At 39.1% G+C, this 56,702-nt stretch carries 63 protein-coding genes (2 of these 63 cut by a window edge); 28 read left to right on the forward strand and 35 right to left on the reverse strand.

Features of this window, described 5'->3' with window-relative positions:
- A protein-coding gene (locus tag C9J42_RS12805; protein ID WP_107302054.1) for an MATE family efflux transporter crosses the window boundary here: on the reverse strand, positions 1-1,321 show its 5' portion. Its footprint begins 56 nt before the window's first position; the window shows 1,321 of its 1,377 coding nt (coding positions 1-1,321); the start codon lies at positions 1,319-1,321; its stop codon lies off the left edge, out of view.
- Positions 1,322-1,440: 119 nt separating this feature from the next.
- Between C9J42_RS12805 and C9J42_RS12810 the strand changes: the two genes are divergently transcribed.
- The 6 genes from C9J42_RS12810 (at position 1,441) to C9J42_RS12835 (ending at position 7,605) form a co-directional block, all read left to right on the forward strand.
- Positions 1,441-2,319: a LysR family transcriptional regulator gene (locus tag C9J42_RS12810; protein ID WP_107206981.1), complete on the forward strand. Its 879-nt coding sequence runs from the start codon at positions 1,441-1,443 to the stop codon at positions 2,317-2,319.
- Positions 2,320-2,399: 80 nt separating this feature from the next.
- Positions 2,400-4,310: an alkaline phosphatase D family protein gene (locus C9J42_RS12815; RefSeq protein WP_107302055.1), complete on the forward strand. Its 1,911-nt coding sequence runs from the start codon at positions 2,400-2,402 to the stop codon at positions 4,308-4,310.
- Between the two features lie 227 nt (positions 4,311-4,537).
- Entirely contained in the window at positions 4,538-4,876 is a 339-nt protein-coding gene (locus C9J42_RS12820; protein ID WP_107206979.1) for a hypothetical protein, read from the forward strand.
- Positions 4,877-5,873: 997 nt separating this feature from the next.
- On the forward strand, positions 5,874-6,662 hold the full coding sequence (locus C9J42_RS12825; RefSeq protein WP_107208329.1) for a hypothetical protein: 789 nt from the start codon (positions 5,874-5,876) through the stop codon (positions 6,660-6,662).
- Between the two features lie 90 nt (positions 6,663-6,752).
- Complete coding sequence (locus tag C9J42_RS12830; RefSeq protein WP_107208330.1) at positions 6,753-7,058, forward strand: hypothetical protein; 306 nt, start codon at positions 6,753-6,755, stop codon at positions 7,056-7,058.
- An 82-nt stretch (positions 7,059-7,140) separates the two neighbouring features.
- A complete protein-coding gene (locus tag C9J42_RS12835; RefSeq protein WP_107208331.1) occupies positions 7,141-7,605 on the forward strand; it encodes a copper resistance protein NlpE in 465 nt (154 codons plus the stop codon).
- Positions 7,606-7,708: 103 nt separating this feature from the next.
- On the opposite strand, the gene C9J42_RS12840 is transcribed toward C9J42_RS12835, so the two are convergent.
- A complete protein-coding gene (locus C9J42_RS12840; RefSeq protein ID WP_107208332.1) occupies positions 7,709-8,614 on the reverse strand; it encodes a LysR family transcriptional regulator in 906 nt (301 codons plus the stop codon).
- Between the two features lie 179 nt (positions 8,615-8,793).
- Between C9J42_RS12840 and C9J42_RS12845 the strand changes: the two genes are divergently transcribed.
- Positions 8,794-10,050, forward strand: a complete 1,257-nt coding sequence (locus C9J42_RS12845) for an adenylosuccinate synthase (protein ID WP_005364252.1) — start codon at positions 8,794-8,796, stop codon at positions 10,048-10,050.
- Between the two features lie 68 nt (positions 10,051-10,118).
- Here the strand turns inward: C9J42_RS12845 and dtpA (C9J42_RS12850) are convergent, their stop codons facing one another.
- The 5 genes from dtpA (C9J42_RS12850) to C9J42_RS12870 form a co-directional block, all read right to left on the reverse strand.
- The gene (dtpA, locus tag C9J42_RS12850) at positions 10,119-11,609 is read right to left on the reverse strand and encodes a dipeptide/tripeptide permease DtpA (protein ID WP_107287748.1); all 1,491 of its coding nucleotides are present in this window, start codon (positions 11,607-11,609) and stop codon (positions 10,119-10,121) included.
- 552 nt (positions 11,610-12,161) lie between these two features.
- Positions 12,162-12,455, reverse strand: a complete 294-nt coding sequence (locus C9J42_RS12855; RefSeq protein ID WP_107208334.1) for a SemiSWEET transporter — start codon at positions 12,453-12,455, stop codon at positions 12,162-12,164.
- A 189-nt stretch (positions 12,456-12,644) separates the two neighbouring features.
- Positions 12,645-14,123, reverse strand: a complete 1,479-nt coding sequence (dtpA, locus tag C9J42_RS12860) for a dipeptide/tripeptide permease DtpA (RefSeq protein WP_107208335.1) — start codon at positions 14,121-14,123, stop codon at positions 12,645-12,647.
- A gap of 572 nt (positions 14,124-14,695) precedes the next feature.
- Complete coding sequence (locus C9J42_RS12865) at positions 14,696-15,109, reverse strand: NUDIX domain-containing protein (protein ID WP_107290748.1); 414 nt, start codon at positions 15,107-15,109, stop codon at positions 14,696-14,698.
- Between the two features lie 55 nt (positions 15,110-15,164).
- The gene (locus C9J42_RS12870) at positions 15,165-16,040 is read right to left on the reverse strand and encodes a LysR family transcriptional regulator (protein ID WP_107287749.1); all 876 of its coding nucleotides are present in this window, start codon (positions 16,038-16,040) and stop codon (positions 15,165-15,167) included.
- 99 nt (positions 16,041-16,139) lie between these two features.
- Between C9J42_RS12870 and C9J42_RS12875 the strand changes: the two genes are divergently transcribed.
- Positions 16,140-16,646 (forward strand): lactoylglutathione lyase family protein, encoded by a 507-nt coding sequence (locus tag C9J42_RS12875; protein ID WP_105061909.1) that lies wholly within the window; start codon positions 16,140-16,142, stop codon positions 16,644-16,646.
- A 120-nt stretch (positions 16,647-16,766) separates the two neighbouring features.
- On the opposite strand, the gene C9J42_RS12880 is transcribed toward C9J42_RS12875, so the two are convergent.
- The gene (locus C9J42_RS12880; protein WP_107208393.1) at positions 16,767-17,462 is read right to left on the reverse strand and encodes a pseudouridine synthase; all 696 of its coding nucleotides are present in this window, start codon (positions 17,460-17,462) and stop codon (positions 16,767-16,769) included.
- Between the two features lie 252 nt (positions 17,463-17,714).
- On the opposite strand from C9J42_RS12880, the gene C9J42_RS12885 reads away from it, so the two are divergent.
- Positions 17,715-18,260 (forward strand): cytochrome b, encoded by a 546-nt coding sequence (locus C9J42_RS12885; protein ID WP_107246785.1) that lies wholly within the window; start codon positions 17,715-17,717, stop codon positions 18,258-18,260.
- A gap of 45 nt (positions 18,261-18,305) precedes the next feature.
- Positions 18,306-18,893, forward strand: a complete 588-nt coding sequence (locus C9J42_RS12890; RefSeq protein ID WP_107302056.1) for a YceI family protein — start codon at positions 18,306-18,308, stop codon at positions 18,891-18,893.
- A 70-nt stretch (positions 18,894-18,963) separates the two neighbouring features.
- On the opposite strand, the gene C9J42_RS12895 is transcribed toward C9J42_RS12890, so the two are convergent.
- Both C9J42_RS12895 and C9J42_RS12900 read right to left on the reverse strand, forming a co-directional pair.
- Positions 18,964-19,254: a YkgJ family cysteine cluster protein gene (locus C9J42_RS12895; protein WP_107208340.1), complete on the reverse strand. Its 291-nt coding sequence runs from the start codon at positions 19,252-19,254 to the stop codon at positions 18,964-18,966.
- A 121-nt stretch (positions 19,255-19,375) separates the two neighbouring features.
- Positions 19,376-20,185, reverse strand: coding sequence for a PhzF family phenazine biosynthesis protein (locus C9J42_RS12900; protein WP_107302057.1), 810 nt, complete (start codon positions 20,183-20,185; stop codon positions 19,376-19,378).
- Positions 20,186-20,604: 419 nt separating this feature from the next.
- On the opposite strand from C9J42_RS12900, the gene C9J42_RS21635 reads away from it, so the two are divergent.
- On the forward strand, positions 20,605-20,757 hold the full coding sequence (locus C9J42_RS21635; RefSeq protein WP_199187097.1) for a hypothetical protein: 153 nt from the start codon (positions 20,605-20,607) through the stop codon (positions 20,755-20,757).
- Positions 20,758-21,060: 303 nt separating this feature from the next.
- Here the strand turns inward: C9J42_RS21635 and C9J42_RS12910 are convergent, their stop codons facing one another.
- The 3 genes from C9J42_RS12910 to flgM form a co-directional block, all read right to left on the reverse strand.
- Complete coding sequence (locus C9J42_RS12910; protein WP_107246780.1) at positions 21,061-21,783, reverse strand: lytic transglycosylase domain-containing protein; 723 nt, start codon at positions 21,781-21,783, stop codon at positions 21,061-21,063.
- Between the two features lie 75 nt (positions 21,784-21,858).
- Positions 21,859-22,326: a flagellar protein FlgN gene (flgN, locus tag C9J42_RS12915; protein ID WP_107208343.1), complete on the reverse strand. Its 468-nt coding sequence runs from the start codon at positions 22,324-22,326 to the stop codon at positions 21,859-21,861.
- A gap of 30 nt (positions 22,327-22,356) precedes the next feature.
- Complete coding sequence (gene flgM, locus C9J42_RS12920; protein ID WP_107208344.1) at positions 22,357-22,638, reverse strand: flagellar biosynthesis anti-sigma factor FlgM; 282 nt, start codon at positions 22,636-22,638, stop codon at positions 22,357-22,359.
- 245 nt (positions 22,639-22,883) lie between these two features.
- On the opposite strand from flgM, the gene C9J42_RS21825 reads away from it, so the two are divergent.
- Positions 22,884-23,456: a prepilin-type N-terminal cleavage/methylation domain-containing protein gene (locus C9J42_RS21825; protein WP_107302058.1), complete on the forward strand. Its 573-nt coding sequence runs from the start codon at positions 22,884-22,886 to the stop codon at positions 23,454-23,456.
- Positions 23,457-23,627: 171 nt separating this feature from the next.
- On the opposite strand, the gene flgA is transcribed toward C9J42_RS21825, so the two are convergent.
- Positions 23,628-24,422 carry a flagellar basal body P-ring formation chaperone FlgA gene (gene flgA, locus C9J42_RS12930; RefSeq protein ID WP_233220746.1) on the reverse strand — a complete coding sequence of 265 codons (795 nt, stop codon included), beginning with the start codon at positions 24,420-24,422 and terminating at the stop codon, positions 23,628-23,630.
- Between the two features lie 831 nt (positions 24,423-25,253).
- Here flgA and flgB point away from each other — a divergent pair.
- The 12 genes from flgB to C9J42_RS12995 all read left to right on the forward strand — a co-directional run bounded on the left by flgB (position 25,254) and on the right by C9J42_RS12995 (position 35,200).
- Positions 25,254-25,616, forward strand: a complete 363-nt coding sequence (gene flgB, locus C9J42_RS12940; RefSeq protein WP_107246777.1) for a flagellar basal body rod protein FlgB — start codon at positions 25,254-25,256, stop codon at positions 25,614-25,616.
- A gap of 2 nt (positions 25,617-25,618) precedes the next feature.
- Positions 25,619-26,053, forward strand: a complete 435-nt coding sequence (gene flgC / locus C9J42_RS12945) for a flagellar basal body rod protein FlgC (protein ID WP_005364289.1) — start codon at positions 25,619-25,621, stop codon at positions 26,051-26,053.
- Positions 26,053-26,730, forward strand: a complete 678-nt coding sequence (flgD, locus tag C9J42_RS12950; protein ID WP_107208348.1) for a flagellar hook assembly protein FlgD — start codon at positions 26,053-26,055, stop codon at positions 26,728-26,730. The genes flgC and flgD overlap by 1 nt, the downstream gene beginning before the upstream one ends.
- 70 nt (positions 26,731-26,800) lie before the next feature.
- On the forward strand, positions 26,801-27,997 hold the full coding sequence (gene flgE / locus C9J42_RS12955; protein WP_107246773.1) for a flagellar hook protein FlgE: 1,197 nt from the start codon (positions 26,801-26,803) through the stop codon (positions 27,995-27,997).
- A 12-nt stretch (positions 27,998-28,009) separates the two neighbouring features.
- Positions 28,010-28,741, forward strand: a complete 732-nt coding sequence (locus tag C9J42_RS12960) for a flagellar basal body rod protein FlgF (RefSeq protein ID WP_107246772.1) — start codon at positions 28,010-28,012, stop codon at positions 28,739-28,741.
- A 35-nt stretch (positions 28,742-28,776) separates the two neighbouring features.
- Complete coding sequence (gene flgG, locus C9J42_RS12965; protein ID WP_107290751.1) at positions 28,777-29,562, forward strand: flagellar basal-body rod protein FlgG; 786 nt, start codon at positions 28,777-28,779, stop codon at positions 29,560-29,562.
- Between the two features lie 9 nt (positions 29,563-29,571).
- The gene (flgH, locus tag C9J42_RS12970; protein ID WP_107208352.1) at positions 29,572-30,240 is read left to right on the forward strand and encodes a flagellar basal body L-ring protein FlgH; all 669 of its coding nucleotides are present in this window, start codon (positions 29,572-29,574) and stop codon (positions 30,238-30,240) included.
- A complete protein-coding gene (locus tag C9J42_RS12975) occupies positions 30,240-31,361 on the forward strand; it encodes a flagellar basal body P-ring protein FlgI (RefSeq protein ID WP_107208353.1) in 1,122 nt (373 codons plus the stop codon). The genes flgH and C9J42_RS12975 overlap by 1 nt, the downstream gene beginning before the upstream one ends.
- Positions 31,362-31,370: 9 nt before the next feature.
- Positions 31,371-31,853, forward strand: coding sequence for a rod-binding protein (locus C9J42_RS12980; protein WP_107208354.1), 483 nt, complete (start codon positions 31,371-31,373; stop codon positions 31,851-31,853).
- A 5-nt stretch (positions 31,854-31,858) separates the two neighbouring features.
- Entirely contained in the window at positions 31,859-33,226 is a 1,368-nt protein-coding gene (gene flgK / locus C9J42_RS12985; protein ID WP_107208355.1) for a flagellar hook-associated protein FlgK, read from the forward strand.
- A 10-nt stretch (positions 33,227-33,236) separates the two neighbouring features.
- Entirely contained in the window at positions 33,237-34,136 is a 900-nt protein-coding gene (gene flgL, locus C9J42_RS12990) for a flagellar hook-associated protein FlgL (RefSeq protein WP_107208356.1), read from the forward strand.
- Positions 34,137-34,150: 14 nt separating this feature from the next.
- Positions 34,151-35,200, forward strand: a complete 1,050-nt coding sequence (locus C9J42_RS12995) for a flagellin (RefSeq protein ID WP_107208357.1) — start codon at positions 34,151-34,153, stop codon at positions 35,198-35,200.
- Between the two features lie 17 nt (positions 35,201-35,217).
- Here the strand turns inward: C9J42_RS12995 and C9J42_RS13000 are convergent, their stop codons facing one another.
- Entirely contained in the window at positions 35,218-35,514 is a 297-nt protein-coding gene (locus C9J42_RS13000) for a helix-turn-helix transcriptional regulator (RefSeq protein ID WP_107246763.1), read from the reverse strand.
- Positions 35,515-35,624: 110 nt separating this feature from the next.
- Here C9J42_RS13000 and C9J42_RS13005 point away from each other — a divergent pair, with 110 nt between their 5' ends.
- On the forward strand, positions 35,625-36,521 hold the full coding sequence (locus tag C9J42_RS13005) for a permease (protein ID WP_107259773.1): 897 nt from the start codon (positions 35,625-35,627) through the stop codon (positions 36,519-36,521).
- Positions 36,522-37,844: 1,323 nt separating this feature from the next.
- Here C9J42_RS13005 and C9J42_RS13010 read toward each other — a convergent pair.
- On the reverse strand, positions 37,845-38,552 hold the full coding sequence (locus tag C9J42_RS13010) for an SDR family NAD(P)-dependent oxidoreductase (RefSeq protein ID WP_107287755.1): 708 nt from the start codon (positions 38,550-38,552) through the stop codon (positions 37,845-37,847).
- A 71-nt stretch (positions 38,553-38,623) separates the two neighbouring features.
- Positions 38,624-38,905 (reverse strand): hypothetical protein, encoded by a 282-nt coding sequence (locus tag C9J42_RS13015; RefSeq protein WP_107302060.1) that lies wholly within the window; start codon positions 38,903-38,905, stop codon positions 38,624-38,626.
- Between the two features lie 448 nt (positions 38,906-39,353).
- Between C9J42_RS13015 and C9J42_RS13020 the strand changes: the two genes are divergently transcribed.
- Both C9J42_RS13020 and C9J42_RS13025 read left to right on the forward strand, forming a co-directional pair.
- Positions 39,354-40,049, forward strand: coding sequence for a class I SAM-dependent methyltransferase (locus C9J42_RS13020; RefSeq protein WP_199187102.1), 696 nt, complete (start codon positions 39,354-39,356; stop codon positions 40,047-40,049).
- Positions 40,050-40,220: 171 nt separating this feature from the next.
- Positions 40,221-40,496 carry a hypothetical protein gene (locus C9J42_RS13025; RefSeq protein ID WP_107292595.1) on the forward strand — a complete coding sequence of 92 codons (276 nt, stop codon included), beginning with the start codon at positions 40,221-40,223 and terminating at the stop codon, positions 40,494-40,496.
- Here the strand turns inward: C9J42_RS13025 and C9J42_RS13030 are convergent.
- The 18 genes from C9J42_RS13030 to C9J42_RS13115 all read right to left on the reverse strand — a co-directional run bounded on the left by C9J42_RS13030 (position 40,493) and on the right by C9J42_RS13115 (position 55,571).
- The gene (locus C9J42_RS13030) at positions 40,493-40,786 is read right to left on the reverse strand and encodes a hypothetical protein (RefSeq protein WP_107208395.1); all 294 of its coding nucleotides are present in this window, start codon (positions 40,784-40,786) and stop codon (positions 40,493-40,495) included. The genes C9J42_RS13025 and C9J42_RS13030 overlap by 4 nt on opposite strands.
- A 65-nt stretch (positions 40,787-40,851) precedes the next feature.
- Positions 40,852-41,850, reverse strand: coding sequence for a flagellar motor protein MotB (locus tag C9J42_RS13035; protein WP_107208363.1), 999 nt, complete (start codon positions 41,848-41,850; stop codon positions 40,852-40,854).
- Positions 41,850-42,707 (reverse strand): flagellar motor stator protein MotA, encoded by an 858-nt coding sequence (gene motA, locus C9J42_RS13040; RefSeq protein WP_107208364.1) that lies wholly within the window; start codon positions 42,705-42,707, stop codon positions 41,850-41,852. Before motA ends, C9J42_RS13035 begins: the two co-directional genes overlap by 1 nt.
- A 9-nt stretch (positions 42,708-42,716) precedes the next feature.
- The gene (locus C9J42_RS13045) at positions 42,717-43,445 is read right to left on the reverse strand and encodes a FliA/WhiG family RNA polymerase sigma factor (protein WP_107208365.1); all 729 of its coding nucleotides are present in this window, start codon (positions 43,443-43,445) and stop codon (positions 42,717-42,719) included.
- Between the two features lie 10 nt (positions 43,446-43,455).
- Positions 43,456-43,941 (reverse strand): flagellar basal body-associated protein FliL, encoded by a 486-nt coding sequence (fliL, locus tag C9J42_RS13050; protein ID WP_107208366.1) that lies wholly within the window; start codon positions 43,939-43,941, stop codon positions 43,456-43,458.
- A gap of 23 nt (positions 43,942-43,964) precedes the next feature.
- A complete protein-coding gene (locus C9J42_RS13055) occupies positions 43,965-45,050 on the reverse strand; it encodes a flagellar hook-length control protein FliK (RefSeq protein ID WP_107302061.1) in 1,086 nt (361 codons plus the stop codon).
- 3 nt (positions 45,051-45,053) lie between these two features.
- Positions 45,054-45,356 (reverse strand): hypothetical protein, encoded by a 303-nt coding sequence (locus C9J42_RS13060; RefSeq protein ID WP_107208368.1) that lies wholly within the window; start codon positions 45,354-45,356, stop codon positions 45,054-45,056.
- Entirely contained in the window at positions 45,343-45,738 is a 396-nt protein-coding gene (gene fliS, locus C9J42_RS13065; protein ID WP_107302062.1) for a flagellar export chaperone FliS, read from the reverse strand. Before fliS ends, C9J42_RS13060 begins: the two co-directional genes overlap by 14 nt.
- Positions 45,739-45,751: 13 nt before the next feature.
- Positions 45,752-47,086, reverse strand: coding sequence for a flagellar filament capping protein FliD (gene fliD / locus C9J42_RS13070; RefSeq protein WP_107302063.1), 1,335 nt, complete (start codon positions 47,084-47,086; stop codon positions 45,752-45,754).
- 267 nt (positions 47,087-47,353) lie between these two features.
- A complete protein-coding gene (lafA, locus tag C9J42_RS13075; protein WP_107208371.1) occupies positions 47,354-48,223 on the reverse strand; it encodes a lateral flagellin LafA in 870 nt (289 codons plus the stop codon).
- 233 nt (positions 48,224-48,456) lie between these two features.
- Complete coding sequence (locus tag C9J42_RS13080) at positions 48,457-49,287, reverse strand: EAL domain-containing protein (RefSeq protein WP_107208372.1); 831 nt, start codon at positions 49,285-49,287, stop codon at positions 48,457-48,459.
- A 32-nt stretch (positions 49,288-49,319) separates the two neighbouring features.
- Positions 49,320-51,413 (reverse strand): flagellar biosynthesis protein FlhA, encoded by a 2,094-nt coding sequence (gene flhA / locus C9J42_RS13085; protein ID WP_107208373.1) that lies wholly within the window; start codon positions 51,411-51,413, stop codon positions 49,320-49,322.
- Positions 51,414-51,452: 39 nt separating this feature from the next.
- Entirely contained in the window at positions 51,453-52,580 is a 1,128-nt protein-coding gene (flhB, locus tag C9J42_RS13090; protein WP_107208374.1) for a flagellar biosynthesis protein FlhB, read from the reverse strand.
- Entirely contained in the window at positions 52,577-53,353 is a 777-nt protein-coding gene (fliR, locus tag C9J42_RS13095; protein WP_107208375.1) for a flagellar biosynthetic protein FliR, read from the reverse strand. The genes flhB and fliR overlap by 4 nt, the downstream gene beginning before the upstream one ends.
- Positions 53,353-53,622, reverse strand: coding sequence for a flagellar biosynthesis protein FliQ (gene fliQ, locus C9J42_RS13100; protein ID WP_107208376.1), 270 nt, complete (start codon positions 53,620-53,622; stop codon positions 53,353-53,355). The genes fliR and fliQ overlap by 1 nt, the downstream gene beginning before the upstream one ends.
- An 18-nt stretch (positions 53,623-53,640) precedes the next feature.
- Complete coding sequence (gene fliP, locus C9J42_RS13105; RefSeq protein ID WP_107208377.1) at positions 53,641-54,432, reverse strand: flagellar type III secretion system pore protein FliP; 792 nt, start codon at positions 54,430-54,432, stop codon at positions 53,641-53,643.
- Between the two features lie 3 nt (positions 54,433-54,435).
- Positions 54,436-54,801: a flagellar motor switch protein FliN gene (fliN, locus tag C9J42_RS13110; RefSeq protein WP_107208378.1), complete on the reverse strand. Its 366-nt coding sequence runs from the start codon at positions 54,799-54,801 to the stop codon at positions 54,436-54,438.
- Between the two features lie 2 nt (positions 54,802-54,803).
- Complete coding sequence (locus tag C9J42_RS13115) at positions 54,804-55,571, reverse strand: FliM/FliN family flagellar motor switch protein (RefSeq protein ID WP_233219070.1); 768 nt, start codon at positions 55,569-55,571, stop codon at positions 54,804-54,806.
- 607 nt (positions 55,572-56,178) lie between these two features.
- Between C9J42_RS13115 and C9J42_RS13120 the strand changes: the two genes are divergently transcribed.
- A protein-coding gene (locus tag C9J42_RS13120) for an OmpA family protein (RefSeq protein ID WP_233218532.1) crosses the window boundary here: on the forward strand, positions 56,179-56,702 show its 5' portion. The gene runs 277 nt beyond the window's last position; the window shows 524 of its 801 coding nt (coding positions 1-524); its start codon is at positions 56,179-56,181; its stop codon lies beyond the right edge, outside the window.

Consider the following 56,702-nt stretch of genomic DNA (forward strand, 5'->3'; position numbering starts at 1 on the left):
TGATATCACGCCAAACAATAACCGCAACAATACAGCTCAATACTATAGTGGATATTGGCATGGTTAACCATACACCAACAACGCCAAGTAATTTTGGTAAGAAATACAAAAACGGTAGTTGTATTAGCATGTTACTAATTGAGATCACTAATGCTTTTGACGCTTGATTCACCGACATAAAGTACATTGTTGCCAAGACAATAAAGCCATCTAAAAATATTGCAAACAGATGTAAACGAATACCTTGGGTCGCCTCTAATGTCAGCGCGCTGTTGCTGCTGTTAAACAAACTGATCAAAGTTGATGGGAAGCTTGTCAGTAACAAGAACCAAGCGATACCTGCAATCACCGTTGTTTTCATGGCTAATATTAACGTTTTTCGGATATTTTGCGGTTGTTTCGCACCGAAGTAGTAACTTACTGGCGGTTGCAAACCTTCACCAATACCTTCTGCTACCAAGTAGTACATCGTCATCATGTAACCGACAATAGCAAAAGCGCCAACGGTTAATTCTGTGCCATATATCATGAATTGATAATTGTGTAGTGCGACAACAAAACTACCATAGAGGTACATGATCAGTGCTGATAAGCCTAACACCATGATCTTTTTACTTTCTGATAATGAAAAATCAGGCAGTGAAATTTTTAGTTTTAAAGTTGAGTATTGAGAGCGAAAATAAATCAAGCCACCAAAACAGGTAATACCTTGTGCGATCAAAGTCGCAATGGCAGCACCTTTCAATTCCCAACCCATTAATCCTAAAAATACATAATCAAGAAGAATGTTAGTCAGTGCACCTATTACTAATAACATGGTTGCGATTTTTGGGCTTTCATCATTTCGGATCAACATTGGCATTGCGCCTGCCAATACAGTAATAAAGGCTGCATTACCAAAAGTAGAAACATAGTCTAAAGCAAGGTGCTTAATGTTTTGTTGCGCCCCTTGAAGTTGTAAAAAATAGTCGCCAAACAATGTAAACGCAGCAAATGAAAGACAGCTAATAATAAAAGTTAGGATCAAACCGGTATTAAAAGCGCGCTGAGCATTAAGCTCATTTTGTTCACCGCGGGCGATTGAAATTAGCGTCCCGCTGCCAATACCAATCATCAAGCCTAAGCCTGATAATACAAATGTTATCGGCCATGCCATATTAATTGCGGCTAAGCCTTGGTAGCCAACGTAGTGGCCGACAAAGATCCCATCAACAATTTGATAGAGTCCATTAACCATCATTGCTGCAATAGAAGGGATGGTATAACGCCAAAAGTTTTTAGATATATTGCTCGACGGCGACATCGGTTCATTACTGTGCATAAATATTCTCATAAAATGGTCTACCCACAGGCTATTCAGTTGGTGGGAATCGCTGTATTATATCCGTATGTTAGATTGCTCAAAGATATTATATATCTGATTATCGGATGGATTGATTTATGGATTGGACATTAGATCAACTCAATGCTTTTGTTATTTCAGTACAACAAGGCTCTTTTTCGGCAGCCGCTCGGCGGTTAGGAAAAGCACAGTCACGGATCAGTACTGCAATTAGTAACTTAGAAGCAGATTTAGGGTTTGAATTATTCGATCGAAGTGCCAGATTACCAATCCTGACCCCTGAAGGTCAGCAAATGTATGAAGAAGCAAAGGTCGTATTAGCCCAATGTGAACGGTTACAATCTCGGGCATTGACGTTAACGCAAGGTGAAGAAGTTACCCTGACCATCGCAATGGATGAAGCATCACCATTAACCGCTTTTGAAGATTTCTTTCAACGTATTTCTGAGACATTTCCATTGGTGAAATTAACCATTATTAATGGCTCGAAAGATGATATAGCAAGCCGTGTAGATGAAAAAATGGCGGATATTGGCATATTATTTTTCAGTAAAACTTTGCCGAGTAGTTTAGAATTTACACCAATTTGTGAATTTAATTCATCATTAATTGTGGGGAAAAATCATTCATTAGCACAAATTTCAGCACCCACAGTGCAGCAATTAAGCCAGCACCGTCAACTATTAATTTGCGATCGAAGTGGACGCCACCACAGTGAAGCGTTATCCGCAAATTATTGGCAAATTGACAGCTACTATTCAATCACCTCGTTTGTATTGAGAAATATGGGCTGGGCATTTGTGCCTGATCATGTTTTTACATATGACTTTTTCTCCGAAGGGGTTGTAAAACTGTCGATGGAAAATATTCCCGCTTCGCAATGGATTGAAATGGGTGTTGTTAAACGCCGTGATCGAGCGACAGGGCCCGTTATAAAATGGATTCAGCAAGAACTAAAGAAAATGTTTACTCAATAGATTAAGTTTGATTATCTATTGTTGTTTTGATGGTATCGCAGTGAATGACACTGAATTATTACGCGCGAGTTGAGAAGTAAATGTCTAAAGAAGCACCAGCATCATCCTTACCACTTATTATTGCCGGTCCTATTTTACGGAAAGCGACAGCAACGCAATTAGTACTATGGTTTGTGACCACGGAACGATTGGATGCTACTTTTTACTTATATCAACAAGGTGATGATAATCCTTGCTACCAAGCCATTATTGCAGATGAACATCAAATTCAAATTGGTAAACATGCATGGGTTGTACTCGCACAGTTTGAAGGTGAATTTGCAGTTAATACTCCACTTGCTTACCAGCTTGATACCCAGCAAGGGCTTTTAACCGATTTAATTCCGTCATTAACCTACGATAATGAATCCATGATCAACATAGTGATCAACACTAGAGCCGATTATGTGTTACATGGTTCTTGTCGTAACCCTCATTATCCAAGCAAAGACAGCTTAGTGGTAGCAGATAGTAAAGTGGCTGAGCAACCCATTCTTGAACGCCCAAGTTTATTAATGATGAGTGGTGATCAAATTTACGCAGATCATGTTGCAGGTCCAACACTTGATGCGATTGAACAAGTGATCCAATTGCTAGGTTTACCTTCTGAAACGTTTGAACAGACTAGCATTGCAGATACAGAAGCCTTGTATCAGAGTCCTTATCATTTATATGGACGAGATAAATTATTACCAACGTATATTGATACTCAAACATGGTTAGGTAAATTATTGCCTGATCGTGTTGTGCCTATCTTTAGCTCGCGAGAATGTGAAAATCATCTGATCAGTTTTAGTGAATATTTTGCGATGTATTTGCTGGTATGGTCACCAACATTGTGGGATTGGGTTGATCGTAAACGGTTCGAGAAACAGAATTTCACCTGTGGTGGGGTCCAAATTGCGGCTAAATGGCAGCAACAATGGCATCAAGAAAGCCATATTATGGATGATTTTGTTCAAGGTCTACCGCAAGTTCAGCGTTTGTTTGCACATATTCCGACGTATATGATTTTCGATGATCATGATGTGACGGATGATTATATGCTTAATCGTCGCTGGGAAACTGCAGCGTTTAATAACTTATTTTCACGCCGAATTATTGGTAATGCACTCATGAGTTACTGGCTATGTCAGGCGTGGGGCAATGCTCCCGAGAAATTTGAACAGCCGTTCCTTGATGACGCCAAGCGCTACTTTGCTGAGCCCTGTAATCAAACACAAGATGCATTTATTGCGCGGTTAAATCAGTTTGAGCAGTGGCACTATACCATTTCAACCACACCTAAAATGGTGGTATTAGATACGCGTACTCGACGTTGGCGTTCAGAATCGAATGATAACCGTCCATCAGGGTTAATGGATTGGGAAGCCATGATTGAGTTTCAGCAGGAATTATTACATGAACCAGCGGTGATTATTGTCTCTGCCGCACCAATGTTCGGTGTAAAGTTTATTGAAACATTGCAACGAATGATGACATGGATAGGGCAACCGTTGCTTGTTGATGCAGAAAACTGGATGGCGCATCCGGGCTCTGCCAATACGCTATTGAGTATTTTTACCCATACCAAAACACCGACTCAATTTATTATTTTATCTGGTGATGTTCATTATTCTTTTGCTTATGACATAACGCTTCGTAACCACAAAGGTAAATTTCATATTTATCAGATCACGTGTAGTGGTTTAAAAAATGAATTCCCTAATCGGTTATTACGCTTTTGTGATGCAATGGATAGAGCATTATATAGTCCTCATTCCCCGTTAAACTGGTTTACCAAGCGTAAGAAATTGCTGATTGAAAAGCGTGATCCTGATATTACAGGCGCGCACAGATTGGTGAATCGAAGTGCAATAGGAGAGTTATATCTTGCATCAGATGGTACGCCTAAAGTGATAGAAATTTTAACTGCTGAAGGTGAAACTATCCATTTCCCAGTAAAAAAGTAAGGGTTATGTCAAACTGTGTTAACTGGGTGTCATTATTTTTTATCCTTGTTATAACAATGGGTTAAAGTACTGATGCTGATTATTTTTGAGTGTTTATTCATTTGTTTTCATTTTTTATAAGATTCTAGACATAAAATAGCTTAATTTGAGGGGCCTAAAATGCTAAATTGTAAGGCATTGCTCAAAGAGAGTTTGTTATAGGGTTACGTATTTTGAGAAAACGATTGATGAGCCAGTTATACAATGAAAAGGTATTTGTTGCCTTTTTGTTTTTATCTTTTGCAGGTTTGGCTGGGGCTCTTTTTTTCGTTGCTGAAAAGACTTATGACATTGATTCTGTTGCTGGTGAAGTAACAGAAACGTTCTCAAAGTTTGAAACTGAAGAACGAGAATTAGTTTTAAAAGTTATACCAGAAGACAGTGAAAAAGCAGTGAATGTTCCTATCAAGTCGAGTGTTTTTTGTCCGGTTGGTTCTGATGTTATACTGTTTAAAAAAGAATGTAAGTTATTCGGACCTACAGAATATGAGCTTATTTCATGTGGTTGTGATATTAATACTTATTAATATTAAATAAAGTAATAACTATTTATTTACATTGGAAAATTAATCTCTATTCATTCTATTCTCAAAGGTAAAGTCTTTTACTCATTATCATAGCTTATAAAATTAAAACATAGTTATTACTTACATATTATGCACCTGAATGATGGATATCAAAACATATAAAAAGGAATATGTTAATTAGTTAATAAAAGATGGTGTGGAAATGTTCGCAGTACAGGTTAATTACTTTTAAGGTACTACAACTTTTTCATTATTACTATTAGTATCACAACCGATATGGATTATACGTTTTGATGTGTTAGTACTTAAGAATAAGATTCCTGGGCAATCAGAAACTGAATATATAGAACAATTATTATTGTTGGTTAACGCATTTTGCTACGCTTATATCGGGTGTGTTAGCTGATATCACCGCTGTGTTTCTGTGCTCGTCTCCGCTTTTTTACATGTATGTTTATCCGTGAATTAGGTTCATTTTTTGATTAATATATTCATCATAGTTTTTGGATCGCATCTGCCTTAATCGTCGTTATTTCCGCAATAGGGTATGCACTAACGGATAGAAAAAACACACTATTAAATTTAGAATTTTTTTGATAAATAATAGCTTCTCATTACATTGTTTAGGTCTTGAAATATTATTTGTCTTTTCTGTTTATTTTTAATGGGCAGTTTTTCTTAGGCAATGGGTGATTATTATATAAGGGTTGTGAAAAGTATAGAATAATAAATGTATTCAAAATTGACATGGTTGTTATTAATATATTGAATATTTCAATTAATGAGAAATTCTACCTCTTAGAAAAAGAATGGAAAATAATGTTATATTATTTTCCATTTTTCATATTTTCCATCTTGAATTAAAAGAGATTTAATACCTAAAAGTAATAAATTGACCTATTATTGACTTGGAAATGACGTCATTAAGACATAGGTTTATCTAGTAGATAGATACTGTCAGGGTCATATTAAAACAGTATTCGTTACAGGGGTTTGTATGAAAAAAACAATTATCGCGATGACTATTGCAGGTTTATTTTTAGTTGGTTGTGATCAGGCAAAACAAAATACAGCTACAGATAGTACATCTGCTGCCCAACATTCAACCGTTGAAATGAAAGATAAAGTGACGGAACAATCAGGTACGGCGTTAGATGCAACTAAAAATACGGTGTCCGATGCTGCTGACGTAGTCAAAGATCAAACCAACAAAATGGTTGATAAAGCGGCTGAATTAAGTGATTCAGCGGTTACAAAAGCGTCGGAGATGACAGATGCTGTAAAAGAGAAAACAACTGACATGGTTAATAAATCAAAGCAAGTTGTTGATGATTCTGTTGATTCTATGAAAGAAAAAGCATCTGAATTGAAAACCTCTTTAACAAATTCATCAGCCGATGAAAAGACGTCTGCGGCAGTTGCAGAAATGAATAGTTCAGTATCAGAAGTAAAAGATACTGTTGCTGATGATTCAAAAGCGTTAATAGATGTGACAAAAGAAAAAGCAACTGAAGCGTCTGATGCGGTCAATAAAGCTGAAGATTCCGCGGATCATTCAATGGATGAAATGAAACATTCAGCGACAGAAATGAAAGATGCTGCAGTGGATAAAACAGCAGTGACAGAAGATAACGTAAAAAATGCCGCAAATGATGCAATGAAGTCTGTCGATGATTCAGCTCAAGCTGCGCAAAAAAAAGCCGCTGAAATGACCGATTCTGCTGTTGATAAAACAGAAAATGCTGCTGATGATTTAGAGAAAAAAGCATCAGATTTACTAAATTAAGCGTCCTAAAATTTCGAATATTATAGCAAGATACCGTGAAACTCTCAGTTGCGAGTTTCAAGGTATCTTGTTTTTTCTAAGGAGATTAAGATGAAAAAAACATTATTAGTTGCTGCAATTCTCGGTTTAGCACTTGTTGGCTGCGACCAAAGCACAGATAAAACCGCGACAGATATGCAAAACAAGGCATCAGATACCGCAACACAAGTGATTGATTCAACCAAAGCAGTTGCCAATGATGCTGTTGATGCCACAAAGCAAGCGGCTGACGATACAGCAAAAGCGGCGAATGATGTTGCAGATAAAGCAGTTGATGCCACAAAAGAGATGGCAGATGATGCAGGCAAAGCTGCGGACAATATGAAAGACGCAGTTAAGGATGCAACTGCTGAGTAATTGATAACATAGTTTATTATGGTGTTCTGTTTTATGACGTGTACATATCCATAATATTTTGTGTTATTTCAAGGAGATTAAGATGAAAAAAACACTTTTAGCTACAGCCCTTCTTGGTTTAGTACTTGTGGGTTGTGATCAAGCTTCAGATAAAACGTCACCAACGGCATCTGCGGCGAATGATCAAATTACAGAATTATCACAGGCTGCTGATAATGCGAAGAACTCACTTGATTGGATGGGGGAGTATACAGGTATTGAGCCTTGTGCTGATTGTTCTGGAATTGAAACAAGCTTAACGCTAAAAGACAATGGCACTTACATTTTAGATCAAACTTATCAAGATAAAGAAACCAAACCTTTAACTACAGAAGGTAAGTTTGACTGGAATGATAAAGGCGATACGATCACCTTGAATTTAGGTGGTGGTCAAACAGCTCAGTATTTCGTGGGTGAACAACGTATCTTCCATTTAGATAAAGATGGTAAGCGTGTCCAAGGTGATCTTGCTGATGCGTATACATTAAAAAAACAAGATCACAAATAACCCATTATGCTCGGAACACTTTGTTGTTAGCATATATATTAAGCCCTGATCACAGGGCTTAATTTATATCTAGTGCTAGGATATGCGATGAAGATCGCGAGTATTACTGAGAGCGTTGGATTTCATCATCTACCCAGCGTAAGAGTTGCTTAATCGCTCGTGAAAGCACTTGGTTTTGACGCACGATATATCCCAAACTGGTTGTCGGGAAATCAGGCAGTGGTGTTATTTGTGTTTGTAAGTGTGGTTTTGAATGTAAAGAAAAACTCGGTACTATTGCGACACCAAATCCCGCTTCCGCCCAATCAATCTGCGCATCTACACTGCCTACTTCCATTACATGGTATTTTTTTAATTTTAATAAAGGCAATGCCATATCAATTAATTCACGGGTTCGGGTATCGTGGCCGAGCAAAATCAAGGTGGGTTCTTCTGCTGCGAGAGGTTCGGCTGGGATAATTTGTGAAGGGTTAGCCGACAATGCCTGCCAGCGTGATAAGCCATTACCTAATGCGCACCATTTAACTTGTCGTAATTCAGTAAAATGCAGTGGTTGACTCTCTTTCTGTGCAATAACGAACCCAAGATCCGCTTTCGCGCTTTTGACTAACTCGGTTGCTTGAGATGAAGTGGTATTAAAAAGAGACAGATCAATCCCCGGATATTCTTTCTTGAAAGACTGAAAAGGGCTAATTAATAACAAACGAGAAATAATATCACTGGCTGCTATGGTTAAAGTACCGCGATTAAGCTCATTGATAGCGTTCAGATCGGCCTGACAAATTTGCAGTTCCATTAAAGTATTTTCTGCACTTTGTAACAGACGTTCACCGGCTTGAGTTAAACGAAAAGGGTTACGCTCAATTAACTTAACCCGCGTGGTTTGTTCTAATTGCTTGAGATGAAGGCTTACATTAGGTTGCGTCATATGTAGCGCAGCTGCAGTTTTACCAAAGTGCTGGTGCTTTGCCAAAGCGACAAAGGTATTGAGCCAGTGGATATCAATCATATTCGCAATGATTTCCTAAGCAGTAGATGATATTTATTATCATACATAACATATTGAGTAGAGAAGATTAACCATACTCCATATATGATATTCTTATCAAGTTAATAACGATTATTAATTATTCTTATTGACTAGATGAGCATAGGATAGGTGTCATTGCTTTTGAGGAGATTTAAATTATGTCGTCTATTGTTGTTGTTGGTGCTAACTGGGGTGATGAAGGTAAAGGTCGTATTGTTGATTATTTAGCAGACCAAGCTTCAGCAAGTATCCGTTTCCAAGGTGGTAATAACGCAGGTCACACTGTTGTTAACGATTTTGGTACGTTCAAATTGCACCAATTACCTAGCGGCGTATTTAATCCTGATTGTATTGCTGTGTTAGGCCCTGGCATGGTGATCAGCCCTGAAAAACTGTCTTTAGAAATCGAAGAAGTAGCAACATCAGGTGTTGAAGTGAAACTTTGCATCTCAGATCGTGCAACATTATGTCTACCGCTTCACGCACTGGAAGATACCTTAGAAGAACAACGTCTAGGTGATGGTGCTTACGGTTCAACACGTCAAGGTATCGCTCCTGCATACGGCGATCGTGTAATGAAAAAAGGTATTCTTGTTGGTTGGTTAAAACAACCTGCAGTGTTACGTGAACGTATTCAATTCATGATGGATTGGAAACTTCCTCAACTTAAAGCGCTATACCCATCTTTTGAATTCACCCAAACAGCAGAAGAAATGACAGAGTGGCTATTAGAGGTTTCTCAACCTTGGCGTGACAGTATTTGTAACGTAACAGAGCCACTTAAAGCACTACAAAAAGAAGACAAAACGTTGTTGTTTGAAGCACAACTGGGTGCGGGTCGTGACTTAGTTTACGGTGAATACCCATGGACAACATCTTCTAACGTAACTGCAGCTTACGCTGGTATTGGTAGTGGTTTACCTGCTCTTCATCCTGAGCGTGTTATTGCAGTAGCAAAAGCATTCAGCTCTTCAGTAGGTACGGGTACGTTGATCACTGCAATGGAAGATCAAGATCAATTCCGTGAAGATGCAAAAGAATTCGGTGCAACAACCGGTCGCCCACGTGATATGGGTTACTTCGATGCAGTGGCTACTCGTAACGGTGTTGAACTACAAGCAGCAACTGAAATTGCACTAACTAAGATCGACTGCTTAACAGGTATGAAAGATCTGAAAATCTGTGTGGCTTACAACGGTGAGCATACTGAAAACCCAATTTGGCCTCAAACTGCATCACTAACGGCTGTATACGAGCAAATGACTGGTTGGGAAGAAGATATTACAGGTTGTCGTACATTTGAATCGCTACCTAAAGGTGCACAAGAGTACGTACTTCGTATTGAAGAGCTAATGGGCGTGCCAGTTAAAATGGTCTCTGTTGGTCCTGAGCGTGATCAAATGATCCTTCGCTAATATACGTTCAAAGTAAAAAATAAAAACAGCGGTCGTGTTAATTATTAACACGACCGCTGTTGTATTTGTTATTCTAAGCCGCCGCTGTTACTGTTTTTTTCTGTTGTATCTTTTGCATAAATAATACGCGTTAATTTAGGCGCAATAAGTAATGTAATCAGAGCTATTGCGGCTGTACCAACACCAATTTCATTAAACACTTTGCTATATATGATAAGTGTCTGATGTGGGTCATCAATATTACTCGGTACTGCTGTTAATGATGCTACCCAGCCACCGATAACAGCCGCTGTTGCAGAGGTTAAGAACCACATTCCCATAGCAAAGCCCATCATACGTTGTGGTACAAGCTGTGCCACCATGGCTAAACCTAGACCTGATACCAATAATTCACCAATAGACTGGAATAGGTAAGAGACCACTAACCAACCAGAATTAATAATGCTTTGGCTATTTGCAAACTTAGCACCTACTGGAAGGACTAAGAAAGCAAGGCTACATAGCACCATACCGAATGCAAATTTGAACGGCATTGAAAAGCGTTCGCCTAGCTTATTGTAAAGAATCGCTAATAGTGGGCTTGCAAGCATAATCCACATTGGGTTTAGTGCTTGGAATTGTTCTGGAGCAACGGATATTCCGAAGATGTTATGTTCAACATTGTGAATGGCGAAGAAGTTCAATGATGTCGGCATCTGGAAGTAAAGTACGAAGAACACAACTCCCTGAAGCATAAGTACAAAAGCAACGAGCATTTTTGCTCGTTCGTTGCCTGATGTTGAAAAAGCTTCTTTAAAGTACAGTGAAACAATAGCAATACCTGCAACGACTAGAATGGCATGTGCGTAAAATAAATGCTGAAGCAAGAATGAACTCACAAAGCTTAAAGCGACTGTACCAATAACAACACATAAAAAGTAAAAGCTATTCATGGGTTTCATATCAGCTGGGGAGCCAACATCTTGAACGGTTTTTTTGCTCACAATAAAGTTTGCAATGGTAATGATTAAACCAATAGCACTCACTGAAAACGCAAAGTTATAACCGAATTTGTCAGCAATCCATGGTGTTAAAAGCATTGAAAAGAACGAGCCTAAGTTAATCGCCATGTAATACATGGTAAAAGCACCATCTAAGCGAGGGTCATTTTCACCGTATACTTTCGCCAGTAAGCTTGAAGGGTTAGCTTTAAATAAACCATTACCCATAGCAATGAAACCCATCGCGATATAAATCATAGATGGGCTACCATTACCGTGACTCGCTGAAAGACCAAGTAATGCATAACCTATTGTCAGGACGATTGCACCAAGCGTAATTGTACGTTTGGTTCCTAAAACTTTATCACCAACCCAACCGCCAAGCGCTACTGAACCATATATCAATGCTGTAAAGGCACCAAATAATGTAAAGGAAGCAGACTCTGGCATATTAAGAATTTTGACCATATAAACAGTCAAAATTGCATTCATTCCATAAAAGCCAAAGCGTTCCCAAAATTCGATGGAGAATATCAAATAGAAGGGTTTTGGTTGTTTAAATATATTAACGTCAGACATTACATTCCTTAGTTTGCATTGTTGTTTTTTTGTATCTTTGTTGTGATAAGGTTGCATTCTTGACGAAGCTACTATTTTGAATAGTCATCAGCAATTGGGTAAATATAAGTTATTATTTTTGGTTGATTGCAATTAATGGCTTTATGTTTTTTATTTATAACATAAAAACAATAGGTTACATTTATAATGGTCAACTTTTTTATTGTTAAAATATAATAGAGAAAAAAGTTATAAATATCGAGTGACTGAAAAATATCAATTACACAGTGTTTAATAGGTTGTGTATTACTTAAAATCGCACCAAAAATGAATAAATATAAAACTTTGTTTTATATTGGGAGCGATGCGTAAGAGGGGGGGAGGTAATAGGTTTATATAGGTTTTAAAAAAGCAGAGTGATTTACGAATTAATGATAGCGAAGTAGCTAATATGCAATATTGAGATGGCCTTTGTTATCACAATAAATGAGCGTGTTAATTATCAACTCGCCCATTTTCTTTAAACTAATGAAAAGAAGGGAAGATATTCCATTCTTTCATTTTTATGAATACCTAGAAGGTGATACCTGCCTTCATTACTATGCCTACCATCATGGCAAAGTAAGCGAGAAATCCTAAAAAATTACCAACCCAAATTGTCGGGTTTTTATGGTAGAGACCATAAATAAACCAGAGCAAAGAAATAAGCGCATACATAGACCAGGTGGTTAACGATAAACCATGGGCATGATTGGGATGGGATATAAAAAGCTTATATAACTGAGGCAATGTTGCAATTGGGCTTACTAACCCCATAAACAACATGAGCGGTTCAAGTTTCTTCCCTAAACTCTCCAACAGCGACATATGAATTAAACTCCTAAACAACTAATAATAAATAATATTTTTAAAAGTTTAGCTATATTGCTGATAAAATGCTAAAAATATACCCAAGTAATTTCAAACTACAAGGCCTATCGTATTATCAAAACCTATTGTTTGAAGCTGCTTGGGTACATTGTTCAAATTTTCGTTAAAAGAAATCGCTAGAAAATATTATGCTGCAGCAGTTTCTTCTGTTGTCTCTTTAGCGTAGATCACGCGTGTTAGTTTTGGCGCAATAATTAGGGTAAGTAGAGCAATCGCGGCAGTAACATAGCCAATCACCCCAAAGACATGGCTATAAATGGCTAATGTTTGTTGTGGATCCACAATCTTGCTTGAATCTGTTGTTAGTGTTGCTACCCAGCCAGCAAGAACCGCAGCCGTTGCTGATGTTAAGAACCACATACCCATCGCAAATCCCATCATACGTTGAGGAACAAGCTGAGCGACCATCGCTAATCCAAGACCAGATACTAGCAGCTCACCAATAGATTGGAAGAAGTAAGATAACACTAACCAGTTAGAGCTGATAACACTTTGGCTATTGGCAAAGTGCGAACCAAAAGTCAGTACTAAGAAAGAAAAGCTACATAGCACCATGCCGAGTGCAAATTTGAACGGCATAGAGAAACGATCACCAAACTTATTATAAATAATGGCAAGAACAGGGCTAGCAATCATGATCCATAGTGGATTCAGCGCTTGAAATTGTTCTGGCGCAACACTAATACCAAACAGATCATGAGAGATATTATGGATAGCAAAGAAATTAAGCGAGGTTGGCATTTGGAAATACAGTACAAAGAAAACAATGCCCTGTAACATTAATAAAAATGCCACCAACATTTTAGCGCGTTCAATACCAGATGTTTTTAATGCTTCTTTGAAATACAACGCAACAATAGTGATTCCCACTACCACCAAAATAGCGTGTGCGTAGAATAAATGTTGTAGCAAAAAAGCACTGACGAAGCTCAGCACAATTGCACCGACTAATACACTAATATAATGCACAACATTAACAGGCTTCATATCAGGTTTTGAACCAACGTTTTTCACGGTAGAGTGACTGATTATAAAATTCACAATCGTGATCACCAAGCCGATAGCACTGACGGAAAACGCCAAATCATAGCCAAATTTTTCTGCAATCCAAGGTGTTAATAGCATTGAGAAAAAAGAGCCTAAATTTATCGCCATATAATACAAGGTAAAGGCACCGTCTAAACGGGGATCATTCTCGCCATAAACTTTGGCTAATAAACTTGAAGGGTTCGCTTTAAATAAACCATTCCCCATAGTAATAAAGCCCATCGCCATGTAAATCAGCATAGGACTGCTATTTTCATGGCTGGCTGAAAGCCCAAGAAAAACATAACCCGCAGTAAGAATAATGGCACCCAGTGTGATGGTACGCTTGGTTCCTAATACTTTATCACCCACCCAGCCGCCAATCGCGACAGATCCATACACCAGTGCTGAAAAGGCACCAAATAAAGTAAATGACGCAGATTCCGACATACCAAGAATTTTAACCATATACACAGTTAAAATCGCTTGCATACCATAAAAGCCAAAGCGTTCCCAAAATTCAATTGAAAATATTAAATAGAAAGGTTTTGGTTGTTTAAATATATTTACTTCGGACATTGCGTACCCTTAAATTTTATAATTATTTTATTTTCTGTATTTTTAGCTATTCAGTGTTAGAAAAAGACACCTATTTGAAAAAGTACTAGTATTATCCGTCATCAGCAATTACCTAAATATAAGTTGTTAATTTTGGTTGGTTGTATTTAATTGCCACTAGTTTTAATGTGTAGTTAAAACAGTGGCTTGCGTTAGTTTTTTGGCTGCAATCTTATTATTGAAATACAGTAATAAAAAAGAGTTAAAAAATTCGAGTGGCTGCCAAATATCAGTAAATAAATGGCGAAAAATATAAAGGCTAGCATGTGTGAACGATTGTATATTAGCTATATATGCAAATAAAGTGGGTAATTATTAAATATAGTTATACGTTTTAACGAGGGATGTAAAGAAGGATGTTAATAGGTTGAATATGGATTTAAAATAATAGCAGAGCGATTTACGATTACGAATTAACGATAATGATTAACTAACAATGGATAGGAATTACCTAAGATATTTACTTGCAAAGATGCTCGGGCTTGTCTAACACTCTTGATAGGTGCCGATTGAACGACACCTATATTTATCTGTTAGGTAAGTGTTCCTGCAATCAGTGAGGTTTTTTCTAGCCACTTTAATACCGCTAATGCAGCGGTAGAACACAGGCTTTCATCGGTACTATCAATGAATCTTTGTTCTTCGATTTCAGCTGCAGGTATAAGATCCCCAGAATAATCAGCAAAGTAACACGTCAGTTTTACTGAGATGCCTTCTGCCTTACCATCGGCCTGAGCCGTAAATGTTTCCATGTACTTAATACTGTTTGGTATAAGATCAACGGACAGTTCTTCTTTGATTTCACGGGTTAGTGCTTCAATGTCACTTTCACCGGCTTCACGTTTACCACCAGGAAGGTAAAACAGCGCTTTACCTTGAGATCTTACTACTAAAAATTTACCGTCTTGAATTAAAACCCAAGCGAGCTTATCAATTACTTTACTCATTTATTTACTCAATAATTTGCTGTAAAAACGTTGCGCCATTTTTCATTCTTATACTTTAAGCACTTAGACAGGTCATTACTTCTTCTATCACAGCTGCAACGCGGTTAGGAATAAATCGGTTGGCGTGAGTGCCTAAGTATATATTCTCGCTGACTTCATTGTTAAATAAATGGATATTTACATGCGCTTTATCTTGAAAGGCATCCACAGCGTAACGAGGTAAAATAGTAAATCCTAGTCCTCGTTTTACAGGTTCTAAAATAAGGTTAATTTGGTTAGAAAATCCTGACCGCTTAAATTGGTTAATATGCTTAAACTCAGGGTAATTAACACTGAGTAACTGGCTTGCATGATAAACCCCATCAGGGTGATCAATAAAACCTAACTCAGTAAGCTTGTCCCAACTTGGCGATGAAATAGAGGCTGGCGTAACCAGCAAAAGCGCTTCTTTACCCATGGCATTCAGGGTTATATCGGCTTTATTTGAAAGGCGTGTCATAAAGCCAATATCGATACGCTGCTCTGCTAGTAAGGTTTCTATTTCATGGTTAGGTGCAAAGCGATAATCAATAACTAATTCAGGATGTTGTTGTTGAAAAGCCAGCAAATGAGGGTAGAGCTTCAAACCAATGCTACCAGGAGAAGCAATGCGTACCATGCCTTCATAACGAGGATCAATACTGATCCTTTTATCTAAATCTGTAAGCGACAATACAATTTGGTTAGCTTCGTTGTACAAGCGTTCACCAGCGTGAGTCAACGTGAATTTTTTTCCGTGGCGAGTGAGCAGAGGTTGCTCTAAATATTGCTCTAATTTCTTTATATGTTGGCTGACACCGGATTGCGTCATATAAAGCTTTTCAGCGGTATGAGTAAAATGTCCAGTTTCTACCAAAGTACAAAAGCTACGTAACCAAATGGGATTAATCATTACAAAACGTACTCATTTTTATTATGAATGATAATTTTACTTAATAACATGTGATTTGTAATCTACTCACATCAACAATAACGATGAAGAGAACAAACCATGACAAATCAGACTTACCCACGTAGCTTTTCTCATATTGGTATTTCAGTACCTGACCTTGATGCTGCGGTTAAGTTTTACACCGAAGTTCTGGGGTGGTATGTGATCATGGAACCAACAGAAATTATTGAAGATGATTCCGCGATTGGTGAAATGTGCACAGATGTTTTTGGTAGTAACTGGGAGCGTTTTCGTATTGCACATTTATCAACCGGTGATCGTATTGGTATCGAACTGTTTGAGTTTAAAAACCAAACCAATCCTGAAGATAACTTCGAGTATTGGAAGACAGGGGTATTCCACTTTAGTGTTCAAGATCCTAATGTTGAAGAGCTTGCAGAAAAGATCGTTGCAGCTGGCGGTAAAAAACGTATGAAAGCACCACGTTTTTATTACCCTGGTGAGAAGCCATACCGTATGATTTACATGGAAGACCCATTTGGTAACATCATTGAAATTTACTCTCATAGCTATGAATTACACTACAGTGCTGGTGCATATAAATAAGCGTTAAGTGTTAGCTTTGTTGTAAATAATACGGTGTTGTTATAACCAAAATCCGGCTTTACATTTTCTTTGAGGAAAGGTAAATGAGTCGGATTTTGTATATTTCAGTATTTGTTTTGGTTAATCAGCTTTAATAAAAGAGGTGACTTCGTCTTTGGTTAGGTAACGCCATTGCCCGACTTCAAGATCAAGCGTCACCTCGCCAATCGCTTCACGGTGAAGAGACACGACGCGATTACCAACAGCGGCAAACATGCGCTTAACCTGATGAAACTTGCCTTCAGTAATCGTCAGCAATACTTCTTTCACTGAAATAATGGTTAATATCGCTGGTGCGGTTAACTTTTGTTCGCCTTGTAATTTGATCCCTGCTTTAAATTTTTCGGCCACGTCTGCCGCAATATCTCGAGACAAACCAACCCGATAAACTTTACTGCATTTTTGATTTGGTGATGTGATGTTAAATGACCAACGCCCATCATCAGTGATCAGTACCATTCCTGTGGTATCCGCATCTAAACGCCCTGCAATGTGTAATTCAGCGATATTTTCAATATCAAGGTAGTTAAATAGAGAGGGATAAACTTCATCAATATTTGAGCAGATAGTGCCCGCAGGTTTATGCATTAGGATATAGCGAAACTCACGCGCAATTAGCCTTTTGCCATCCATGATAACGGTATTATTCTCATGTACTTGTGTTGTTTCATTGATAATTACAGCATCGTTGACGCTAATATTACCGGCGTGTATTCGCTCTATGGCTTCTGCTTTAGTCAGTTGGGTACTTTTACAAATAAATTTATCAAGACGCATAACACTGAACACAAGTAGGGAAACAAGCGCATTATTATCCGTTATCATTTCTATTTAGCAATCCTGAACCTTAATTTAGCGAGTGTTTTTTATGCGAAAGAGCATTATCACTTTACAGGTAAATATCCATTTTTATCTTCTATGCGAATAAATATAGCGGTCTGATACACAAACACTGACAAAGTTGGTTAATAAATTGTTACTTATTTGTTTATTATGCTAAAAACAACTTTCCTCATCGAGCGAATAACCATGAAAAAAACACCAAATAAAAATTGGAACCCCATGATTATTTTACTTCACTGGTTGGTTGCGCTGACTGTCGTTGGATTATTTGCGCTTGGCTGGTGGATGGTTGATTTAAATTATTATCATGCTTGGTATAACACTGCGCCTGATACTCATAAGAGTACTGGTTTGATCTTATTCTTTGTATTGATCGTAAGGTTGCTATTAAGAGCATTAACTGACGCACCAGCCACTCTTTCTAGTCATGCTCAATGGGAGCAATGGCTCGCACAAAAAACGCATTGGCTATTGTATCTGCTGTTATTTGTGGTGATGTTCAGTGGTTACTTGATCTCAACTGCCGATGGAAGAGCGATCAGTATCTTTGGTGTATTTGATATTCCAGCAACGCTTACAAGTATTCAAAATCAAGAAGATATCGCGGGTACTATTCACTGGTATGGTGCTTGTGTGTTGATTGGTTTTGCTCTTTTACATGCTATTGGCGCGTTAAAACATCACTTTATAGATAAAGATAACACGCTAAAACGCATGCTAGGCAAAGCATAATGACAAAATTAGATAAGACGTATTACGACATAAATGGAGATTATGATGAAAAAGCGCCTACTAAGATCTTTTATTCCTTGCACACTTTTGGCTGCGGCTAGTATGTCATCAGTAGCGCTAGCAGACGATTATAAAATCGATACTAATGGCTCACATGCATCGATTCAATTTCGTATCCAGCATCTTGGTTACAGTTGGTTGGTAGGGCGTTTTAATACCTTTGATGGTGAGTTTAGTTATGATGAAAAGCAGCCTGAAGCATCAAAAGTTAAAGTGAATATAGCAACGGCGAGTGTGGACTCCAACCATGCTGAGCGTGATAAACATTTACGCAGCAGTGATTTTTTAAATGTTGAAAAATTTCCAGAAGCGACTTTTGTTAGTCGCTCTTTTAAAGAGTTGGGGGATGGCAACGCTACCATGACAGGTGATTTAACGTTAAATGGCGTTACAAAGCCGGTTACGATTGATGTTAAACATGTTGGTGCAGGTAATGATCCGTGGGGCGGCTATCGTCGTGGATTTGTTGGTACTACAATGATCTCATTGAAAGATTATGATATTAAAACAAATTTAGGCCCTGCTTCTACAGAGGTTGAGTTAGAACTCAATGTTGAAGGGATCCGCCTTTAATTGAGTAAGGTAGACGAGTTAGCATTTATATAAAATGTAAGCGCTAACTCGTTAGTGATAGATATTGGAGCTATAGAAATTCAGTACGCTCATCAACACATTCGTAAGAGCCCATTTCAAATTCGCGGCAAATCCAAGGACGGTTTTCATAAATCGTACACATGAAGGTCTCTCTATCAAGTGCAGAGCACCAACCATCAGCGAGTCGAAGCATAGTTTCACCTCCCCACATATCTCGTTTGATATGCCTTTCTGGTACACCTGTATCTGAGATAATCATCACCTCTAAACGGCAGCAGCATGCTTTACAGTTAGAGCATGAGACTTCAGGTGTGGTTTCATTTTTAATTGGGATGTTCATAGCTTGAAAAACACAGTTATCTTTAAGTAACTCAATGCCGCATCATACCCCAAAACGGCATTGCTATCTTATGTTTTCCAATCGTGCGCCATGTTCTAAATATCGTATATATCAGATGTCGTTATATATTAGGTAATTGCATTGTACCTTTTATGGTTGTAATCGCTGAGCCTATGAGTTTTATACGTCCATTGGGTAATAACTCGGTACTGACATATCCACCACGCGCCGATGCTTGATAACCATTAAGTTTTACTTTATTGAGCTTTTCTGACCAGTAAAGTGTTAAAGCACAGTGTGCTGAACCTGTTACGGGATCTTCATTAACGCCAACCCAAGGGGCAAAAAAGCGAGAGATAAAATCAAGATCATCACGCTGAGTTGGTGCAGTAATTAACACACCACGACCATCAATTTTTGTTAGGCGATCAAAGTTTGGCGCAAGATTTAATACAATCTCTTCGTTATCAACTTCAATAAATATCTTCGAATCAAAAATACCATAAGCAATAACATGTGTAGCTTCAATGCCTAAAGACGCTAACAATTCTGTGGATGGTGTGATATTAAAATCAAGTATTGGTGCCGGAAAATCGAGTTCTATAGTTGATGATCTAATTAAGGCGCTTAATGATCCTGACAGGGTATTAAATGTCACGGTATCATTAACGTTAAAAAGTTTTTTTTCTTTTAAAATATGAGTAACGGAAAGTGTACCATGGCCACATAGTTTGACTTCAGCTTGAGGTGTAAACCATTTTAAGTTCATGTTATTTAATGATAAAAAAGCGGTTTCTGATACTGCCATTTCCGCTGCAATCGATAGCATTAAATCATTCGATAACGTTTCTTTTGTAATGCAAACACCCGCAGGATTACCTTTGAATGTTTCATTGGTAAAAGCATCAACTTGATAGATCTCGATATCCATTATTTCCTACTCTTCTTTCTCTTATTTATTATTATCGTAGCAAGTCACCCTGCGTATGTTGTTAACTCATTGTTAAGTTTCTGATATATAGTTTTTTATTCATCCATATATAGATGATTTTAATTATCTACATCAGGGAACAACAAGAAGCGAACCATAAGGTATTTGGTTAGAAAAAATCAGTTTACAAATCCGAATAAAAATGTTTGTGTGGAAGTTATGCAATAATTTTGGTATTATGTAAACAAGTCTTTATATTACTTTTAATGAATTGAATAACTTCACCAGCAAAGCCATATATTGACCTCCTAGCTTATCTATATCTTTCCATATCATGCACTATTGTTGCTTGATAACGGCAACATTCAATTATCGACCGATATAGCTATTTACGATTATGTATTAACAGAGAGACATTCATGACAAAGCAAACTGACATCAAACGAACAACTACAGAAGCTAAAACAAAAAGAAAAGTAGCACCAAAGACAACAGAAAGAAAAGTGAGTGTTCGCGAGCGAATTGAAAACTTACACATGCAGCGCGAATGGGATAAAGAGTGGGAGCTATGATCAATAGCTCATTAATTATTCAGAAGATTAATGATGCATGCATTATTACTCTATTTTGAACGTTAAGTCATTGGGAACAAGACTACCTTAGCAATTTATATCAAAGCCTTATACATTATGACCAAGTATCTGAGAAACAAATAGCGATATGCTCTCAGATTTTTGGGCGCCGCAAACTTCCTCTGTTATTACCGTAATTTTATTGTTTTTTCTATTGCATTTTTCTTCTGTCGTTTTATTTCAACTAGACAAGTTGCTTATTAATTCAAGTATTTGTTACTTTTTAGGTTGGCTGATGACGGTTTAAAATGTAATGATTGGCTTAATAGGCTTCATATTTATCACTGTTTTGGTTTCAAATAATTGTTTTAGAAACACGACATCATTATTAATAGATACTGCATTGATTGCGAAGGGAGACTGGGCTCTCGGTATTGAGCTTACTAACGTATCAAGATCGACCAACTTTTCTAAAGCGTAAAATTTATGCACGTAATCAACGGTTTCATTCGGTAAGCGTAGAGCTGAAAAATGTTTATCCACGACGCGTTTTAATGCCCGTTGTACACGTCCTTCCCCTGAATTATAGGCTGCTAAAGTCAGCTTTAAATCTTGATCAAATTTGTTATAGAGAAAGATCAAATACTGTATAGCAGCATCGGTACTACGGGCAATATTGAATCTTTCATCTTTAGTCTTGGAGACAGTTAAACCAAAACGCTTTGCTGTTGCGGGCATGAGCTGCCAAAGACCAGCCGCTTTTGCGTGAGAGACGGCATGGCGATCGAATGTCGATTCAATCATTGGTATTAATACCAGATTACGCGGTAGCTTTTTAGCATCAAGCCGTTTGATTATATGCTGTACCGTTGTTTGATGGCGCGTGAACTGTTTATTGATCACTTTTTTATGCGGTGATAATCGTTGATAATGTTTACTGACTTGTTGTTCAAATTGCGTTTGGTACTTGGTGGGTATTGGCGTGGATGCTTGGTTTGGATTTGCAAACAATAACAAAATCAGCATGATGAACATACTGAGAGGTAGAGAGAGAATAGTGCATTTTTTATTGCCCAAATGATACCTCATTAGCCTTTAATTTTAATACTGCATTAAATGCGGTGAGCTATAAGCGTTATTGTCATTATGTTGGGGCATTTGAGTATACACTTGATTGAGCAATTCGCTGAAGTTCGCTGATAATATTCCGTTGCGCTGATTTAAGTCATGGCACTGTTTTACTAAGGTTTCTAACGTTTGCCATTGTTGCTGAAGTTTGCTTTTTATTGCATTTGGTAAAGCATGGATCAGTTTATTCATGCTTTGATTATTAATGGGTAAACCGAGCTTATGTAGTTGTTGTGCGCGCTGTTGGCTTCGTTGTGTCAGTTTGCTTAGCAGTGGCAGTTGTTGTTCCGTTAGCTGCGAAAGTAACATACCATCAAATTTCAAATAGCATTGGTGCTGTTTTAACATCAGTTGATAAAGCTGGCGGTAATCAACAATATCGCACTGAATGTCTTTTATAAGTACAGTGAGCATTTGCTGTTTATTGTGAGGATTAGGCATGTTTTACTCCATATAACATTAGCAATGTGTTTATTCATGACCGGTATGAAATTGCAAAATCGCACTCGAAAGCGCTTCAATATCGAGGTTGATTTCTCCACGGTTTAGAGCATTTTTGATTTGTTCCACTTTTGCCATATCCACATCAGGTAGGGCATTTAACGGTTGCTGTGCTTGTGCTAACAGTTGGCTATCAATGGTGCTGGGCGTGTTGATAGCGCTATTTTTTACGGTCTGAGAGCTTGGTTGTTGTTCTGCTGGTTTTAACTGGGTATGGGAAAACTGCGCGGTTGCAATTTTATCTATTTTCATCGTTTTAATTCCTAAACAAGACGCTTAGTGTACTTAGGCGACCAAACTCATAGGAAGATTAAATAAGAAATGACAGTTTCAGTATTTTTATCGAAAATAGTGTTAGAGCGTATACGATAGATAACGTTCGTGGATATAGTAATCGAACGGTCTCGAAGAAACAAAGCTGTTATGCATACCGAAAACTCATTGTGATTGTTTAAAATCACGCATGGCTTAATCCATTTTCATGTTGAGCGTCTTGAATGAAAAAAAGTAAAGGTTTCACACTGATAGAAATCGTCGTTGTTATTGTTATTCTAGGAATATTAGCTGTCGTTGCAGTCCCAAAATTCTTAAATATTCAGCGTGATGCAAGAATAGCTACCCTAAAAGCGACAAAAGGGGCCTTAGAGTCTTCATTTGCTATATTTGCAGCAAAGACGGAATTACCATCTGCAAACATTTATACTGATAAGTATGGCTATAGGTTTATGCTTAGTGGAAGCTCGACTACACCGAGTAATGAAAATAAAGGCATTCGTATATCAAATTATGATAATTACCCGTGGTTTAGCTCTATTAGCTCTAAAACTGAATATTCAGGCATCGAAGCAATAAAAAAACTGGCTAACATTGACGTATACCCTCTGGATAACAAGGGTAATGCAACACACAAATTAAACATTGAATTTTATACAAATACAGACGGTGATTTTAGAATTTTCCCACAAGTAAATGATTACTATAGTCACCCTGAACAAAAGAAATGCTACTTACAATATAACGTTGATAATCTAGCTAAACCACATTTTACATTGTTCACATCTGATTGCTGATAACCGAAACGTTAAGTAGCCCTATTCATTAAAAGAATAGGGCTTTCTCACAGAAGCATAATCATTGTTGATTGTTCTTATGTAATGTCGGGATGCGAAGCATAAAACAACAAGTTGAGCTCTATTTATTATCAATGCTTATATTTAATGTAGCGGTTATTTTTACTTATTTTAAAATATTGTTTCTACTTTCCCTTGTGCAACAACACGAGCATGAATGACTTTTTGAGTTGCTGTATTCTCTACTTTAATTTGTTCGTACATTTTTCCATGTTCTAACGCCATTCCTTTGGTTGATGCTTCAAATTTACCTTTCTTAGCGACAATCAGTACTTGATCCCCTTTGTTAATCAGAAACGGCTTTTTTAACACGTTTTCAGTAATCAGTTGTCCTTGGCGAATTCGACGGATGGCATGTAACCCTATCACTTGATCCGCATCAGTGATGATGTTCTTAGGTGCTTTTAGTTGCAGTTTTTTGCTGTCGAGCATGTCCATTGTAATAACCTCGTCGCGATGGATTAACGTGCGGGCTACCATTACTGGTAGTGTTAATTGGACATAAACCGTTGCATTGAGTCGCCAGTTCACTGTTGGGCTTTCACACTTAACTTGTCTTTTTAATCTGCCTACGGGCTGCGATTGATTATCTTGTGCAGTAAAACGAACAGGTTCAGGGCAATGAGGTAATGATGATATGGCCTTCGGAATATTGACCTTTATATTTGGAACCACTTTTTTCCAGCCATGAATATCACTGTAATGCTGGATCTCATTTTTTATTTCGTTTACCAAGGCGCTTTTAATTTTCTGTATATTAACGCTATTTGAGGTTATTAATTTAACCTCTTGTAAATTATCAGCAAAAACGCTAAAAGGTAAAAATATAACTAGAATTATTAAATATGTTAAACTCACAAATGCTTTTTTTGCTGGGTTTGACACCACTTCAAGTATCTTCAACATGTTCACTCTTAGTTACATTATTAATGTTAAATTAGCATGCCTTTAATAGTCGCTTTCTACAAAGGCATTAATTAGATGAAGTTATCTGATTTATTGATGATAACCTTATGATTTAATAAATAATTTAGGTTTAAGAGTGCTCTTGTAAATATTAAAACTCAATTATTAATAATAACTTAGCATCAATAGTAAGTCATGATATATAACTTTGCTAAAGGGTTTGATGGTATCTCTTCTTCTTTGATACTAAAACGGCTTTTATCTGACGTAATATCACCTATATTCTTGATTTTGCTTGATATTATTCTTTCTGCGGGTTCCGTTACTTTTCCAATAAATGTTATGGTTATCTCTTCACTAAAACTTGATTGTGATAAGCATAATAAAATAAAACTAACTATAAATTTAAACATTTTTCTCTCGATAAGTTTTTTGTATTAGTAATTAAAGGCAAGATTAGTGCCAATACTTATTAGACTTATATTTCTATGTGGATGATGTGGTTTGAGAGCGGAAAATAACTTCATACCTAGTGTTTAGTCAAGCTTTTTATGCAGGTATGTCTAGATATTTATTATATTTAAATGTTGAGATAGAGATAGTTAAATATAAAAACTGTTATTAAGTTTGAAATAGATTCATTAATAGTATCAAAGGAATAATTACATTTAGTTCAATCGTGTTATTTCCTTTCCGATTATTTCCCCTATGGGAAGTTAACTTTCCGTATTTAAATATAACTCCCTGATAATATTTAAAAAATATTTTGGCACGCATTTTGGATTAATACACTCTATTGCAATCTTGGTTGTACTGTCTAAGGAGTGGTTAATGGCAATAAGTTTTGAAAATGCACTTGGTGTTCATCCTCAAACGCTCGATTTTCGGGTGCAAAGAGCCAAAGTGCTTGCCAGTAATTTAGCAAATGTAGATACCCCTGGATACTTAGCAAAAGATATTCGTTTTGATGCCATTGTAAGTCAAATGGGTTTTGGAAAAGTACAAAAAGCCCCGACACAACTTGTGGTGTCTGATGGTTACGCTGTGCCTTACCAGAACTCAAAAGATGGCAATACGGTAGAGCTCAGTGTCGAGCAGGCAAAGTTTACTAAAAACAACATGGATTTTCAGAGCAGCTTAACGTTTATGAATATGAAATTTAAGGGCTTAGCTGCCGTGATTAAAGGACGTTAACAATGGCATTTACTGATATTTATTCCATAGCGGGTTCTGCAATGAATGCGCAAACCATACGTTTAAATACTGTCGCAAGTAATTTAGCGAATGCCGATGCTGTTGCCGCTAATCCTAACGATGCTTACAAGGCGTTAAAACCTGTATTCGCCACCGTTTACAACAAAACTCAATTAACAGGGGATCAAGCAGATTACCCGAGTGCTGAAGTGCGCATTATGGATGTGGTTCAACATGCTGGAGAGGCTGAAAAACGCTTTGAGCCGAGTAACCCACTGGCCAATGAAGAAGGGTATGTTTATTACCCTGATATAGATGTAGTCGCAGAGATGGCAGACATGATGTCAGCTACCCGCAGTTTTGAAACCAATGTAGAAGTGCTGAGTAATGTGAAAAGCATGCAGCAAGGGTTGCTTCGTTTAGGTGAGGGTAACTGATGACCATTGCACAATTTAACGCACTGAGTACCGATGTGCCTGCGATTGAGTCGACCAATATGGCTGTCGCGGGTAACCCGAATAATGCCAACGATGCTAACTCATTAAAAAATGAATTCATTAATTTAATGGTGGCTCAAATTCAAAACCAAGATCCGTTAAATCCGCTTGATGGTACTGAATATGTCGGCCAATTAGCGCAATTTTCTCAGGTTGAAAGTACCGAGAATATGGCGAAGTTGATGCAAAACAGCATGGTTTTACTGGATAACATGCAAGTCCTTTCAACGGCAGGGTTAGTAGGGCAAACCGTTTATGTTGAAGGTAATGAGGTTGCATTAACGGATGCTAAGCAGCAAGGACGGATCGAATTAGACCATGCATCGAGTACCGTCTCGATTGTTTTAACAGATCAACTTGGTAATAAAAAAGTGATGCCGTTAGGCCCTAAAAATAAGGGGGAAGTAGAATTTACGATTGATCCTAACGCGTTGGGTTTAGCTAAAGGGCAATATCAAATCAGTGTTGAGGTGGCGAAAGATATACCACAACCCAGTGTTCTGCTCGCAGGAGAAGTATCGCAGGTCCGCGTGCCCTCTAATGGCGGTGCCGCGTTGGTAAATGTTGAAGGTATTGGTCGAGTACCGTTTTATCAAATTAGCCAGTTTGGCGAGTAAATCTATTTAAGCTTTCGCTTGGTTTAAACCGTGAACGAAAGTAATCAAGGAATGAAGAGAAGAGGAAGTTATGAGTTTTGATATCGCATTAAGTGGATTAGACGCAACCAATGTTCAGTTAAATACTATTAGTAATAATATTGCCAATGTTTCTACCTCGGGTTTTAAGGAGTCACGTACTGAATTTTCAGCGGTATACAATGGTATGCAAGCCGGAGGGGTTGAAGTTGCTGCTATTTCGCAGAACTTTGATAAAACAGGCTCAATTACCGGGACTGGTCGACCGTTAGATCTGGCGATTTCGGGAAGCGGATTTTTTGTCACTAAAGATCATACTGGGCAAACCTTATATACCCGCTCAGGCGTGTTTGGTTCTGATAAAGATAACAACATTGTTAGTAATAATGGCGCCAAGCTTCAAGGCTATACCGTTGATGCAAATAACAATTTACAAGCTGGCGCAGTCGGTAATTTAAAAATCACCACCGGTTCACTGCCAGCAAAAGCGACAGATGAGCTTGCTTTTGTAGCTAACTTAGATGCCCGTTCGAGTGTGATTGATCCTGCCATTAATCCTTTCGATCCTAATGCGACTGACAGCTTTAACTCTTCTTATACTTCTAAAGTTTATGACTCTTTAGGTAACCCCCACACCGTTACACAGTACTTCACCAAAACCAATGCCAATGAGTGGCAGGTAAATGTGGTCGTTGATGGCGCGGCTACCCCGACGCAAACCCAAAATGTTGTTTTTAATACCGACGGTACATTGCAATCACCAACGACTCCTTTTGTTGTGAATTTCAACCCTGCAGGTGCGGATGCGGCGAATATCAATATTGATATAGCTGGGACGACTCAGTTTGGTGCGGATTTTGGCGTGAGTACCAATGCGCCGAATGGCTATACCTCGGGTGAGCTTGCTGGTGTGCGTGTTGAAGATAATGGGATGGTGTTTGCTACTTACACTAATGGACAATCTCAGTTACAAGGTCAAGTGATGCTGGCTGATTTTGCCAACCCTCAAGGATTGGTAAAAACCAATGGCACTTCTTGGATCCAAAGCTTCAGCTCGGGTGCTCCTGTTAATGGTGCGCCAAGTACGGGGACCTTAGGTGGATTAGTTGCTGGCGCTTTAGAAGGCTCAAATGTTGATCTCACCAGTGAACTGGTAAGCCTAATGACCGCTCAGCGCAACTATCAAGCCAATGCCAAAACTATATCGACGTCAGATAAATTAACGCAATCACTCTTTAACGCGGTGTAGTGAGAGGCTGTTATGGATAGTTTTTTATATACCGCAACCAGTGGCGCAAGCCGAGTGATGAAAGCGCAGCACGTGCGTTCAAATAACTTATCAAATGCTGACACAGCAGGTTTTCGTGCTGATATGGAGCGAGTGAAAAGTATCCCGTTACAGGGCGCGGGATTTGATGGTCGCACTATGGTTGTAACTAACTCAGCAGCGACACGCTTTGATGCAGGGGATGTGATCAAAACAGGGCGCGCACTGGATATTGCGATTAATGGTGATGGCTTTTTTACCGTACAAACTGTCGCTGGTAATGAAGCCTATACCCGTGCTGGCAACATTCGTGTTGATGATCAAGGCATGATGCGAGTTAACGGTTTTCCATTGATGTCAGAAGGGGAAGCCTTAGTGCTACCAGAACATCAAGATGTGGAAATCAGCGATAAAGGTGTGGTGACTGTGGTGCCTCCTGGCGGTGGTGCCAAGCTTGAAGTCGGACAATTAAAGTTGGTTAATCCGGAGTTTAATCAACTGCAAAAACAAAGTGATGGCTTATTACATCCTGTAAATGACCAAGTCTTTGCTCAAGACCCGAGTGTAGCGATGACGGCTGGGCATTTAGAAGGCAGTAACGTGTCGGCGATTAATGAGCTGGTTAGTGTGATGTCGCTAACTCGTAACTTTGAAATGCAAGTGCGAATGATGAAAACCGCAGAAACTTTAGCACAAGCTGGAACCCGCTTAATGAACCCACGTTAATCACGTAGGTAAACATAATTACAAGGAGAGTCATCATGCATTCAGCACTTTGGGTCAGTAAAACAGGAATGGCAGCACAAGATACAAAAATGACTGCGATTTCCAACAACCTTGCCAATGTTAATACGGTAGGTTTTAAGCGTGATCGTGTTGTTTTTGAAGATTTGTTTTACAGTATTCAACGTCAACCAGGGGCGCAAGTTGATCAGTTAAATCAATTACCGAGTGGAGTACAGCTTGGTAGTGGTGTGCGTGTAGTCGGTACACAAAAAGTGTTTACGCAAGGGAATTCACAAAATACCCAACAACAGTTGGATCTTGCTGTAATGGGATCGGGCTTTTTCCAAATAGAAAATTCCGATGGTGAAGTGATGTTTAGCCGTAATGGCCAGTTTCACGTTAACTCTGAAGGCTTAATGGTGAACGGACAAGGTCTGCCACTTCAACCGCAAATTCAAATACCTGAAGAAGCGAATACGATATCCATTGGTGTTGATGGCCTTGTCACGGCGACGCTAGCAGGGGATCCTCAGCCGCAAGAGTTAGGGCAAATTACCTTAGCGAAATTTATTAATCCAGCAGGCTTAGAAGCGGTGGGCGGTAACCTTTATAAAGAGACACAAGCCAGTGGTCAGCCGCAAGAAATGATTGCAGGCACTGATGGCGCAGGCAGTTTGAAACAAGGGGCGCTAGAAGGTTCGAACGTGCAAGTAGTTGAAGAAATGGTCGATATGATCACCACTCAACGCGCTTATGAAATGAATGCCAAAGTCGTTTCTGCCGCTGATGACATGCTGAAATTTGTCGCTCAAGCCGTGTAAGGAGTGAGGATGAAGACGCTTTTAATGCTGCTATGTTTGCTCTCATTTGTATCAGGTTGTGCGGTGCGTGAAGAGTTTATTCCGCCTGAACCTAATGATGCTGCATTTGCGCCACCGGATCTTGATTACAGCTTACCTGAAGCCAAGCATGGCAGCTTGTATCGCCATAATTATTCGATGACCTTGTTTCAAGATCGCCGTGCCTATCGGGTCGGCGATGTATTAACGGTGGAGTTGGATGAGCAAACGCAGTCAAGCAAAAAAGCCAATACCAAGTTTGGTAAATCTTCCTCTATTGAATTTGCAGCGCCAACATTAGGTAATAAAACCTTTGATGATCTCTCTGCCAGTGTTAGCGGTGATCGTGGTTTTGATGGCACTGCTGCCAGCACTCAAGGTAATAAGTTGCAAGGGGCAATCACTGTCACTGTTCATAAGGTATTACCTAATGGCGTGTTGATGATCCGCGGTGAAAAGTGGATCCGACTTAACCAAGGGGATGAATATATACGCTTAACGGGCGTGGTTCGGGTTGATGATGTTAATCGTCATAACCAAGTGTCTTCTCAACGTATTGGTGATGCGAGGATCACTTATTCTGGCAGAGGCGCACTGGCTGATAGCAATGCTGCAGGCTGGTTAACGCAATTTTTCACTAGCCCATGGATGCCTTTCTAATGAAAAAAATAGTTTATTTTATCCTGTCTTTTTTGTGGGTAACGTTGGGTTGGATGCCACTTAACGTTAGCGCTAAAACAGCAGTTCCTATGATGGATTTAGTGGATGTGCAAGGCATACGCTCAAATCAGCTGGTGGGTTATGGTTTGGTGGTAGGTCTTGATGGCTCAGGAGATCGAAATCAAGTGAAATTTACCAGCCAATCTATCACCAATATGCTGCGTCAGTTTGGGGTACAAATTGGCGATAGGATCGATCCAAAGCTAAAAAATGTCGCTTCAGTGAGTGTGACAGCCACCGTTGAAGCGATGGCGGGACCCGGTCAAGAGCTTAATGTTGTTGTTTCCTCTATTGGTGATGCAAAAAGCCTACGTGGCGGTACTTTATTATTGACGCCACTTAGAGGTATCGATGGTGAAGTTTATGCTGTTGCACAGGGGAATGTCGTTGTTGGAGGGGTAAAAGCAGAAGGGCAAAGTGGTTCAAAAATCACGGTCAATACACCCACAACAGGGCGAATTCCTAATGGTGCCACGTTAGAGCGAGAAATACCGACGGACTTTAATAACAGCAGCATCGTCACGTTAAATTTACGCCAACCGAGTTTTACCACCGCGAAAAATATTTCCCGTGCAATCAACGCGACTTTCGGTCCAAAAGTGGCGACTGCGGTAAGTAAAGGTCGAGTGGAAATGCGTGCGCCGCAAGACCTACAACAGCGGGTGACTTTTATGTCGATGTTGGAAGACTTAAAAGTAATGACAGGGAGAAAAGCCGCGCGGGTGGTATTTAATGCGAGAACAGGAACGGTTGTGGTTGGCAAAAATGTCCGTGTGAGTGAAGCGGCTGTGAGCCACGGTAACCTTACCGTGACGATTTCAGAAAGTGATCAAATCAGCCAGCCTAACGCCTTTAGCCAAGGTACAACAGAGCGAGTCAATAATTCTAAAGTTGATATCAACCAAGATGAGGCACAAATGTACATTTGGCCTGAAGGGACTGAGCTTAATACTATCGTAAATGCCGTGAACAGCTTAGGTGCGTCACCTGATGATCTTATGTCTATTCTACAAGCGCTACATGAAGCAGGCGCATTGAATGCAGAACTGGTAGTGATTTAGGAGAGTTAGATGAAGTTCGACGACAATATCAGCGTAATGAACAAAACTAATGTTCTATACCATGATAATAATGGTTTGCAGCAAATCAAACATTCGCTATCTGATGAGCAAGGTTTAGAGGTGGTTGCTGGGCAATTTGAAGCGATGTTTTTACAAATGGTTTTACGCCAGATGCGAAGTAGCAGTGATGTCTTGGCTGATGAAGATAATCCATTTTCCAGTAAACAACAGAGCGTCTATCGCGACTTTTATGATGGCCAGTTAGCGATTGAAATGGCGAAACAACAGCAAACAGGCATTAAAGAAATGTTGATGAAACAGTTAAATCCTAACCAAGGATTTAATGATGTTCAAAATAGTGCCGCATTAACTCATCAAGTACTGGAAAAACAAGACACACCAAAGCCTGTTAACAATGAAGCGGCCAATCAATTGGCGATTCGAACGTGTACTGCTTTTCAACAATCATTGCAATCTTACAAGGAGCAGTAATCGCTATGAATATGATTAATATTGGTTTAACAGGGTTAAATGCCAATAAAACGGCGCTTGATGTTACTGCTCATAATGTTGCTAATGTTAATACGCCAGGATTTAGTCGACAGCAGGCAATGATGAGTGCTCTTGCTGGCAACGATATATTAAGTGCGGGAAGTGGTGTTGACGTTGCCAGCATACGTCGTATTTCAGACCAATTTATTGTAAAGCAAACATGGGCAGCAACCAGTCAACAAGCAGCAAGCAATGCGAATTTAGACAATATGACGATGCTCGAAAGCCTTTTAGGTGGCGAGGGCTTTAACATTAGTGCTGGTCTTGATTCTTTATATTCGGCGCTAAATGACGCGACGCTTAAACCTGAATCTACCCCTAATCGCCAGCAAATTATTAATGAAGCTAAAGCGTTATCTCGTCGCTTTAATACCTTGTCTGAATCTTTACATGGTCAAGGTAAACGTATCAGTGACAAGGCCACGGCGTCGATTGAGCATGCTAATAGCTTAATGAACAACATTGCTGATATAAACCATCGCGTTGTTGAGACACAAGCGACAGGCGGTAATCCTTCTCAGCTTATTGATGAACGTGATGTATTAATTAAACAACTATCTGAAGTAGTAGAGATCAGTTCAACCCAGCAACCAGATGGTAGCCTACAAGTCACTCTGGCATCGGGTCAGCCCTTGATCTTAGGTAGTGATGCTGCGCAATTAAAATCGACTCCGATAGTTAATGAGCCGTTTATTAAGAATATTGAAATTAATTTTTCTGGGCAAACCTTTGCAGTTACAGGTGAGTTAGGAGGGCAGTTAGGAGCATTTGATAGCTATCTTAAAGACACCTTAAAACCGACCCAACAAGCCCTTGATGAGATGGCACAAAACCTAGCAACCGAATTTAATCAGGTACTCGCGACGGGTTTTGATTTAAACGGTAATCCAGGCCAAGCATTGTTTTCATTCGATCCCAATTCACCAGCGGCCAGCCTTGATATCACCGCGATCACACCGGCTGAGCTGGCATTATCTTCAGATGGGACACCGGGTAACAGTGATACGTTACAAGCCTTGATCAATTTGTCGACGAAACCAATGGCGATCACAGGGTTAGGGAGTGTGACCTTGAATGATGCATTTGCTTCTATGGTGGGTAAAACGGCAATAGAAACGCGACAAGCCGCCGTTGATCAAAAAGCCGCAGAAACCTTATTTAGTCAAGCCAATGCAGCACGAGATAATTTAAGTGCGGTTAACAGTGATGAAGAAGCGGCAAACCTAATGACATTTACTAATGCTTATCAAGCAAACATGAAAGTGATCAGTACAGCCAATGAACTGTTCGACTCAGTATTACGATTATTGTAAGGGATGAATGATGAGAGTCAGTGATACGCAATTTAGCCAGCTAATGTTAACTAGCCTATCAAAGAATAACCAAGGCTTAGGGGAAGTGTTAGCGCAGATGTCGACTGGTCAGCGCTTACTCAAATTATCTGATAACCCAATTGATTCTATTAACTTATTGAATTTAGATCGTGAAAATAGCGCGATAAATCAGTACCAAGACAACATTAATAATGTGAAAACCGCGTTATCGTCGCAAGAAGTTCATTTAATGGCTGCAAGTGATACGTTAAAAGATATGCGAGATACGTTGTTACTAGCGTCAAATGGTGCCATCTCAGATGCTGATAGAGAAAGTTATGCGAATAAATTAGTCAGCTTACGCGATGCTTTTATGTCTTCATTTAATGTTCAAGATGAAGAGGGTAATTACCTTTTTTCCGGTACTCAAAGTGATGTCCCAGCGATTACAGCACAACCTGCTGGTGGTTATATTTTTGAAGGTAATAGTGATAAGCGGGTAGTGACGGTAGCCAAAGGCGTTACGATGGAAGCCAATTTTGCTTCACAAGAAATGCTCGATCTTGGCGGTAATAATATCTTAAATCAGATTGACGCCGCGATAACCGAGTTACAAGCCCCGACAGCAAATCTCAATAACACCTTACAAGCAACGTTAAATACTCTAGATACGACGCATGATAATGTATTAGCAGCAGTAACCGATATTGGTGGGCGCCATAATAATTTAGATTTAATGGAAACCAGCCATGGTGATAATAAGTTATTTGTTGAAGCCGTAACCAATGATCTAGAAGCGTTGGATTATGGTGAAGCATCGGTTCGTTTAAATAATTACATGGCTGCGCTTCAGGCTACACAGGCAAGCTATATGAAAATTAACGACCTTTCATTGTTTAAGCGATTGTAAGGTAGCAAAGAATTATGGTGACAAGTACATCGGAAGTCAGAACTCAGAGTATAAATTTTGCTAATGCGAGCAAGCAAGCTGCCATTGTTCCGTCAGCCGCAGACACAATCGATACCAAGAAAATTGCGGGTTCGAACTTAAAACAATTAAGCTATCAGCAAGATGGATATACGGTTTCTAAAACCTTACTTGCCAAGGGGCAGCAGCAAGTAACATCGGTACAAATAGCACAACAAGCTTTAGGCGTTGTAGGGCGTGACTTACAAGCCATAAAGAAGATCTTAAGTACTGAGCTTATTGCTCAACGCGCAGTTTCTCCGTCAGCTCAAAGCAATGCGAATCATCATCTTGATTCGATAAAACACACATTGAATAACGCTAAGAGCGACGGACTTCGTGTTATTGATGCAGAGCTTAAAGTTAATATTGATAGACCAATAACACGTACATTTTCTGTTCCCGGTCTGAATGTTCAGCGTCAGCGAGAGCACAGTGAACTGATTAAATTAAGCTTTCAACAGTTAGGAACGGTTGTTGTGAATATGGATGCGAAATTAAGCGATAAAGCCTTAGTTTCGCAAATAGATCGTCATGTAATCCCTTTTGGTCTTCGAGCATCGCAACAAGATAACGGCGATATTGTATTTCGAACCAATGAGCAAAGCTTTCAAGGGTTGGAAGGAAAAGTACAGGTTATTGGTCAAGGGCATCGATACCCTGCAGGACAGGCCAATACACTCACGATTAAGCCTGAGCCAGAAGGTATTGAAGATAGTCAATTTACTTTTAATAACCGTGAGCAAATTCGCGATACTTTAGTAAAAGTGAACCAACATTTACGGCAAGTGCAACAAAGCCTTGATGATATCAAAGCTTATCAGGCGGTATTGGCTAAACAAATGGCAGATGCGAAGGCAAACACGTCGCTGGGAGATGTTAAGCAAGTAGAAGAAAAGCTTAGCCAACTCTCGGGGGCTGGAAACCAGCAATTTAGTGCAACGTATCGCTCTTTAGCAGCACAAGCAAATGTACATCGTCATACGGTTGTCGCTTTATTGAAATAATGTCACTGACTGCATGTTTATTGCTGATTTTCGTCTGCACAACATTCATCTTGTAGATAGGCGATCACAGAATCCAGCTTCTGATATTCAGCGACACAAAACAAAGTTCGTCCTTCTCTGCGTTGTGAAATGAGCCCAGCAGAGGCCAGCCCGGCAATATGATGAGAGAGGGTTGAGCCAGGAACAGAAAGCTTTTCTTGTAATCCCCCAACAGCAATACCTTGATGACCCGCTCTAATCACTGTTTTGTAAATCATCAATCGTGTCGGATGTCCTAATTCTTTCAATGCCTTAGCAATTATCTCTGTATTCATTGTTAATACCCTCACTAAATTTATATTTCGATATTACTGGAAATGTCTTGATCTAGCCAATAAAGATCAATTATATTTCGATTATTCTAGAAATATAGATTGGTGTTGTGATGTTCAAAGATACGTTAGAGATGTTCCTCTTTTTGACGACTGAGTTAACGCTACTGTTTTTGTTGATTAGCTTTTTGGTTGGTGTGTTACAAAGTTATATACCACCGGAAAAAATTCAGAGGATATTAAGCGGAAAGAAAGGTAAGGGTTATGTTGTTGCTGCATTATTAGCAGCTATTACTCCGTTTTGTTCTTGTTCGACAATTCCGTTCTTAAAAGGATTACTCAGAGCTAAAGCGGGTTTTGGCACTATGATGGTGTTCCTTTTCGCGAGTCCACTGCTTAACCCCGTAATCATTGGCTTATTTGTTGTAACCTTTGGTATTAAAGTTGCGGCATTCTATTTTGTGATGGCGATGGGTGTATCTGTTATTGCCGGCGTGCTATTAGAAAAGCTCAATTTTGAGCGCTTTGTAAAACCAGAAGCCTATATTGAACCTGAATCATCATGTGGTGCTAAAAGCTGTGGTGGAGTGAAAGTTGAAACCAATAAATGGAAAAAAATTTGGAATACAACATGGAAAGATTTCAAAAAAGTACTGCCATACTTAATCGGTGGTATTGCTATTGGTTCATTGATTTATGGTTTTATGCCAACTGAATTCATTGCAAAAATAGCAAGTGATAATAATCCATTTGCCATTCCGGTAGCGGCTGTCATTGGTATTCCATTATATATTCGTGCAGAAGCTGTCATTCCATTAAGTGCCGCATTAGCTGCAAAAGGAATGGGATTAGGGGCGGTGATGGCATTAATTATTGGTAGTGCTGGCGCAAGTTTAACAGAAGTTATCTTATTGAAATCAATATTTAAAACACCAATGATTATTGCTTTTGTTGCGGTTGTTTTAACCATGGCTATGAGTTCAGGTTACTTATATAGCTGGATTTTTTAATCCTTACCATGGAATTTCAGTGCCATCGTAGATAAAGAATTTTCCATTATCTTTATAGTATTATTGTGAATTAAATATTACATATTTATGACGCGTGTGTTTTGTCTGGTTTTTTATATCATGTTGACGCTTTATGGTTAACATTTAATAAGAATAAATATTAAATTAAATATTAATATTGCGTATTAAAGCACCTTTAAGTAGTTAAAGGTGCTTTAAATCTGTTTTTATTTGGTGATATGTTTTTATTATTACTTTTTGAAAGAGGGGTGTAATAAAAATTTTATCTATGAATTGCGTCTAATATTTTAGATACATTTTGATAAATAACTTTTGATTATTAAATACCTTGATAATATTAGTTTTAAGTTAATCAACTAAATGGTTTAAATCCTTGATCGCGATTATTAAAGTCCCTGTTAGTAAAAGAAATTCATTGTTTTTAGATAGGAATCAAACAGGAAAAGGAAAAGAACAAATATGTTATTAAATTGGTCTTTTGATTGAAGTTGCTATTAAAAACAAAAAAATAGTAATGTGAATATATCTTCTTTCTTGAACTGGGTTAAACCTGCAATTCTTCATGATCAATTTTTCTTAATAAGAGAGAAAGGAAAGTTAGAATATTCTGGTTACGTAGGCATGGGTTGATGACAATACTTATTCAGATTTCATGATTGAAAATAGGTATGTTCTCCAACCAATGTCATGGAATGAAGGTGAAAATTTATTTCTTGATATATAAGGAGAAGAGACTACAAATGAAAAGTTGTCCTAACTGTTTTAATAAAACGATAAGTATATATGATTTATATAAATTATCTGTTCGAAAAAAGGTAGTGTGTTCTAAATGTAATTCTGAAATAAAGTTTAAAAATTCTTATTATTTTTACATTGCAATATCATCTGTTTGTATAAGTTTTATTGTAATTTCTAAATTTCCTTTCTTTACTAAATTAATATTAATATCAATAGTGGCGTTTATACCAATGTTCATTTCAAAAGTTTGTTGCCATAAAAGAGTTATTCGTTAATGTAACGAGAATGTGTATGATATTTTTATATTATAATTTTAAATGATTGTAGTGTATTTATAATATAGAAGGAATAATTTAACTGTAGATGAAATATCAAGAGTGGATGCTGGAGGTGATGGCGGTTTTATACAAAATGCTGTTTATGGTGCCGTTTCTGCTGGTGCCGAATATTATGCAGCAGCTTTTGGACCTGTAGATGCTCAATACCAAGGCCAGTAGTACGTCCCCCTTTTGAATCAGGAAAGTGGGTAGTGGCCACTTCTTATTAGTATGGATAATTTTTTAACTACCATGGAATTTCAGTGCCATCGTAACTGAAGAATTTTCCATTATCTTTTAAGCTCAGTCGCTGTAGCAAGTTAATTAATGCTGCAGCGACTTTTTCTGGCGTTTGTAAATTACCTTCTGGCACGTTGCGCTGAAAAGGCTTTGATAAGTTTGTGTCTGTCGTGCCAGGGTGAAAAGCGAATACACAGGTATTAAATTTTTTATTTTTCCATTCAATACTAATGGTTTTCAAAGCCATATTTAATGCTGCTTTTGAACTTCGGTAACTTATCCATCCACCCAAATGATTGTCTTCAATACTGCCAATTTTTGCCGAAACAGTAACAAAGTAATTCAATGTTTTTGATTTTAATTTAGGAGATAAGTGCTTAGCGATGAGCAGTGTAGGTAATACGTTCGTTGCGATATTTTGATTGAAAAAATCACTATCAAATTGAGTAATCGTTTTTTCTGGCATCATATCGCCATTGTGTAACATGCCAACCGTATTTATCACGATATCAAGCTGGCCAACTGTTTCTGATAATTTAGCCACATCAGAATCTTTGCTGACATCAGTACGATGCCAAGTAAGTTGAGGGTATTCAATAGTTGGATGGCTGTTGTGGTATGTCGCATGGATATGATTGACTGCATCTTGGCTTAGATATGCTTTTATTAAGGCTGAACCAATGCCACCTGTGCCACCTAATATCAATATATGCATAAAGAGAAACTCATCGTATTGAAATAACAAAGTATCTATACGATGAGTTTAGCTAAATAGTTTTGTTTTAATTACTTACGCTTAAAGTAATCTCGAATAGATTCGAAAATGAGTAATACACTATAAAAGGGATTATCAGCTTTGTTATATTCTTCTAATACGTAGATGAAGCTCGACTTATAGTGCTCTACTGCTTCTTCACTTGTTTCTGCATAAATCACATCATCTAACACTTCAAAGCCTTGAGACAGTAATGCTTCTTTCTCTTTCAGAAATGTCGAAGATGACATATCTATAAAAGTGTATTGTTTTCTGTCGTTGTTAAGCGTAAAAAACTGAAATTTAATCGCCATAATTATTCCCTTATATTTCACCAAGCGTATAAAAATTGAAAACGAAAGTTTGAGTAATACGTCTTTGGTGCTGCTAATACATTGAAATAATATTTAGCTATAGCGTTCTAATTAAATTTAGCTGTAAAAGTATGCTTTTATCCTATGTGAAAGGTGAGTTTATAAGCAAGGCTTTGAACTCACGTTTTATTTTGTAACGGGATGTAAAAAATAAAATGTAATCTGATGTATTAGGTGAGCTTTAGCTTAGCGTTTTTGGAATACATCCAAGCAATATTGATCTCGCGGTTTTTGATTAATCATATTTATCGTTACGACAAAGAAGTGTGTTTTTTAACGATTAGTAATTACTATACTATCCGCGTCAATTACTCCTGTATGGTATATCGAATTGACTACAACATCTTCTACTGCGCTGTACACTGATCTATCTTCTTACTACGATCTCATGTGTGCAGATATTAACTACCAAGCCCAAGCAGAATGTGTTCGTCGACTTCACCAATTATTTGGTAATAAAGGTACGCGACATCTAGATCTTGCCTGTGGAACAGGTCCTCATGTTCGTCACTTTATTGATCATGGTTTTCAAAGTTCTGGCTTAGATATCAATCAGCCAATGCTTGATCTAGCAAAACTTCGCTGTCCAGAAGCCGACTTTGTTTTACAGAATATGTGCGAATTTAAAGTTGATCAGCCATTGGATTTGATTACCTGTTTTTTATATTCGATTCATTACAGTGACGGTCTTGTCAATTTAACGCGCTGTATTGAAAGTGCACATGCGGCATTAAAAGAAGATGGTATATTTTGTTTCAATGCGGTTGAAAAGAACTTAATCAACAATAATTACTTTGTCAGCCACAGTGTGGAACATGATAACAGTCGTTTTACTTTTAGCTCTGGTTGGTATTATCAAGGTGAAGGTGAGAAACAAGCGCTGAAATTGAGTATTGAAAAAGCCGACACACTCAATACTGAAATTTGGCATGATGAGCATCCAATGGTTGCGGTGAGCTTTATTGAACTTCAAGCACTACTTGAGCCATATTTCGATGTTCATATGTTTGAACATGACTACGAGAAACTTATTCCTTGGAATGGGGAATCAGGTAATGCAATCGTCGTGTGTGTGAAGAAGTAACGATTAAAGAGGCATCCAGCAGTGATTAATGATGACTGCTGGGTAACCCGTTTTAGATTTATCCATTTGTATTTTTCTATTTCTTTAATTGTCTTGCTTCAATTAATGCTGAAGTCATTCTATGGTAATTTATATATTCGTTTATGAAACACAATAACGAATACTGAGCTGATGAATAAAATGAAGCATGTCGAAAATAAACTGGGCTTATTTATTGCCTGCATTGTTTTAATTTGTGTCGTTGCAACAATAGGAAGTTCTTCCAATACGCCATGGTTACAGATGCCATTTGAAGCATTTAATGGCATAGCATTTAGCTTTGGTTATTTCTTTCGTTTATCTGCTATGTGGGCGTACGCATGTAGTAGTGTCTTTTTTATCTCATTGTTTGCGGTTAGCTTTTGGCTGGGGAAAATAGTGGTAAGATTTTTTTGTCGTCGACGTTAAGCCACTAAAAAGAAGAAATACAAGAAGCAGACGAAAGCGAGCAATATAGCCGAGATGATAGGGTAAATAATGTAGCTATCATCTATTCTATTCGCGCGATGAAAACAAAAAAACGCTAACAAACCATTATAAAAGATCAATAACAGGCTGATCATTGTGCCAGTACGTAAATCTAGCGAACCAAGCTGAAATAGAAAAAAAGACAGCAGAACATAATCAATGACGATCAGCCATAGAAAAGTCTTTTGTAAATTATCAGCTTTACGCTGTTTTATTTGTGTATGAGTCATTGGGCACACATCCACTAAAATCTCACCAAAACCAAGCATTGTATTCAATATTTATAAAATATAGCTTATAAATTAGACACGACGGGCTGTATTTCTTTTGGTTGGGTGACTGAATGGTTTATATAGTCGCTTCGTAGCACGGGTTGATTAAGACGCGCTTTTTCGTAAGCTTTATCAACAATGTTATCAGGATTTCCTGTACCAAAAAGAGCATCTACAACACTGGCTGCGGGGGTCGTTAAGATAAATAACTCAATTCGACGATTTTCACTGGCATTAGGGGATTGTTTGTTCAGTAGGGCACGTTCTGCCATTGCTGCAACTTGAAGTACTCGATTGCTTGGCATGCCGCCAGCAATCAGCGTCTGTCTTGCGACATTGGCACGGGAAGAAGAGAGTTCCCAGTTTGATCTATTACTAAACTGGCGTTTAAACGGAGTCGCATCTGTGTGGCCACTGATGATCAGTGAATTGCTGATTTGTTTAAAAATAGGGGCAATGTTTAATAATACATCTTCAAAAAAGGGCGTTAAATCAGCACTGCCACGATGAAACATATTTTGTTTGAAGTCATCTTGTAAAATGATCCTCAACCCTTGCGGTGTCACATCAACTGAAATATTACCTTGAGCTGATACTTGCTTAGCCGTTTCTTCAACAACTGAAGCAAGGATCGCTAATTGCGCTTGGGTTTCAAAACTACCTGGAATTAACGCATCACTTTCAGGGCCATCACCGTTACCATCAAAAAACGATTTTATTGTCATCGCTGCATTGTGAGAACTTAGATCGGCAGCTTCGCCACCGAAATCAATAGGGGATAAGCTGTTGGCGGTATCAAAAGGATTGCCAGCGCCTTCGTCAAAAACACTGGCACTATTTAAATAAGCAACAATGGCTTTACGTTCCTTTTGATCAACCACTTGCATTAACCAAAGCACTAAAAATAGTGCCATAAGAGCAATCATAAAATCAGCAAAAGCGACTTTCCATGCGCCACCGTGATGTTCATGTGAATGTCGTTTTGTTGCACGTTTAAAGACGATCTGCTCTGTGTTCTGCATTATCCCTCCTGTTCAGTTAGCCACCTCTCCATTTCGTTAAATGTAGGTTTAATGTCTAGCTGAATATGTTTTCTTCCTGCGTCAATAGCTAATAAGGTCGGCTTTTTAGCGACATAGGCGACAAGTGTTGCTCTTATACATTCAAATGCTGACATATTGCGTTTAACACGCTGTGCCATGGCATTACTGGCAGGATCTAGAATGCAATAACAGCCAAAAATTCCAAGAAAAGTACCGACTAATGCGGCAGCAACGTGATAGCCAATCATGGCGATAGAGCCATCAATGGCTTGCATGGTAATGATGATCCCCATGACCGCTGCCAAAATACCAAATCCAGGTAAGGCTTCTGCGGTACGTTGCATAGAACGCGAAGGCAAGAGTAAGTCTTCTTCTATTGCACTGATTTCTTGTTCTAGTAACCCTTCAAGTTCATAAGGCGACATTTGTCCCATTGCCATTAAACGTAAATTGTCTGTAATGAAAGAAATAACATGATGGTCATGCTTAATGAGAGGGTAGCGATTAAAAATCGTGCTGCTTTGAGGTGACTCAATATGCTCATCGAGTGCTTTAAAGCCTTTATTACGAACGGTATCAAGCAAGGTTTGCAGTAATGCCATTAATTCCATGTAGTACTGAGCCTCATTATTACGAGGCGAGAGTACTTGACGAAATTGCTGACGCATTTCCTTTAAAACATGCGGTGGGTTACCAATGATCAAGGAGCCCAATGTTGCTCCGGCAATAATTAAAAATTCAGCAGGTTGCCAAATCGCACGTAAATTTCCGCCAGCCCAAACATAGCCACCAAAAACACAAATAATAATGATGATGGCACCGATTAACTTTTGCATATACAGCTCCTAAGCCGATAAATAGTGATTGAGGGATTTCAGTGCTTGTTTATGCAGCTGACAAATACGCGGTGGAGTAAGGTTTAGCACTAACGCGATCTCATGTAGATTGAGTTCATGTTGATAAAACAGGGTCAGCAATAACTGCTCTCGTTTTGATAATTGTGTTAAAGCGTATTCCAGTGTGCGACGCATATGTTCATGTTCAACACCGTTATATTCCAACGGTGCATCTAGCTCTTTACCGGCTTCTAGCAGTTGATCAAGGCTTTGCATTTCACTTGCCATACTGGCTTGTAAACGCAGTTGATAATTTTCACTATCAATGCCAAGCGCAGATGTGATCTCTGCTTCTGTGGGCTGTCGGCCAAGTTGTTTCATTAAGTCACGGGTGATGTCGTTCAGCTCATGAGCTTGTTGGCGTGTATGACGAGAACGCCAATCTAATCGTCGCAGTTCGTCTAAAATCGCCCCACGAATACGACATACAGCAAATGCTGGAAATTGAGGATCTTCGACATCGCCATAACGTCGCGCCGCTTCTAACAGCCCAATTAATCCAATTTGCTGCATGTCTTCATAACTGCAATGTGGGCTAGTATGGTGACGAAGTTGATTAACCACGCGCTTTACTAAAACAAGGTGATGACGGATTAATAAATCTTCATCAATATGATGCTGTTGCGGCGATGGGGCCGTGTCGAGGTTATAGTGAGTGGTTGGGTTGTGATCAAGCATACTCACCTCATTATTGAATGACGTATTTGGTAAAAAGCACATCATCAATATCACGAGCGATCGTGGTATTGGCAAAGGCTGCGGTCAGGGTTTGTTTTACTTCTTGCTGTAATTGATCGATAGATTGTTGGTTTTGTAACTCTTCATACTTTTTCTTGCTGAACATTTTGAGTAATGCATTGCGAACGAGCGGCATGTAGCTATCGATTTGTTTTATTCGTTCGGGATAGTGGGTTTGGACTGCTAGCTCAATCATCACATAATGAGTTTGGCGTTCACCTTTTACACTAACAACGACCTTATCGAGAGGATGAAAGGCAGGTTGTGCCGTAGCTTCTGGCTCTGATTCAAAGACGTTTGTGAACCATACATCGATGTTTGGAGTGGACGTATTCTGTTGGCTATACCATAGAGTGGCGCTAAAAGTGGCAATAGCAACAATAATGCTGATCAGCAATATAATAAACAGGTTAGAAAGTGTTTTTTTATTAGTCATCATCCTGATCCTAAATAAGAAAATTATGCGAGCGTAGATAGCCAATGCTCATTGGTTGTCGATGTTTCAACGTCTGCAGATGACGTGGAAGTGATTACCCTGTGATCGTTATCATCTTGGGTTGAATGTTGTGCGGTTTGATCTGAATGGGAATCTTGCTTACCGTGGCTGATGTTGACATCGACACTGACAAATTGCTGCTGGAGATCATGACGTAAACGTTCAGAGACTTGGTTAAGTGCATCACGTACTGCATTGTTATTAGCACTGATTTGAACATTCAACTTATCGCCATCCATTTTGACGATCAGATCAAGCTTGCCAAGATCTGGTGGATCTAAACGAATACGTGCTTCTTGCATGTTTTGTGTCGCTTGAAGAGAAACGCGATCTTGTAGAATATTCAGCATTTTCTCACCCCATTGTGAAGATTGAGGATCAACACTTATGGGAGCCCAATTCACACGATTAACCGTTATGTTGGTTTGTGTTTGTGTTTGTGTTTGTGCTTGAGCAGATAAAACTTGTTCGACTGCGGTAAGATTTTGAACCAATTGTGGCGCAGGCATTTCACCATTGAAAAGCGGTATTTTTACCGCGTTTAACGATGACATTTGTTCTAAGGCAGAACTGGGTAGTGAAGTTATAGTTAGTGGTGCGATGACTTCCTTAATAGGATTGTTTGCGTGGTTAAGCGCAGATGTATTGACACCGTTTAGCACCTGATGAGAACTTGATAATGCATTCTGCGTAAATGAAGCAGAGGACAGTGTGCTTGTTGTTGATGGTGTAGCTAAGTGATTAAGTGGAAAATTGCCAATGGTTGGTGTAGTTACGGCTATTTCAATTTCACTTGGCGGTATCGGCAGCAATGTTTGATGTTGCGGTGCTGATGCAGAGTCTCGCTGTTCAAGATCGGTTGTATTGGCATTGCCTGATAGTAGCTCTGGTAACGTACTTTCGCTTTGCTGAGAAAATATTTGTAATGTTTGCGAGAAACCTTCTTGCCCTACCGTAGCGTCTGAGCTTTCAACAAGCATCCCAGCTTGTTTGATATCAGATGATGACGATACATTGTCAATTTTGGTGAGCGCAGTATTAATTAACATCGTTCACTCCATATTGTTGGCTGACTGATAAGCCTCAAGGCGTTCTTTTTCCTTGTCAGCAGTTGCTATTTTGTGTTGCAGTATTTGTTGTGCTTGTTGTAACGCAAGATAGGCTTGGCGATGTGCAGCCATTAACGCCGTTATTTGTCCTTGCTGTTGCGCTGTTTTAGGTTTTGATTTAAGTGGTAGTAACAGCGCACGTAACACTTCATCAAGCTGCTGTAAGCGAGACCAATTTTCAGTCTCAGCAGCTTGCTGAATTTTTGCTGTGAGTACTTTGAGCGATATGGAATTATTTGGCTGCATGCTGCCCAAACCCTTGCCAACCTTCTCGAATATTGTTCATCACTAAAGTGACATTATCGAGGTGGGAGAGATCGTTTTTGACACTTGCTTGGTAAAGCTCAAGCTGACAAAACTCATAAAGTTCATGCAAATTAGCTGCAACTTCGCCGCCAAGTTCTAGATCTAACGCACTATCTAGCCCTATTAAGATATTCATGCATTTATTGATACTGATCCCCTTGGCATCGAGTCGTTTTGCTTCGATATGTCCTTGTGCACGGATCAGTTCATCTTGAAAGCCATCAATAAGCATTAAAACTAATTGATGAGGGGAGGCTGAAGCGGCTTGTGCATCCAAGTCGACTTGTTGATATGAATTAAAACCTGCATCTTGCATTAACATTGTTGTACTCCTTTTAACCAAATAAACCTTGGGTTTGCTGCATTTGGGTCATGATTTGATTCATTTGGGTGAATTGTTTGAGGTAGCGGGTGTAAGCCATGTCATATTTACGTTCAAGGTTGGCTTGTTTATCGTCGATACGATCGATGTTGTTTCTCAGGGCATCTTTGCGAGAAGTAAACATGCCTGAAGAAAATTGGAGAAAAGGCTTAAGTGAATCTTCTAATGAATCGAATAAATTACCGTCACCGTTAAACATGGATTCAATGGTTGAACCCATGGTTTGTTGTGCGTTTTTAAAGCTATCTTTATCAACTTCAAGTTTGCCTTCGCGGTTAATACTGATCCCAATTTCAGACAGTCTCTTGCCTTCAAATTGGTCGCGTAGAAGGCTATTTAATTGCGACTCTATTGAACGAAGAGTGGGATCATTGGCCAGTGCGCCACGTTTGTTATCTGCTGAGCCTGTTTGGGTATAACTATCAAGGTTGGATATCACCTTGTTATAGCTTTCAATAAATGAATTAACTTGCTCCAAGGTGGCATCTTGATCGGCATCGATACCCATAGAAATGGCTGTATCACCAGAGGTTTGTGCTTTGGTTGCAGTAATATCAATACCATCAATAACATTGGAAAACGTATTGCTGCTATTGGTCAGTTTTAAGCCCGTGGTTTCCGCGCCAAGCCAAATCACTGCATCTTGTGGCGCACTGATTTCAGTTAAGTTAGTAAAAGCATCATCAAACCATGTTGTGCCTGTGCTCGAAGAAACACTTAATGTGTTCGCAATCCCTGTTTCGTTACTTGCTAGCATGAAATGAGTTTGACCACTGGTACGAACTAACGTGGCATTGACTCCGGGGTTATCGGGGTGGTTATTAATTGCTGTAGTGAGCTCTGATATGGTGGATTGCCCGTCACCATCGCTATCTATTGTTGAAAGGTCGAGATCAAGAGTTTGGCCATCGACAGTGAATGAGAGTGTTCCTGTGTTAGGTACAGACGTTGTTGACTCCAAGTTTGCTGGCATATCAGTTTTGACCTGATGGGCACTGGCAACTTGCTCAACAAAGACTTGATAATTGCCGCTTAACGCTTTTGCATTTGCACTGACGGAAAAGTGGCTGTCGTCACTTAATGTCGCTTTATTTTGAATAATGCTGGCAGTTGAGCTGTTGATGCTTTGAATTGTTGCGCGAAAATCACGTAGGGCAGATTCTACTTTACCCAATGCACTTAATTGGCTCTGGTACTTATCAGCTTGTAATTGATACCGCTGCTGAAATGGCTGTACATCAAAGGTGGCGAGTTGAGTGGCCATTTGAATAGGATCTAACGAATTCATTGATTGCTCCTTAAGTGACTATTTATATTGGCAAGAGCTATGCCAAAACTTTCTCGATATAAAGCATTTAAAAACAGGTAGTTATGATTGTCGCGTTAGGTGGCGGAAATGTGATTTCCGTTTGTTATTTCCTGCTTTATTCCTATGTTCCGTTTATTAACCAAAGGGTTACTAATGGCTAGCTTTCCGACATACCGACTTACTGATATTTAATGATGGCTACAAAAAAGCCTCCACGAAGGAGGCTTAGGAAAAAGAAACTACAGTTTAGCGAAGTAGTGACATTGCCATACCCGGTAACTGGTTAGTTTGTGAAAGTACCGTTGTGCCGGCTTGCATTAACATTTGGTTTTTAGTCATGCTTGAAGATTCAACAGCAAAGTCAGCATCAACAATACGACCTTTGGCTGCAGATACATTCTCAACCATATTGCCCAGGTTAGTGATAGTGTGGTCAAGGCGGTTAATGTTGGCACCCAGTGCTGAACGTGCATCACCAATTTCTTTCAGTAAACCCGCTTCACCGTTAGCACCTGTTAGGGTCGTTAGTGCTGTTTGCGCGTTAGCTGCAGAAGTCAAATCACCTAAAGCTAATGCGCCTGAAGTACCAATAGTTGCATTCACGGCTTGTACTTCAGTTGATACATCAACAGCTAGTTGATCACCTGATTGAGTACCAATCTGGAAGTTGACTGCGCCTGCACCAAATGAGCCTGCATCGGTCAAAATATCTTGTCCACCAAAGCTGGTTGATGCCATTACGTTGGCAAGCTCTTCACCAAGCTGTTGGAATTCTGCGTCCAAAGCTACACGGTCATTGGCTGATACTGTGCCGTTTGATGCCTGTGTCGCAAGGTCGTTCATGCGGTAAACGATGTTAGTCATTTCATCCATCGCACCTTCAGCGGTTTGCATCATTGAAATACCGTCTTGCGAGTTACGCATAGCTACAGACATGCCACGAGTTTGCGCATCTAGACGTGTTGCGATTTGAAGACCAGCAGCATCATCTGCAGCTGAATTTACACGGAAACCTGTACTTAAACGTTCCATTGCTGTGTTTAACAAATTGCTAGTATTGCTCAGTGTATTTTGTGTAACCAGTGATGCGTAATTGGTGTGCATAGATAGAGCCATGATAGTTCTCCTTGTAATCAATCTATCGAGGTATTTCCTGCTCACTGTATCTATGCGGTCAGTTGGAAAAGATCATTAATTTTTATTTTTAATATTTTCAAAAAATAAAAGAATTGGAGAATAAATTTGATATTGAGCCAAATAAATGAGGTTTTCTTATTAAATCGTGTTGATATTAAATAAGAAAACCTCATTAATTTTTAAGGGGATGTAGAGATATAAAAGTCATGGTTTTATATTTGATTATTATTCGCAACCTTTTTTTTCATTGATACCGACATTGGTATATCACTGACGTAACCGAAATAATATTGCGCACCAAGTAGTCGATATTGGTTTAATTCATGCTGGCTACCCACCCGCCCCGCAATAAATAATGTATTGTTTTTACGGATAAAACGAATGACGGGAATCAGGCCTGAGCGCTTATGATCATCATTGAGGATATGCGACGTTTTAATTGCATCAGGTTTAATGTTTTTTATTGTTTCTAAATAGCGGGTGGGTGGAATAATATCTATCCAGAGTTTAACCGCTTTCTTTTTTAATGATTCTAAATTTGCATTTAATGTCATTACGTTATGGCATTCACTATTTTCCATGTCATGAAGTTGAACACAGGGAATAATGTATTGCATTGCAACGGAATGATGTTGAAAAACCTGATTAATAAAGCCTTGTCCAATAGGCCATGATAGCGTTTCTGAATTTATCGGCACCACTAACGGATTAATAATATCTTTATGGAAAGTCGATAGCTGAAACTCAATATGGCGGACGGCTAAATATAAGCTATAGAGATCAAACAGAAATTGTACAGGTTTAGAAACATCAAATTGGTAAACACTTTGCTCGTTATTACTACCAAAACGTAATGTTAGGTGTTGGTAGGTGACTTGATTGGTGGTGGTTTCGCGAATAGCCTGACAGACATGACTAACATCGTTTTGCTCAAATGCGTCAAGTAGGATCGCATCGTCGTTATTGCGGGTTAACGATGGGATAATACTTTGAATATAGCTGTAAAGTTCGTCCATGGTGTGTAATGTGTGTTGAGTTGTCATAGCTCGTCCTCGTTCAATTTCACGGGAATGAATTAACCTAAGTTGCCAATGATATTGATATTCTTATTTTCAGGAATTTCGTTATAAGACAATACTGCTAAGCCTTGGGCGAAAGTACGCGCATAGCGAGATAGCAGTGGTCGTAATTGTGGCATTACTAGCAACACAGGGGCTGCGCCTTGCTGTTTTAATTGTTGCTTCGCAAGCGGCATATTTTGTTGAAATTGGCTTAAAATATTTGGCTCAATTGGAAAGCTATCTAGCATCACATTGCCACTGGCTTGTGCTTGTTGGAGCGATGTTAATAGCATCTGTTCAAGTTCATCGGATAAGGCATAGACGTTAAGATCTTTCTTATCACCATTGAGTAGATTCACCAAGGTACGGCGTAAGCTGCAACGCACATCAGCAGCAATTAAGATTGGATCTTTGGTGTTTTCAGACGCTTCTAACATGGTATTGGCAATGGTACGGATATCTTTAAGCGGCACTTGATCAATGAGTAATTGGCGATACACCTTCAGTTGCTGAGCAGGCGTTAATGCAGCACTTAAACTTTCCGCCAATTTGGGTGCCTGTTGCGCCAAACGTTGATTAATAAAATCCACATCATCATGGGTAAACAAATCGGCTAAATGTACTTTCATCACTTTGCTTATGTGAGTGGCAATGACGGTAGCGTCATCTACGACTTGGTAGCCCATGTTCAAGGCCTTTGCTTTGTTGCTATTTTCAATCCATACCGCAGGGAGTTGATAAGCAGGATCGTGACCAAGGATGCCATCTATTTCGCCATAGGTATCACCCACGGCAATAGCCATTAAACGCTCAGGCTCAATGCTGCCTTGTTCAATGATCTCGCCATGAACGGCAATAGTATAATGGTTCGGTTTTAAGCTTAGGTTGTCGCGAATATTCACTTCAGGCAGCAAATAGCCGACTTGCTCAGAAAGATTTTTACGAACACCGCGAATACGCTGGGTGAGTGGCGCGCCTTGTTCTTTATTCACCAGATGAACTAAACGAAAACCGAGCGATAACGACATACTTTGAACATGAGGAATATCATCCCATGTTAATGGCGTTTCGTGGTCGAGTTGCATGGCTTGAGAAACGGCTTCAACTTCGTCGAGTTGCTGGTGGTGGTGAGGTTTTTTATATTGTCGCCAGCCCGCAAAGGCTAATACTGCGGCAAAGCTGAAAAATGCCAAGTGCGGCATGCCTGGCACAATACCTATGATGGCCATCACAGAAGCAACAGTGAATAAGGTTGCAGGCGAGGCAAGCAGTTGGTTCTGCATAGCTTGCGTCATGTCATCATCACTGTCGTTAATACGAGTGACAATAATAGCGGCAGAGGTGGCTAATAACAGTGAAGGAATTTGCGCGACAAGACCATCACCAATGGTCAGTAAGGCGTAAGTTTTAAAAGCATCAGAAGCGCTGAGTCCGTATTCAAAAACACCGATGCTGATACCACCAATGATATTGATAAATAGGATCAATAAACCCGCAATGGCATCACCACGAACGAACTTTGAAGCACCGTCCATTGAACCGTAAAAATCCGCTTCATTGGCAACATCACGACGGCGCTGTTTTGCTTGGTTTTGGTCAATAATCCCCGCGTTTAAATCCGCATCTATTGCCATCTGTTTACCGGGTAGGGCGTCAAGGGTGAAACGGGCTGCTACCTCAGAGATACGTTCGCCACCTTTGGTGATCACCACAAAGTTGATGATCATTAAAATCACGAAAATCACCATACCCACAACATAGTTACCGCCAATAACGACTTCACCAAAAGCTTGGATCACTTTACCTGCTGAATCGCCACCATTGTGACCTTCCAGTAATACAATACGTGTTGAGGCCACATTCAAAGTGAGTCGCATTAATGTCGCGACTAATAGAATGGTGGGGAAAACAGAAAAGTCTAACGGCCTTTTTGCTGTGGTACTGACTAACAATACCAAGATGGCCAAGACAATATTAAAGGTGAATAAGGCATCGAGCAGCATAGGAGGTAATGGCAAAATTACCATTGCCAGAATCATCAGTAAGGCGATAGGAATACCGATATAACCTTTACTCGACTGTTTGAGTGTTGTGAGCCAATTTAACATGTGAAGTCCTTCATCCAATCCGGTAAAAATGCGCTGAAATTAATGCTGTAAATGTTTTGGGATAACAAAATTGGGTAATGTTTGTGGTTGATTTCCTTTACCTTGTCGAAAGGCTTTAAGCTGTAAAACATAAGTTAATATATGCGCCACAGCGACATAGAGCTGGCTTGGGATCGCTTGCTCTATCTGGGTGCTGTGATAAATCGCACGCGTTAATGGTGGTGAATGTAAGATCTCAACATCGTGCTGTTTGGCAATGGTTTGAATATGCATCGCCGTTTCATCTATGCCTTTTGCTACCACAAAGGGCGCTTCAGACAGTGTGGTATCGTATTTAATCGCAACGGCATAATGGGTTGGGTTGACGATCACCACATCAGCTTTAGGCACTGCTTTATCTATTTTTCTTCGGGCGAACTGCTGTTGAATTTGACGAATGCGTTGCTTGATTTCTGGGCTACCTTCATTGTTTTTAAATTCTTCTTTCAGCTCTTGTTTGGTCATTTTCAGCTCTTTGGCGTGCTCCCATTTTTGGTAGGGAATATCAATTAAACCAAATAACAATAGCGCCACGCCCATCAGCAAAATACCATGAAAGAGAATCGTCAGAATTAATGACACGCCTTGTTTTAGTGGTAAGTTTTGCATCCCTAATAAGCGGCTTAAATTGGCATCAAGATAGAGATATAGCAGGAGGAAAATCACACAGACTTTGAGTGTCGATTTTAAAAGTTCAACCAAAGATCGGGTTGAAAACATCCTTTTTATCCCCGCAATGGGATCGATTTTTGATAATTTTGGCAATACGCCTGCAGGGTAGAATAGCCAACCACCAATCAGTAAACTGCTGGCGATAGTGGTGATTAGAATTAAACCAAATAATGGCAGTAGTAATTGAATAATAATGGCTAAGCTTGTGCCTAATGCTTCAATCGCTAGCCAAGGTGAGCGTAAATCATCACGAGAGATTGTCATGTTCAATGTAAATACGCCATTCAGCGCCTGCCAAATCGCATCAATTTGGAAATAAAAGAAAACCACAACCGCAATAAAAATCGTAGCTGCTGTGAAGTCTTTGGCGCGTGGGATCTGACCTTGCTCTCGGGCCTGACGGATCTTCTGCGGAGTGGCTTTTTCAGTTTTATCTTGTGCCGATGACTGACTCATGCGCCTCCCGAAATATAGAGTTGAAGCTGATCTAAGCTGTAGTGGACTAACTCGACATAACGCGCTGGTACACCGCTGACAGAAATTAAGACACTAAACAGTCCTAACAACATGGTCATAGGAAAGCCTAATGCGTATACGTTCAAACTAGGCGCGGCGCGGTTCATGACCCCGAAACTGATATTAGCCAGAAGCATTGAAACAATAGCGGGCAGAGCGATGGCAAGGGCTGAACTGAACATCCAACCAAAAAGTGCGAGTATTTGTTTTACTGAAGATAGAGCCAACCCACTGCCTACAGGCCAAGAGGTAAAGCTTTGCACTAAAATATCAATAACCAATAAATGCCCATCTAAAGCCAGAAATAACAAGGTAGAAAACAGTAAAAACATTCGCCCAAGAATTGCGACTGAAACACCATTAACGGGATCGTTCATCATTGCCATCCCTAAGCCCATTTGCAGTGAAATGATCTGACCTAACAATGTCATGATGGAAAATAGGAAATGGATAATTAAGCCAAATAACAGCCCCCATATTGCTTGCTCAAAAGCCAGCATAAGTGCCGAGAGAGAAAGTAAATCTGTCGTGGGCATAGCTGGCATCAGTGGCGCGGCAATAAAACTGATAGCAACTGCTAATAAAGCGCGTACCCAAATAGGAATTAACGCATCACCAAAAAATGGCATGGCTAACATGGCAGCCCCAATGCGAAAAAACGGCCACCAAAACTGAGCGAGAAGGGCGTTGAGCTCTGCAAACGAGATAGCCATTAGCCAATCATTCCCGGAATGTTATAAAAGAGGTAATCAAATAATTCCATTAAGCGCCTTAACATCCAATGTCCGGCAAAAATCACCATCAGCAAAGTCATGATTAAACGAGGGAGAAAACTTAAGGTTTGCTCGTTGATCTGGGTCGCGGCTTGAAAAACGGCAATCACTAACCCGACTAATAACCCCGGGATAACAAGTACCATTACCATATTAATAATTAGCCAAACTGCATTAGAAAATAGATCGACAGCAAGCTCTGGGGTCATCATTTACTCCTTTCTGTTTTATCCAAAGCTGGCAGATAGCGATCCGACCGTCATGGTCCAGCCATCAGCGAGTACAAACACAATTAATTTGAAAGGGAGAGAAATAATCAGCGGTGACAGCATCATCATACCCATAGCCATCAAGACACTGGCAACCACGAGATCGATGATCAAAAAAGGAATGAACAACATAAAACCAATTTGAAACGCTGTTTTAAGCTCACTGATCACAAAAGCAGGTAACACGATAGCAAACGAAATATCTTCCACATCTTGGTCTAATGGTTCGTTAGCAATTCGCATCATCTGCTCTAAAGCACTTTGATGGGTTTGTTTTAGCATGAAATCACGAACGGGTTTTTCGGCAGTATCAAAGGCTTGTAAAAGGGTAATATCACCGTTGTCATAAGGGACAAAAGCATTATCGTAGACATCCGTCCAGACCGGACGCATGATCAAAATTGTTAAAGAGAGCGCGATACCCACCAGTATTCTATTTGGCGGGCTCTGCTGTAAACCCAGTGCTTGGCGCAAAATAGAAAGTACGATAATGATGCGGGTAAAACTGGTCGCCATTAGCAGAAAGGCAGGGATAAAACTCAGTGCTGTCATTAACAACAAGATTTGTAATTTTACACTGTATTCTTGCTCGCCTTGATCATCTGTAACGGTCAAGAAGTTCAGCCCACTATTGGCTTCTGCGCTCGAAGAAAACAGTACGCCGAGCGCAATAAGTAGCAAAGTGAGTAAATACAGACAATGGCGCTGTTGAGATGTTGTTATCAGCAAGCGGTATCCCTGATCGATCATTTTTTAACTATCCATGGTGTTAAGAGGTGATTCGACGACATCAATTAGCCGTAGGCCATATTTATCATTGATCACAACCACTTCGGCATGGCCCATCAGTGACCCATTCACTTTCACATCAAGCGGTTCACCGTTGAGTTTATCTAGCTCAATCACACTGCCTTCACCGGCTTTCATTAACTCACCTAATGAGATTTCTGTGCTTGAGACCTCAAGAGTCACAGTCACGGGGATCTTTTTGAAAAAACTTAAGCTACGTTGCGACATGCTGCTATTAAGTTGAGGTGTTTCATCAAATTGTTCTAACTGAAGATCGTCGAAATTGAGGTCATCACCATTAAATAGGTCGGATTCGTTAATATCGCTCATGCTTATGTGTCCTTACTGGTGTTGATGATTAAAACAAGTTGACCGTTTTGCTCTGCGACATGGCCGTTAAATAAATGCTCTTGACCAATACTGATCGGAGAGGATTGCAGTAAATCAATATCAAAGATGTCACCGGGCTTTAGCTGCAATACTTGGTCTAAAGGCATCTGTCTTTCACATAAAACTGTATTGAGTTTGACCTTGGTCGATTCAAGTTGCTGACTAAAGAGTGCATTAAGTTCAGATGTGGGTTGTAAGCCAATAACACTGGTTAATGTTTGAATTAATGCGGAATCAATACAGATGATGATGTCGCCAATCGTCTCTTCGCAGGTAACGGAAAGTTGAATGACTAAGCCGATATCATCTGATAGTGAATTATCACAGGCTTGCCACATATCTTCTGGCGCTATCTGGGCTGAAAAAAGTCGTCCTATGCGTTCTTGTAACCGCAAATCACTCGTTGTAATCGTTTGACTTTTAGCACTATTAAGACGATTTACAGATGAGTGATAAAAGCGATCGGCGAGTACAATGAGCAAGGGTGCAGAACAGCGAAAATTCATCATACCCCCGTCATTATGGGCCACCGTAAATGCCGCATGTTGTCCCTGTTTTGGCGATTGAAAATCAATACTAGTAACCGACATCGTCAGTTCATGGGTTTTCACCCACTTTTGTATTTGGTCAGTTAATCCCAGTAATGAATTACTTAAAATATTAGCTAATTCATCTTTGATTATATGAATAGGTTTTCCTAGCAATTCCACATTCAATATGGGATATCTATTGTCAAAATCTGATTTTATATATTCCATAGTTATCATAGTTAAGAGGGTAAAAACAAAGTGTAGTTGATGTTTATTCGTAATATATAAATATGTTTATCGCGTTTATAACTATGAAGATATAAATTAAAAATTTTTAAGAGCAAAAATGTGACTTTAGTTCATAGCATTAGTATTCGATGAAATAAAAATTGTTTTAATGTTTAAATTTAAAAAACTTCGATTATGATGAAGTTAAATCAAATAGAAGTGTGTTGCTAAACTTATGATTAATAATGGAATAATATTAGACTTTAGTATGACATTAAATCGTTAATACAAACGTCAAAAAAATGCCCTCAAGAGCGTCAAATAATATTTATTCGACTTGTTTTCTATGGTTATTAAATAGATATATTCAAGCGTTAGAATATTAGGGTTAAATATAAAATCGCCATAAGATTTTTTGGCTATAATAAATCATGTGATTAATAGGTAGAGGTGAATGCTTATTATGACACTCATAAAATATGCAATTATATTTATATATTCGATTTTTATTTCTTTATTCTTTTCCATGAGTTCTGTCGCTAAAGAGTTATTTTTACCGATGGATCTTGTTTCGTGGGAATATAAAGGCGATAAATTTAGTTGTTCATTGAGTCAAACCATTAGCCAATTTGGGGCAATTACCTTTGTTGCGAAACCTAAGCAGCCACTTGGTATACAGGTACAAAGCTACCATGTAAAACCGCCTTATGAGCGTGCCATATTGAGCCAAGTACAGTCACCTTGGGCATTGAATACCGCACCTATCACAGTCGATGAGGTGGATTTAGATAAAAAATCAGGACAAGTCTCTTTTTATACTGATATTGAACTGTTACTTGAAGCCATGGCGCAAGGTAATTGGTTAGGAGTAAGGCTGTCATCGTCGAACCAAAACAACACGTTTGATGTAACAGTCCCTTCAGTGAATATGGCTCATGCAATGGCTGATTTTAATTTGTGTCGAGCCAAGTTACCTGCAATGGCATACCAAGATGCGAGAGACGTAGTATTGCAATTTAAGTTAGGTCAACGTGTGGTCAGTTCATCACAAAAACAAATCTTGGCTGATTTAGCGAGTTATTT

This window comes from Photobacterium sp. GB-56 (assembly GCF_003026105.1).
GTDB lineage: Bacteria > Pseudomonadota > Gammaproteobacteria > Enterobacterales > Vibrionaceae > Photobacterium.

Bases quoted from the DNA above. Each gene is read 5' to 3' on its own strand.
- C9J42_RS12810 (WP_107206981.1), top strand. From the start codon at position 1,441: ATGGATTGGACATTAGATCAACTCAATGCTTTTGTTATTTCAGTACAA.
- C9J42_RS12815 (WP_107302055.1), top strand. From the start codon at position 2,400: ATGTCTAAAGAAGCACCAGCATCATCCTTACCACTTATTATTGCCGGT.
- C9J42_RS12820 (WP_107206979.1), top strand. From the start codon at position 4,538: ATGAGCCAGTTATACAATGAAAAGGTATTTGTTGCCTTTTTGTTTTTA.
- C9J42_RS12825 (WP_107208329.1), top strand. From the start codon at position 5,874: ATGAAAAAAACAATTATCGCGATGACTATTGCAGGTTTATTTTTAGTT.
- C9J42_RS12830 (WP_107208330.1), top strand. From the start codon at position 6,753: ATGAAAAAAACATTATTAGTTGCTGCAATTCTCGGTTTAGCACTTGTT.
- C9J42_RS12835 (WP_107208331.1), top strand. From the start codon at position 7,141: ATGAAAAAAACACTTTTAGCTACAGCCCTTCTTGGTTTAGTACTTGTG.
- C9J42_RS12840 (WP_107208332.1), bottom strand. From the start codon at position 8,614: ATGATTGATATCCACTGGCTCAATACCTTTGTCGCTTTGGCAAAGCAC.
- C9J42_RS12845 (WP_005364252.1), top strand. From the start codon at position 8,794: ATGTCGTCTATTGTTGTTGTTGGTGCTAACTGGGGTGATGAAGGTAAA.
- dtpA (WP_107287748.1), bottom strand. From the start codon at position 11,609: ATGTCTGACGTTAATATATTTAAACAACCAAAACCCTTCTATTTGATA.
- C9J42_RS12855 (WP_107208334.1), bottom strand. From the start codon at position 12,455: ATGTCGCTGTTGGAGAGTTTAGGGAAGAAACTTGAACCGCTCATGTTG.
- dtpA (WP_107208335.1), bottom strand. From the start codon at position 14,123: ATGTCCGAAGTAAATATATTTAAACAACCAAAACCTTTCTATTTAATA.
- C9J42_RS12865 (WP_107290748.1), bottom strand. From the start codon at position 15,109: ATGAGTAAAGTAATTGATAAGCTCGCTTGGGTTTTAATTCAAGACGGT.
- C9J42_RS12870 (WP_107287749.1), bottom strand. From the start codon at position 16,040: ATGATTAATCCCATTTGGTTACGTAGCTTTTGTACTTTGGTAGAAACT.
- C9J42_RS12875 (WP_105061909.1), top strand. From the start codon at position 16,140: ATGACAAATCAGACTTACCCACGTAGCTTTTCTCATATTGGTATTTCA.
- C9J42_RS12880 (WP_107208393.1), bottom strand. From the start codon at position 17,462: ATGCGTCTTGATAAATTTATTTGTAAAAGTACCCAACTGACTAAAGCA.
- C9J42_RS12885 (WP_107246785.1), top strand. From the start codon at position 17,715: ATGAAAAAAACACCAAATAAAAATTGGAACCCCATGATTATTTTACTT.
- C9J42_RS12890 (WP_107302056.1), top strand. From the start codon at position 18,306: ATGAAAAAGCGCCTACTAAGATCTTTTATTCCTTGCACACTTTTGGCT.
- C9J42_RS12895 (WP_107208340.1), bottom strand. From the start codon at position 19,254: ATGAACATCCCAATTAAAAATGAAACCACACCTGAAGTCTCATGCTCT.
- C9J42_RS12900 (WP_107302057.1), bottom strand. From the start codon at position 20,185: ATGGATATCGAGATCTATCAAGTTGATGCTTTTACCAATGAAACATTC.
- C9J42_RS21635 (WP_199187097.1), top strand. From the start codon at position 20,605: ATGACAAAGCAAACTGACATCAAACGAACAACTACAGAAGCTAAAACA.
- C9J42_RS12910 (WP_107246780.1), bottom strand. From the start codon at position 21,783: ATGCTGATTTTGTTATTGTTTGCAAATCCAAACCAAGCATCCACGCCA.
- flgN (WP_107208343.1), bottom strand. From the start codon at position 22,326: ATGCCTAATCCTCACAATAAACAGCAAATGCTCACTGTACTTATAAAA.
- flgM (WP_107208344.1), bottom strand. From the start codon at position 22,638: ATGAAAATAGATAAAATTGCAACCGCGCAGTTTTCCCATACCCAGTTA.
- C9J42_RS21825 (WP_107302058.1), top strand. From the start codon at position 22,884: ATGAAAAAAAGTAAAGGTTTCACACTGATAGAAATCGTCGTTGTTATT.
- flgA (WP_233220746.1), bottom strand. From the start codon at position 24,422: ATGTTGAAGATACTTGAAGTGGTGTCAAACCCAGCAAAAAAAGCATTT.
- flgB (WP_107246777.1), top strand. From the start codon at position 25,254: ATGGCAATAAGTTTTGAAAATGCACTTGGTGTTCATCCTCAAACGCTC.
- flgC (WP_005364289.1), top strand. From the start codon at position 25,619: ATGGCATTTACTGATATTTATTCCATAGCGGGTTCTGCAATGAATGCG.
- flgD (WP_107208348.1), top strand. From the start codon at position 26,053: ATGACCATTGCACAATTTAACGCACTGAGTACCGATGTGCCTGCGATT.
- flgE (WP_107246773.1), top strand. From the start codon at position 26,801: ATGAGTTTTGATATCGCATTAAGTGGATTAGACGCAACCAATGTTCAG.
- C9J42_RS12960 (WP_107246772.1), top strand. From the start codon at position 28,010: ATGGATAGTTTTTTATATACCGCAACCAGTGGCGCAAGCCGAGTGATG.
- flgG (WP_107290751.1), top strand. From the start codon at position 28,777: ATGCATTCAGCACTTTGGGTCAGTAAAACAGGAATGGCAGCACAAGAT.
- flgH (WP_107208352.1), top strand. From the start codon at position 29,572: ATGAAGACGCTTTTAATGCTGCTATGTTTGCTCTCATTTGTATCAGGT.
- C9J42_RS12975 (WP_107208353.1), top strand. From the start codon at position 30,240: ATGAAAAAAATAGTTTATTTTATCCTGTCTTTTTTGTGGGTAACGTTG.
- C9J42_RS12980 (WP_107208354.1), top strand. From the start codon at position 31,371: ATGAAGTTCGACGACAATATCAGCGTAATGAACAAAACTAATGTTCTA.
- flgK (WP_107208355.1), top strand. From the start codon at position 31,859: ATGAATATGATTAATATTGGTTTAACAGGGTTAAATGCCAATAAAACG.
- flgL (WP_107208356.1), top strand. From the start codon at position 33,237: ATGAGAGTCAGTGATACGCAATTTAGCCAGCTAATGTTAACTAGCCTA.
- C9J42_RS12995 (WP_107208357.1), top strand. From the start codon at position 34,151: ATGGTGACAAGTACATCGGAAGTCAGAACTCAGAGTATAAATTTTGCT.
- C9J42_RS13000 (WP_107246763.1), bottom strand. From the start codon at position 35,514: ATGAATACAGAGATAATTGCTAAGGCATTGAAAGAATTAGGACATCCG.
- C9J42_RS13005 (WP_107259773.1), top strand. From the start codon at position 35,625: ATGTTCAAAGATACGTTAGAGATGTTCCTCTTTTTGACGACTGAGTTA.
- C9J42_RS13010 (WP_107287755.1), bottom strand. From the start codon at position 38,552: ATGCATATATTGATATTAGGTGGCACAGGTGGCATTGGTTCAGCCTTA.
- C9J42_RS13015 (WP_107302060.1), bottom strand. From the start codon at position 38,905: ATGGCGATTAAATTTCAGTTTTTTACGCTTAACAACGACAGAAAACAA.
- C9J42_RS13020 (WP_199187102.1), top strand. From the start codon at position 39,354: ATGTGTGCAGATATTAACTACCAAGCCCAAGCAGAATGTGTTCGTCGA.
- C9J42_RS13025 (WP_107292595.1), top strand. From the start codon at position 40,221: ATGAATAAAATGAAGCATGTCGAAAATAAACTGGGCTTATTTATTGCC.
- C9J42_RS13030 (WP_107208395.1), bottom strand. From the start codon at position 40,786: ATGACTCATACACAAATAAAACAGCGTAAAGCTGATAATTTACAAAAG.
- C9J42_RS13035 (WP_107208363.1), bottom strand. From the start codon at position 41,850: ATGCAGAACACAGAGCAGATCGTCTTTAAACGTGCAACAAAACGACAT.
- motA (WP_107208364.1), bottom strand. From the start codon at position 42,707: ATGCAAAAGTTAATCGGTGCCATCATCATTATTATTTGTGTTTTTGGT.
- C9J42_RS13045 (WP_107208365.1), bottom strand. From the start codon at position 43,445: ATGCTTGATCACAACCCAACCACTCACTATAACCTCGACACGGCCCCA.
- fliL (WP_107208366.1), bottom strand. From the start codon at position 43,941: ATGACTAATAAAAAAACACTTTCTAACCTGTTTATTATATTGCTGATC.
- C9J42_RS13055 (WP_107302061.1), bottom strand. From the start codon at position 45,050: ATGTTAATTAATACTGCGCTCACCAAAATTGACAATGTATCGTCATCA.
- C9J42_RS13060 (WP_107208368.1), bottom strand. From the start codon at position 45,356: ATGCAGCCAAATAATTCCATATCGCTCAAAGTACTCACAGCAAAAATT.
- fliS (WP_107302062.1), bottom strand. From the start codon at position 45,738: ATGTTAATGCAAGATGCAGGTTTTAATTCATATCAACAAGTCGACTTG.
- fliD (WP_107302063.1), bottom strand. From the start codon at position 47,086: ATGAATTCGTTAGATCCTATTCAAATGGCCACTCAACTCGCCACCTTT.
- lafA (WP_107208371.1), bottom strand. From the start codon at position 48,223: ATGGCTCTATCTATGCACACCAATTACGCATCACTGGTTACACAAAAT.
- C9J42_RS13080 (WP_107208372.1), bottom strand. From the start codon at position 49,287: ATGACAACTCAACACACATTACACACCATGGACGAACTTTACAGCTAT.
- flhA (WP_107208373.1), bottom strand. From the start codon at position 51,413: ATGTTAAATTGGCTCACAACACTCAAACAGTCGAGTAAAGGTTATATC.
- flhB (WP_107208374.1), bottom strand. From the start codon at position 52,580: ATGAGTCAGTCATCGGCACAAGATAAAACTGAAAAAGCCACTCCGCAG.
- fliR (WP_107208375.1), bottom strand. From the start codon at position 53,353: ATGGCTATCTCGTTTGCAGAGCTCAACGCCCTTCTCGCTCAGTTTTGG.
- fliQ (WP_107208376.1), bottom strand. From the start codon at position 53,622: ATGACCCCAGAGCTTGCTGTCGATCTATTTTCTAATGCAGTTTGGCTA.
- fliP (WP_107208377.1), bottom strand. From the start codon at position 54,432: ATGATCGATCAGGGATACCGCTTGCTGATAACAACATCTCAACAGCGC.
- fliN (WP_107208378.1), bottom strand. From the start codon at position 54,801: ATGAGCGATATTAACGAATCCGACCTATTTAATGGTGATGACCTCAAT.